The organism is Actinomadura sp. 3N407 (assembly GCF_052245875.1).
Lineage (GTDB): Bacteria > Actinomycetota > Actinomycetes > Streptosporangiales > Streptosporangiaceae > Spirillospora.
In genome coordinates this window covers 288,358-344,938 of the sequence record NZ_JBQQBP010000010.1, presented here as the reverse complement: position 1 = coordinate 344,938, position 56,581 = coordinate 288,358, and the positions used below count along the sequence as shown (strand labels likewise).

The following is a 56,581-nucleotide window of genomic DNA, read 5'->3' as shown; positions in this document are numbered from 1 at the left end:
GTTCTGGGGGGCGGAGGCCGCGGCGGGCCACGGCTCCCGGGGGGCAAAGCTCTGTCGTTCGTCTCGCCTAGGGGACCCGGGACGGTCTCCGTACAAGGCGGTCCTTCCGACGGTCGCACGCGCATGGACACGCGAACGAACTGCTTCCACCCCCGGTCCGGCCGGCCGCCCGCAGGTGGGGCGGTCTCCGGACCGGCGCCGACACCGTGTCGTCGCGCGTGTTCTCGGGGGACGCGCTCGGGCCCGGCACCGTTCGGGGGTGCTTCCGGGGAGCCACAATGCCCGAGGCCGAGGGATGCTTCGCAACCGAAACGAGACAATTGGTCATGGTGGGACAGTTGTCAACTTGACCAGAACATTGCCGAAACTCCGGCGGACCAGGGGATCTTCGGCGCCGGGCGAGTGACTGTGACCTTCCTCACAAACCTACGGTACGGGGTTTAACGATCACATTCCGTAGAGATTCCAGGAGGGTGTCCCGGCGGCGCGCGAAACCCCGGTGGCGCACCGGCCACCGGGGTCCGCATCGCTCCGGTCAGGCCCCGACGTCGCCGAGCATGTCGGTGACCAGGGCGGCGATCGGCGACCGCTCCGACCGCGTCAGCGTCACGTGCGCGAACAGCGGATGACCCTTGAGCCGCTCCACCACCGCCGCGACGCCGTCGTGCCGGCCGACCCGCAGGTTGTCGCGCTGCGCCACGTCGTGGGTCAGCACGACCCGCGACCCCGTGCCGATCCGCGACAGGACGGTCAGCAGCACGCCGCGCTCCAGCGACTGCGCCTCGTCCACGATCACGAACGCGTCGTGCAGCGAACGGCCGCGGATGTGGGTGAGCGGCAGGACCTCCAACATGTCACGGTCCACAACCTCGTCGATGACCTCCGGGGTGGTCACCGCCGACAGGGTGTCGTAGACGGCCTGGCCCCACGGCGACATCTTCTCGTTCTCCGTGCCCGGCAGGTAGCCGAGCTCCTGCCCGCCGACCGCGTACAGGGGGCGGAACACCACGACCTTGCGGTGCCACCCGCGCTCCATCACGGCCTCCAGGCCCGCGCACAGGGCGAGGGCCGACTTGCCCGTGCCGGCCCGCCCGCCGAGCGAGACGATGCCGACGTCCTCGTCCATCAGCAGGTCGAGCGCGATCCGCTGCTCGGCGGACCGGCCGCGCAGCCCGAACACCTCCCGGTCGCCGCGCACCAGCTTCACGGACTTGTCGGGCTGCGTCCGGCCGAGGGCCGAGCCCTTCTCCGACAGCAGCCGCAGGCCGGTGTGGCACGGCAGGTCCCGCGCCTCCTCCATGTCCGCGCTGCCCGTCTCGAACATCTCCTCGACGAGGCTCGCGGGCACCTCCAGCTCGCGCATCCCGGTCCAGCCGGACTCCACGACGGCGAGCTCCGCCCGGTACTCCTCGGCGGCGAGGCCGACCGCGGACGCCTTCACCCGCATCGGCAGATCCTTGGAGACCAGGACGACGTCGCGGCCCTCGTGGGCCAGCCACGCCGCGGCCGACAGGATCCGGGTGTCGTTGTCGCCGAGCCGGAAACCGTCCGGCAGCACGCTCGGGTCGGAGTGGTTCAGCTCGACGCGGAGCGTGCCGCCCTGGTCGCCGAGCGGCCCCTCGACCGACACGGGCTCGTCCAGCCGGCCGTGCCGCAGGCGCAGGTCGTCCAGCGTGCGCAGGGCCTGCCGGGCGAAGTAGCCGAGTTCGGGGTGGTGCCGCTTGGCCTCGAGTTCGGAGATGACGACGATGGGGAGTACGACCTCGTGCTCGGCGAACCGGGTCATCGCCCCCGGGTCGGCGAGCAGGACGCTGGTGTCGAGGACGTACGTGCGCCGGTCCGGCTCGCTGTGGGGGGACGGCCCCCCACACTCCCCGGAATGATCCCGGACGGGTGCCCCGGAAGTGTTCCCGGGCGTGGTGCCGGGACGGCGCGCGGAGGTTGTGGCCACTCGATCTCCCTGACTATGGGGAACGTACCGGTGGCGCGACGGCCCCGGCCGCACTGCCCCGCGGGGCCCGGGGAGCGGGCCCCCCGGAAGCGGCACGCCCCCACGCGGCCGGTCCCCCCGCTCGGGGAACGGCCGGGAGCGGTGATCGGAGGTTGACCGTCAGGTGCCGAAGCGCCGGTGCCGCGCGGCGTAGGAGCGCATCGCCCGGAGGAAGTCCACCTTGCGGAAGTCCGGCCAGTGGACCTCGCAGAAGTGGAACTCCGAGTGGGCGCTCTGCCAGAGCATGAAGCCGGAGAGACGCTGCTCCCCCGAGGTGCGGATGACCAGGTCCGGATCCGGCTGGCCGCGCGTGTAGAGATGCTCCGCGATGTGCTCCACGTCGAGGGACTCGGCGAGTTCCTCGATGCTGGTGCCACGGCTCGCCTGCTCGATGAGCAGTGAGCGCACCGCATCAGCGATCTCACGCCTACCTCCATACCCAACGGCGACGTTCACAATCAGGCCGGGAGCACCGGATGTGGCCTCACCCGCATCTTTAAGGACGCGGGCGGTCTTATCGGGCAGCAGGTCGAGGGCGCCGACGGGCTTGACGTTCCACCCGTCGGCGGCGAGCTTGCCGACGGTGTTCTCGATGATCTCCAGCAGCGGTTCCAGCTCGACGGCCGGGCGGTTCAGGTTGTCGGTGGACAGCAGCCACAGGGTGACGACCTCGACCCCGGCCTCCGCGCTCCACTGCAGCAGCTCGGAGATCTTGGCGGCGCCGCGCTGGTGCCCGGAGTTGACGTCGGCCAGGCCCATCGCCCTGGCCCAGCGCCGGTTCCCGTCCAGGATCACGCCGACGTGCCGGGGCGTGACGTCGGTCGGCAGCGACGCCTCGACCCGGCGTTCGTACATCCGGTAGACGACGTCGCGGAAGGCCGCGTACGGGCCGCTGCGGCGGACGGCGGTGGTCAGCCGCCCGCCTTCGGAGGGGCGGCGGCGCACGCCGTCCCTCCGCTCACCGCGCGACATCCCGCCGCGCGGCTTTCCCGTACGCCGAACCCCCATGTGGGCTTCCCTTCGAGCGACCGTCTCTGACGGAAAGACGCTCAATTATGGCCCGAGGTTCATAGTTCTCCGTTCCGGAATGCCGGGCCGACGCGTCCGGGGATGCCGGGCCACCGCGCGGGCGGCGCCGGACGGCCGCGCCGGCCCGCTCCCGCCCGTTCCGCCTCGGCGAGCACATCGGCGAGGAAACGGGCCAGGTCGGCGGAGGTGAGCACGGCGCGGACGCCCCGCCCGCTCGCGCCCCACGCCTCCAGGACGGCCCGCCGCGCGACCCGCCATCGTCCCGCGGCCGACTGCTGCCGCCCGACCCACATCGACGACGTGCGGAGCGCGCAGCGCAGTTCGCCGGTGCTGACCACGTCGCCGCGGTCGCGGTACCGGAACGCGAACAGTTCGGGCTCGCGGGCCGGGTCGCCGGGGGACGGGTCGGGGAAGCGGTCGTCGGGATCGGGCCAGCGGGCGGCCTGCGGCGATCCGTCGGCCCTGGCGGCGGCGACCCGGGCGGCGAGGCCGGCCAGGAAGTAGCCGCACCGCTCCCCCACCGCGCCGAACGAGTCGCCGTCGCGGCGCAGCTCCAGCGTGACCTCGAACGGGGTGCCGCCGCGGTCGAGGGAGGCGACCGGCACCACCGCGAGGTCGGAGCCGTCCAGGCAGCGCAGCCCCCTCACCGCCGGACCACCTCCTCGCCGCGTCCCGTCCGCTTACACGGCGGCTTCCAAGGCACGGTAAGCGAGGTCGGTCCCATGATCACACCCAGTGATCACCGAGATCCGGTAATGATCGCGGCCGGGCGGCGCGCCCGGTCAGGCCCGCGGGCCGGCGGCGCGGGCGCGTTCGACGTACTCCAGCGCGGTGCGCAGTTCGGAGAGCCACTCGTCGGTGTTCTTGCCGACGAGCCGCACGCACCAGGCGAGCGCGTCGCTGCGGCTGCGGGCGACGCCGGCCTCGACGAGGGTGTCCAGGACGCGGCGCTCCGACTGCCGCAGCCGCGTCATGACCGGCACCGACAGCGTGGTGAACATCTCCCGTTCGCCGCCGCACTCGACGCCCCAGGAGACCTTGTGGCCGAAGCGGTGCTCGGCCTCGCGGGCGATTCCGATGCGCCGCTCGCGGGTGTCCTCGCGGAAGCGCTGGATGTGCCCGGCGATCACGCCGGCCCGTTCCGCCTCGGACGCCTCGGCCGCGGCGGCGGGTTCGGGCAGGCGGCCGACGACGCTGACCTCCTCGCGGTCGAGGACGACGTCGGGAGGGCCCTCGAACCAGCCCTCGGGCAGCCGCCCGGAGAACCATCCGCGTAGCTGCTCCGCCGCTTCACTCGTATCCATGTAATCAAAATTACAAGCCATACCGGCATCGCGCCAGCCTCCCTCTGGATTGACACTCGCCCTCTTTTGCTACTTACTCTCATTTAAGAGTCTCACTCACTTTGGAAGCGAGCATCATGGCCGTGGGACACACCCGGCGCTGGTTCGGGCTGGGCGCGCTGTCGCTCAGCATGCTGGCGCTCGGGTTCGACATGACGATCCTCAACGTGGCGCTGACCACGCTCTCGGAGGAGCTGCGGGCGAGCACCAGCGCGCTCCAGTGGATCGTGGACTCCTACCTGCTGGTCTTCGGTGCGCTGCTGCTCCCGGCCGGGCTGCTCGGCGACCAGTTCGGCCGCAAACGGCTCCTGCTGGCCGGCCTCGCGATCTTCGGCGCCGCCTCGCTCGCCGGGGCGTTCGCCGGCGGCCCGGGCGGCGTCATGGCGGCCCGCCTGTTCATGGGGCTCGGCGCGGCGATCGTGACACCGCTGTCGATGTCGATGCTCCCCGCGATCTTCCCGCCGGAGGAGCGCACCCGGGCCGTCGCGATCTGGTCGTCCTCCCTGGCGCTCGGGCTGCCGCTCGGCCCGCTGCTCGGCGGCTGGCTGCTGGAGAACTTCTGGTGGGGTTCGATCTTCCTGATCAACGTGCCGGTCGTCATGGTCGGCGGCATCGCGGTGGCGCTGCTGCTGCCCGAGACCAGGGACCCGTCCGCCCCCCGCGTCGACGGGATCGGCGCGCTGCTGTCGATGGGCGGCATCGTCGCCCTCGTGTACGCCGTCATCGAGGCGCCCGTGCGCGGCTGGGGCGACCCGCTCGTGCTCGGCTCGTTCGCGCTCGCGGCCGTCCTGCTGGCGGGTTTCGTGCTCTGGGAGCGGCGGGCCACGGACCCGATGCTGGACACGCGGCTCCTCCGCGACTCACGGCTGGTGTGGGCGATGGCCGCCGCCGTCGTGGCGAACCTGATCATGGCGGGCGCACTGTTCGTCCTGCCGCAGTACCTGGAGGCCGTCCAGGGCAACGGCGTCTTCGACACGGGCCTGCGGTTGACCCCGATGCTGCTCGGCGTCATCGCGGGCGGAATCGTCACCGACCGGGTCGCGTCCCGCGCCGGACACAAGCCGATCCTGGTGGCCGGACTGTTCGTACTGGCGGCGGGCTGCGGCTGGGCCGCGTTCACCGCGACCGGGGACGACTACCCGGCCACGCTGCCGTGGCTGCTCGTCCTCCTGGACGACGGCGGGCTGCTCGCCTCGGCCCGCGACGCCTACGTCCACGGGATGAACACGGTGTTCGCCGCCTGCGCGGTCGCCGCCGTCGCGGCCAGCGTCCTGCTGTGGCTCTTCCAGCCGGGACGCGCGCGCGAAGATGCGGCCCCCGCCGCCGATGCCCGAGAATCGGCACATGAGCGCGTCCAACCCTGAGCATCCGATCGACCGGCTGCAGGACCGGCTCTCCCGGCTCCCGCTGCGCGAGCGCAAGAAGCTGAGGACCCGGAGGGCCGTCCAGGCACACGCCCTCCGGCTCTTCGGCGAGCAGGGCTACGACGCGACGACCGTCGAGCAGATCGCGGCGGCGGCGGAGATCTCGCCGAGCACGTTCTTCCGCTACTTCCCGACCAAGGAAGACGTCGTCATCACCGACGAGTACGACCCGATCATGGCGGAGGTGTTCCGCGACCAGCCGGCGGACCTGCCGCCCCTGGACGCGCTGCGCGCCACGCTCCGCGAGATCCTCCCGCAGATGTTCGACGAGGACCTGGAGGTCATCAGGAGCCGGATGCGGCTGGCCGCCGAGGTCCCCGCCGTACGCGCGCGCATGTTCGAGTCGATGAGCAAGGGCACCCACGCCGTGCTGACGGAACTCATCTCCGAACGCACCGGAAGGCGCCCCGACGACCCCGACGTCGACGCGTTCTCCTGGGCCGTCCTGGGCGTCCTGCAGGGGGCGATCTACCGGTGGCTGGACGCCCCGGACGAGGACCTGGCGGAGGTCGTCGACCACAACCTGGAGTTCCTGAGCCGCGGCTGCCCGCTGTAGCTCACCGGTTCCTGGAGGCCACCAGCTTGGGGCTGACCCGGACGGCTCCGCGCATGTTGCGGGTGTAGACGTCCTGGACCTGCACCACGGTCCCGCGGCGCGGGGCGGCGATCATCTTGCCCTTGCCCAGATAGAGGGCGATGTGCGAGATGTAGCCCGGCGCCGTCGGGTCGTTGGCCCAGATGAGCATGTCGCCCGGCTGGGCCTTCGCGTACGGGATGACCCAACCCGTCCGCGCCTGGTCGGCGGCGACGCGCGGGAGATTGATCCCGGCCTTGGCGAACGCGTACTGCATGAGGCCGGAGCAGTCGTAGCCGCCCTCGGCCTCGGACTCGCCGCCCCACACGTACGGCCAGTCGAGGCGGGTGTAGGCGGCCTTGATCACGGTCCGCACCTGCTGGGCGGTCATGACCTGGCCGTCCGCGGTGGGCACGTCGCCGGCCGCCGGGAAGTCGATCTCCGGGTTGACCGCGACCGCCTTGGCGCCCTTCGGCAGCACCTTGCCGAGCTTCTTGATGAACTTCTTCGGCTCGGCCTTCGGGACGCTGATCAGCATCGCGTTGCCGGTGGGCATGCCGAGCGCCTGCGCGGTGGCGTGCGAGATGACCGCGTCGACGTCGCTGATGCCCATCGTCGCGTACGCGCCGACGCGCAGCTGCGACTGCTCCCGCTTGCCGCCGACGGGCACCTGGCTGCCGAGCTTGACGCCGCCGTCGTGGCCCATCGTGAACGAGATCGCCACGTCGCCGGACGCCACGTTGCGCCACAGCGCGTCCGACTTGGCGGTGGGCTTCGGCGTGTAGTTGCGGAACGTGGACGGGTTGACGCCCATCAGCCCGACCTTCTTGCCGGCGACCATGCCCTGAACGGCGTCCACGACCTCGACGCCTTTCACGCCCTTGGCGCCGCGGACCTTCTGGACCACGTCGGCCGGAAGCGTTGAGGACCCCGCGACGAGCACATGCGGGGTGAGCCGCTTGCCGAGCGGTGCGACCGCGGTGGGCGACACGCTCGTGCTGCCGGACGCCGCCACGTACCGGGCGCGCCGCTCCTGGTCCGGGGGGGTCGCCGGGTCGTCGCCGCCTCGCGCGACCAGGACCGCGACGTTGGCGGCGAGGGTCGTGACGACGGAAATGCCGATGATCGTCGGTAGGACCCGGCGGTTCGGCTTTCCCACTGCCACTCCCTCGACGGTCGCCCTGCCCCGCATTCCGGGCCTGTCTGAGACACGACTATGACTCAGATGGCCGGCCATCGTCCAGATACCCGGCCGATCACCCCGCCACCCCCGTCCGCGTCGCCGCATCGGGTCAGCTCAAGCTCTGCTACTCAGTGGTAACACCAAGGGGCGACGAGATCAAGGTCACAGTGCCATAAAGTGGACCATCAGTCCAATTGCGCACGTAGTTCGCGGGTCAGTTCGGCCGTGGACGTCACGGGCAGCCGGCAGACGAACCCGCGGCACACGTACGCCGCCGGCACCTCGTCCACGAGGCCACGCCCCTCCAGCAGCGGGACGCCCTCCGCGTCCGGCGGGCCGACGCTCACCACCGCGCCCGGCGCGACCGCCATCAGCGCGGTCCGGTGCAGCGCCCGGGTGCGCTCGTCGCCGCGGTCACCGATCACCGCGATCTCCACCGGACCGGTCGCGCGCGCCTCCGCGACGGCCAGCCCCCAGCCCGCGAACCGCGCGTGCTTGTCGGCCAGCGTCCCCGCCGGGCCGAGCGCCGCCTCGGCGGCCTGCCGGTGCCAGTCCGACGCGGTGAGCGCCGCGAACGACAGCAGCGCGCCCGCGGCGGCGAACTGCCCCGAAGGCGTCGCGTTGTCCGTCGGGTCCTGCGGACGCCGGAACAGCCGCTCCGCGTCGTCGGCGGTGTCGTAGAACCCGCCGGACCCGTCCCCGAACCGTTCGAGGACGGTGTTCAGCAGCTCGCCGGCCAGCCGCAGGTGACGCGGGTCCCCCGTGACACCGTGCAGGGCGAGCAGGCCTTCGGCCACATCGGCGTAGTCCTCCAGGACACCGGCGTTCGCGCCCGCCGTCCCGTCCTTGGACGTCCGCGCGAGCCGCCCGTCCCGCACATGCACATCGACCAGCAGCCGCGCCACCTCCTCGGCGGCCCGGACGAGATCCGGCCGGTCGAACAGCGCACCGCACTCGGCCAGCGCGGCGATCGCAAGCCCGTTCCACGCCGCGACGACCTTGTCATCCCGATCCGGAGGAACCCTGTGGGCGCGCGCCGACAACAACGCCGTCCGCACACGCTCGTATCGCTCACCGTCCTCCGGGTCGTGCAGAAGCTGCAGAACGGACGTCCCATGCTCGAACGTCCCCGTCACCTCGAACAGGCTCTCCGCGAAGGCCCCGTCCTCATCACCGAGCACCTCACGCAGCCGCTCCGGCGTCCACACGTAGTACTTGCCCTCGACACCCTCACTGTCGGCGTCCAAGGCGGACGCGAGCCCGCCCTCGTTCGTCCGAAGGTCCCGGAGCATCCAGTCGCACGTCTCCAGCGCCACCCGCCGCGCGAACGGCGACCCGGCCAGCCGCCACCAGTGCGCGTACACCCGGGCCAGCAGCGCATTGTCGTAAAGCATCTTCTCGAAGTGCGGGACGACCCACTGCGCGTCCACCGAATACCGGGAGAACCCACCGCCGAGCTGGTCGTACAGCCCACCCCGGGCCATCGCCTCCAGGGTGTGCCCCGCCATCGCGAGCGACTCCTCGTCACCTGTCCGCGCATGGTGCCGCAGCAGGAACTCCAGCGCCATCGACGGCGGGAACTTCGGCGCGCCCCCGAACCCGCCGCGCGCCGCGTCGTAGGACCCGGCGAGCACCTTCACCGCGTGCGCGAGCACCTGCTCATCGGGCACCTGCGTCCCCGCCAGCCCCGACCCTCGCGAGGTGAGCGCCGCGACGACCTGCTGCCCCTGCCCGACCACGTCGTCACGCTGCTCGGTCCACGCCTTGTGGACGGCCTGCAACAACGCCCGGAACTGCGCCCGCGGAAAGTACGTCCCGCAGTAGAACGGGTGCCCCTCGGGCGTCATGAACACCGTCATCGGCCACCCGCCCTGGCCGGTCATGGCCTGGGTCGCCTCCATGTAGACGGCGTCGATGTCCGGACGTTCCTCGCGATCCACCTTGATGTTCACGAACAGCTCGTTCATGACCCGCGCGATCTCGCCGTCCTCGAACGACTGATGCGCCATCACATGACACCAATGACAAGCCGCATATCCGACAGAAAGGAGGACTGGGACATCTCGCCGTCGTGCCTCGGCGAACGCCTCGTCGCTCCACTCCCACCAGTCCACCGGGTTGCCGGCGTGCTGCAGCAGGTACGGGCTTGTCGCGTCCTTGAGCCGGTTCATGCCACCGATCCTGCCCGATCCGGCCGCCGCCTCACTCCCCCGCCCGGGATCAGTCGGTGAGGTTGGTGAGGGCGGTTTCTATGGCCCGGTGGAAGGTGGGGTAGGCGTACATCATGTCGCGGAGGGCGGAGGTGGGGGCCTCGGTGTGGACGGCGACGGCCAGGGCGCCGAGGATCTCGCCGCCGGCCGGGCCCACCGCGGTGGCGCCGACCAGGGTGCCCCACTCGGTGTTCTCGACGAGCTTGACGAAGCCGTCGTTGCCGACCTTGTGGATCCAGCCGCGCGCCGACTCGGGGAGCTTGGCGATGCCGGTCCGGACGGGAAGGTTCTGGTCGCGGGCTTGCGCCTCGGTCAGGCCGACGGACGCTATCTCGGGGTCGGTGAACGTGACGCGGGGGACGGCGCGGTAGGCGGCGGGTGAACCTTCCTCGCCGAGGATGTCGCGGACGGCGATGGCCGCCTGGTACACGGAGACGTGCGTGAACGCGCCCATGCCGGTGATGTCGCCCACCGCCCACACGCCGTCGGCGGCTCGCATGTGACCGTCCACCGAGATCTGGCGGGCGTTCTCGTCGAGGCCGACGTTCTCCAGGCCGAGGCCACTGAGGTTGGGGCGGCGGCCGGTCGCTATGAGGAGACGCTCGGCGCTGATGGTCTCGTCGCCGAGGTTCATGGTGAACTCGTCGTTCTCGTGGGTGACGGCGGTGACGCTCACGCCGGTCCGGACGCCGATGCCCTCGCGTTCGAAGACGTCGCGGAGCAGGGCACCGGACTCCGGCTCCTCGTTGACGAGGAGGCGGTCGGCGGCCTCGACCACGGTGACGCGGCTGTCGAAGCGGGAGAACACCTGCGCCATCTCGGCGCCGACGACGCCCCCGCCGAGGACGATGAGCGACGTGGGGACCTCCGTGGCCTGGACGGCCTCGCGGTTCGTCCAGTACGGGGTGCCGGCGAGGCCGTCGATGGGCGGTGCCGTGGGGGCGGTACCGGTGTTGAGGACGATGCCGCGGCGGGCGCGGAAGACCCGGTCGTTCACCGTGACCTCGCGGGGACCGGTGATGCGGCCCTCACCCCGGACGAGTTCGGCGCCCTTGCCGGTGAGGCGGTCGGCGGCGACCTTGTCGTCCCACGAGTCGGTCGCCTCGTCGCGGATCCGGGCCGCGACCGGCGTCCAGTCGGGACGGACGGAGGAGTCGCCCGCCATCCCCGGGACGCGGCCGCCCTCGGCGAGCAGCCCGGCGGCGCGGACCATCATCTTGGTGGGCACGCAGGCGTAGTACGGGCACTCGCCGCCGACCAGCCGCGACTCCACGGCGACGACGGACAGGCCCGCCTCGGCCAGCCTCCCCGCCGCGTCCTCTCCCCCCGGACCCATGCCGATCACGACGACATCGACTTCAACTGCCATGTCGTGAGTCCTGCCCACGTTGCCGCGCGGTTAGGCGGCGCGGCGGCATCGGAATGCGGTCAAGGTCGTGGACGAGGGTGATGTCGCCGTTGAAGACGGCGGACGCCTCGTCCACGAACCGGGTTTCGTCCTCGACGCGGTACCGCTCCGAGAAGTGGGTCAGCACCAGATGCCGGACACCGGCCTCCGCGGCCACCGTCGCCGCCTGGACCGAGGTGAGATGGCCGTACTCGGCGGCCAGTGCGGCGTCCTCGTGCAGGAACGTGGATTCGATGACGAGCATGTCCACGCCATCGGCCAGTTCCCGGACGCCGTCGCAGAGCCGGGTGTCCATGACGAACGCGAATTTCTGGCCGGGACGGGGGACGCTGCACTCCTCAAGCGTGACCGTCCGGCCGTCCGGGGCGGTGACCTGGCCGTCCTCTTGGAGCCGCCTGACCAGCGGGCCCCGCACGCCCCGCGCGGCCAGTTCGGCGGGCAGCATCGTCCGGCCGCCGGATTCCTCCAGCCGGTACCCGTACGCCTCGACGGGGTGGGACAGCCGCCGCGCGACAAGGGTGAACGGGGCGTCGGCGGTGTCGAGCGCCATCCGCTCGCCCGAGACGGGCCGTTCGCGGATCACGTCGGTGTCCCGGAAGACGGCCGCGTTCCTCAGCCGCTCCCAGTAGCGTTCGCCGCTCGCCGGGAACGCGGCGTCCACGGGGTGCCCGACGCCGTCGCGGGCGATGCGCTGGACGACGCCGGGCACGCCGAGGCAGTGGTCGCCGTGGAAGTGGGTCACGCAGATCCAGGTCACATCGTTCGCCGAGACCCCGGCGTGCGTCATCTGCCGCTGCGTGCCCTCGCCCGGGTCGAACAGCAGGCCCTGGCCGTCCCAGCGCAGCAGGTACCCGTTGTGGTTGCGCGCCTTGGTGGGCACGGCGCTGGCGGAGCCGAGGACGATCAGATCGCGAACCGACATCCCCCCATGGTGCCGGTACGGGCGGCGGGTAAGCATGCGGTTATCCTGTGCGCGTCGCAGGCGAGCAGCATGAGGGAGGCCCCGTTGGCCGGGAGCAGCAAGCGCGAGAAGATCAAGATGACGCCGGACGAGGTGGCGTCCTACCTCGCCGACAACTTCAAGGTCCAGGTCGCCACGGTCGGCAAGGACGGCGAGCCGCATCTGGTGACGATGTTCTACGCGCTGCTCGACGGCAAGATCGCCTTCACCACGTACAAGTCGTCGCAGAAGGTGCTGAACCTGCGCCGCGACCCCACCATGACGTGCCTGGTCGAGGACGGCGTGGAGTACAACGAGCTGCGCGGGGTCGCCCTCTACGGCCGCGGCCTCGTCATCGAGGACCCCGAGCCCAGGAGCAAGGTCGGCATGGTCGTCGGCTCCCGCATGGCGGGCCTGCCCGTCCCCGAGATGGGCGCCCCGATCGACCCGGTCATCGCCGAGGGCATCGAGCAGGCGCTGGCCAAGCGCGTCCTCATCGTCATGGACCCCGACAAGGTCGTCAGCTGGGACCACGGCAAGGCGTGACCGCCATGCCCCCCACAACGCAGGCCCCCTACACGCAGGCCCCCTACACGCAGGCCCACCCGCGTCAGCGGGCGAGGGCGGCGCGGCGTTCGGCCAAGGGGGCGGCCTCGGGGCTGGGAATGGACTCGTAGAGTTCCACGGCGCGGTCCAGGGCGGCGCCCTCGGCGGCGTGGTCGCCGCGTTGACGGGCCGCGTCGGCGATGTGGACGAACATCCCGGCCTGCTGGTCGACGGCGTTCTCCTTGCGGAGGATCTCCAGGGCCTGGCCGAAGAAGTTGATGGCCGCGACGGGACGGTGCGCCCGCAGGTACGCCTCGCCGAGGCTCGTCAGGGCGCGGGCGCGGTTGGGCTGGTCGGGTTCGGGGAGCGCGGCGAACTCGTCCGGGAGCGGGCCGAGAAGCCCGATCGCGCGGCCGGTGTCGCCCGTCCGGGTCAGTGCGCGGGCGAGGTTGTGGCGGGCCACCAGGACGGCATGGCGGTCGCCGCCCCGTTCGGCGAGGCGCAGGCCCTCCTCCAGGACTTCGGCCGCCTCCGTCCAGCGTTCCCGTTCCAGGAGCGCCAGGCCCTCGGCCTCGATGTCCCCCTCGCCGGCGGCCGCGGCGGCGAGATGGTCGTCGAGGGCGCGGCGGAGCGCGGCGTCCCGGTCGGAGTCCTCGAAGTTCGCACGCACGTCGAGGGTCCTCCCCGGACGCGGCCGGATCCAACCGAGCCGCGGGTCAGGCGTCGTCGGCGGGCGCGGACTCGGACGTGGCCGCCCGCTGCGCCTTCGCCGCCTCGGCGCGCTCCCATTCCTGCTGCACCAGGTCGGCCTCCCGGGGCGCCTGGATCTTCTTCATCTGCTTGCTCATCGAGCGGACGAGGAAGACGGTCGCGACCAGGAGGGCGAGGAAGACCGCGAATCCCAGGAAGCCCGGGGTGACCGTGTCGTCGTTCAGCGGGATGGCGCCGACCTGCACTGCGGCGAGCGGAAGCACTACAGACACACCTTCTCCCGGATGCCGGCGAACAGGTCGTCCTCCGGCAGTTCGGTGTCGATGAGGGACCTGGCCAAATGGTAGTCCTCGGTCGGCCATGCCTCACGCTGGACGTCCATCGGGACGACGAACCAGAAGCCGTTGGGGTCGATCTGGGTGGCGTGGGCGAGAAGGGCGCGGTCCCTTGTCTCGAAGTGGTCGGCGCAGGGGACGCGGGTGGTCACGTCCCACTTCGCGCGCTTGTCGCTCTCTTCGTCGAAGCGCTTGATCCAGTCGTTGTAGGGCGACTCCAGGCCGGCCTTCTCCATCGCGGCGTGGAGGGCGAGGATGCGTTCCTTGTTGAAGGTCAGGTGGTAGTAGAGCTTCAGCGGCTGCCACGGCTCGCCGGTGCCGGGGTAGCGGTCCGGGTCGCCGGCGGCCTCGAACGCCTCCACCGACACCTCGTGGCATTTCACGTGGTCGGGGTGGGGGTAGCCGCCCTTCTCGTCGTAGGTGAGCATCACGTGCGGGCGGAAGTCGCGGACGGCGCGCACCAGCGGCTCGGTGGCGGTCTCCAGCGGCTCCACCGCGAAGCAGCCGTCAGGAAGCGGCGGCGGCGGGTCGCCCTCGGGGAAGCCGGAGTCGACGAAACCCAGCCAGCTCTGCCGGACGCCGAGGATCTCGCGGGCCCGCGCCATCTCCGCCTCACGGACCTTGCCGATGTCGGCCTTGACCTCGGGACGGTCCATCGCCGGGTTCAGGATGTCGCCGCGCTCGCCGCCCGTGCACGTGACGACGAGGACCTCGACGCCTTCGGCGACGTACCGGGCCATCGTGGCCGCGCCCTTGCTGGACTCGTCGTCGGGGTGGGCGTGCACCGCCATGAGGCGCAGCGGTTCGTCGCCTCCGCACGGTCGTTCGAGCGTCGCATCGTCGATGACCTCGGACACCTGTGTTCTCCTGTTCGAACCGTTCGAGCGGACCCCGGTTCGGGGCACGCGCCATCACAGACGAGAATTGTCCCTGACAACGTCCGCACACCGCACGGAGATTCCCCGCCATGACGACGAGCGTGTCGAAGACAGCGGCGCCCACCGGGCCCCGGCAGGGCCGCTTCGGGCTGGTGGTCATCGGGGTGCTGGTGGCGCTGGCCGCGGGCGGCTTCGGGATCATCGCGATGCACGCCGGGCAGACGCCCGGCATCGCCGCGCAGACGATCACCTACGACATCACCGACACCTCGGTGGAGATCAACTTCGAGGTGGCCAAGGGGGAGGACGACGAGGTGCGCTGCACGGTCGACGCCTACGACAAGGGGTTCGCGGTGCTCGCGGAGAAAGAGGTCGTCGTGCCGGCGGGGACGTCCGGCATGAAGGGGACGGAGACGCTGCAGACGGCGCGGCGGGCCACCGGCGCGAGGATCCACGACTGCCACACGGTCTGACGTTCCCGGCCCCGCACAGGCGCCGACTGCGGCCATCTGGCGGCCGATACGCCGGGTGAATGCCAAAATACGATTGGCGGATTGCAGACGCCGAGTTCAGGGAACCTTTACCCGCACACACCGGATAGGCTAGAGGTTTCACCCGGCCGCACTTCATGTCGATGTGACACCCGTCTGCCACGGGCGGGCTAGATCGCAACATGTGGATGAGGAGTACCCGTGACCGAGACCCGCGCTGACAACGTCACCTGGCTGACCCAGGAGGCGTACGACCGGCTCAAGGCTGAGCTGGAGCATTTGTCGGGCCCGGGCCGCATCGAGATCGCTCAGAAGATCGAGGCGGCGCGGGAGGAAGGCGACCTGCGCGAGAACGGCGGCTACCACGCGGCCAAGGAGGAGCAAGGCAAGATCGAGGGCCGCATCCTCCAGCTTCAGGGCATCCTGGAGAACGCGCGCGTCGGCGAGGCTCCGCGTACCGAGGGCGTCGTCGGCCCGGGTATGACCGTCACGGTCTCGTTCGAGGGTGACGACGAGGAGGTCACGTTCCTGCTCGCGTCCCGCGAGGAGGTCGGCGCTCCCATCGACGTGTACTCGCCCAAGTCGCCGCTCGGCGCCGCCATCAACGGCAAGAAGGTCGGCGACAAGGCCACCTACTCGCTGCCGAACGGCCGCGGCATGACGGTCGAGATCCTCGACGCCACCCCCTACGGGGGCGAGTAGCCTCCGGCGACGTCCGACGTCTTAGGGGACGGGGTGCTGCCGGGCATCCCGTCCCCGGTTCAGTCCGGGGGGTTCCTCCGGGGTCCGGCGCCGGCCGCGGCGCGGACCAGCGGGAGGGTGCGGTAGGGGACCTGGGTGGCCAGCGAGATCACCGAGGACGCCCGTTCCACGCCCGCCACGTCCACGATCACGTCGATGACGCGCTGCAGGTCGGTGTTGCTGCGCGCGACGACGCGGCACAGCATGTCCCCGGGGCCGGTGATGGTGTGTGCCTCCATCACCTCGGGCACCTGCGCGAGCCGCGCGGCGACGGGGTCGTGCCCGCCCGCTTGCCGCAGTTGCAGCGTCACGAACGCCGTCACCCCGTAGCCGAGCGCGGCCGGGTCGATCTCGGGGCCGTGGCCCGCGATGACGCCGTCGCGGGCCAGCCGGTCGAGCCGTGCCTGGACGGTGCCGCGCGCGACCCCGAGCCGCCGGGACGCCTCCAGGACGCCGACGCGGGGTTCGGCGGTGAACAGCTCGATCAGCCGGCCGTCCAGTTCGTCGATCGGCATGCCACCCTCCGGCGGTCATGGTCACCATGTACAGGGCGACCGGTCGGTATCGCGATTCACTATACAGATTGCCCAGTGCTTTAAGACACTCTTGCGCAGCTTGTAGGTGCATGTCCAGATTGGGTGGCATGGATGAGTTTCCGGTCAAGGGCATGGACGCCGTCGTCTTCGCCGTCGGCAACGCCAAGCAGGCGGCGCACTACTACTCGACCGCGTTCGGCATGCGCAGGGTCGCCTACCGCGGCCCGGAGAACGGCAGCTCCGACGAGGCGGTGCACGTACTGGAGTCGGGCGGTGCCCGGTTCGTGCTCCGCGGCCCGGTGAAGGCGGGAACCGAGATCGGCCGGCACATCGCCGAGCACGGCGACGGCGTGGTCGACCTCGCGATCGAGGTCCCCGACGTCGACTCCGCCTACCGGCACGCGCTCGCGAACGGCGCCACGGGCCTGGCGGAGCCCCACGTCCTGGAGGACGAGCACGGCAAGGTGACGATCGCGGCGATCGCCACCTACGGCGAGACCCGGCACTCGCTGATCGACCGCTCCAACTACACCGGCCCGTACCTGCCCGGGTTCGCGCCCGCCGACCCGATCGTGGAACCGCCGGAGAAGCGGTCCTCGTGGGGGCGGTCCTCGGGGGGGTCGGGGGGTCGCTCCCCCGGGCGGTACTTCCAGGCGATCGACCACTGCGTCGGCAACGTCGAGCGCATGGACGAGTGGGCCGACTTCTACCACCGGGTCATGGGCTTCACCGACATGGCCGAGTTCGTCGGCGACGACATCGCGACCGAGTACTCGGCGCTGATGTCCAAGGTCGTCGCGGACGGGACCCGCAAGGTCAAGTTCCCGCTGAACGAGCCGGCGGAGAGCAGGCGCAAGTCGCAGATCGACGAGTACCTGGAGTTCTACGGCGGGCCGGGCGTGCAGCACATCGCGCTCGCCACCAACGACATCCTCGCCACGGTCGACCAGATGCGGGCCGCGGGCGTGGAGTTCCTGGAGAGCCCCGACTCCTACTACGAGGACCCGGAGCTGCGGGAGCGCATCGGCGAGGTGCGCGTCCCGATCGAGGAACTGCACAAGCGCCGGATCCTGGTCGACCGGGACGAGGACGGCTACCTGCTGCAGATCTTCACCAAGCCCGTCCAGGACCGGCCGACGGTGTTCTTCGAGCTGATCGAGCGCCACGGCTCGCTGGGCTTCGGCAAGGGCAACTTCAAGGCGCTGTTCGAGGCGATCGAGCGTGAGCAGGAGCGCCGCGGCAACCTCTGAGGCGCCCGCCGCTCGGGGATCCGGGCCCGCCCACCGGGTGACCGTGCGTCCCCGGTAACCGGCACACTGTGGCCCATGAGCGAACCGCCGCAGAACCCCCAGCCCCCGGGCGGCGACTGGCAGACCCCGGACGCGCGGGCCGCCGACGCCCCCGTCCCGGACGTCCCGGACGCCAACGACGCCTCGGACGCCACTCCCGAACTCCCGCCGCCGTACCAGGGCATGTACGGCGCGCAGCCCGGCCAGGCTCCGCCCGCGCCCGCGGCCGGGTACGGCCAGCCAGGACAGCCGCAGCCCGGCTACGGACCACCCGCCCAGCCCGGCTACGGCCCTCCCGGATCGCCGTATCCCGGCCATCCGCATGCGGGACCGGGTGGCCCGCAGGACATTCTGGCGGGCCGATGGGCCCGGCTCGGCGCCGGAGTCCTGGACTCCCTGGTCCTCAGCTTCGTGGCCGCGCCGGCGGTCCTGTTCTCCATCCGCTGGGACAAGATGCAGGAGTCCATGACGTCCGGGGAGCCGATCGTCAACCCGATGGACCTCTACAACGTCCCGCGGCTGCTGGCCGGGTACGCGGTCGTGTTCCTGCTGGGCTTCGTGTACTTCACCGTCATGCACGCCAAGTGGGGCCAGACGCTGGGCAAGAAGGCCCTCAGCATCCGGGTGGTGACCGCCGCCGACCAGTCCGCGGTGAGCTGGGGCCAGGCGGTCGGCAGGCAGGCGTTCGTCTACGTCATCACGATCACGACGGCCCTGGTCAACTTCCTGGTGCCCGCCGGGGCCCTCATCGGCATGCTCGGCATGCTCGACAACGCCTGGATCCTGTGGGACGACCGGCGCCAGGCCCTGCACGACAAGGCGGCCGGGACGCTGGTGGTGAAGGCGGCGCCGTGGATGCCGAACCCGTACGCCCGTCCCCGGGCGCCCGGCGATCCCGGCAACCTTTGATCATCCGTGGGTAAACATTGCGAGGCTCCCGGACGCGGCGATGTTTGGACGGCGACGGCTCGGCCACTCTTTCGGCATGACGCAACCGCCGAACGACCCCGCGTCCGGGGGAGAGCCGGAAGACCGGCCGCAGGGGCACCGGCAGCGGCCCGAGCAGCCAGGACCATACGGCGGACAGCCCTACGGCGAGCAGCCGCCCTACGGACGGCAGCCGGGGTACGGGCAAGAGCAGCCCTACGGCCAGCAACAGCCCTACGGCCAGGAGCAGCCACCGTACGGACAACAGCAGCCCTACGGACAGCAGCCCGGGTACGGGCAAGAGCAGCCCTACGGCCAGCAACAGCCGTACGGGGAGCAGCCGGGGTACGGGGAGCTGCCGAAGTATCCCGGATACGGTGACCAGCCCGGATACGGCGCGGCACCTGGCTACGGCGGCGGCGTTGGCGGCTACGCCGATCCGTCGCAGGGGCTCGCGAGCCGCTGGGCGCGGCTGGGCGCCGCCATCGTGGACCTCCTCCTCGTCGGAATCGTCACCACCCTGCTGTCGCTGCCGTTCGTCGACTGGGACCGCGTCTTCGACCCGGATACGGGCGAGTCGATGTACACCGGCGCCCAGCTTCCGAGCAACGCGATCGGCGTAGTGCTGGGCTTTCTCTACTACTGGCAGATGCACGCCAGGTGGGGGCAGACGCTCGGCAAGAAGCTGCTGAATATCAGGGTCGTCCGGGAGGCGGACGGGCAGGCGATCACCACCGGCCAGGCCGCGGGACGTTCCGCGTTCTACAGCGTGCTCGGCGGCATCTGCGGCTTCATCGGGCTGATCGACGTCCTGTGGATTCTGTGGGACCGGCGGAAGCAGGCACTGCACTGCAAAGTGGCGCGCACCGTCGTCGTCAAGGCCGGTCCGAACGTCCCCGACCCCTACGCCCACCGCTGACCGGGAACCATTGGAGTTGCCCAGCGCACCTCCTGCCGGGCAGGCTTGGCGCGTGCATATGGCCGGAAAGTCCCCCACCCCTCGCCGCCACGGCTCGCGGACGGCGTTCCGTGGCGCCGCGGGCCTGGCCGCTGTCGCCGTCGCGGGGTCGCTGACCGCGGGCTGTCAGCTGTCCCCCTTCGACGACGACCCTGAGCCCGGTCCGGGCTCGGCCGCGTCCGGGCCGGTGGGGCCCACGACCGCCGGGGACGATTATGTGCCCGGCGACGGCAACGGCGGCTACGACGTCCAGCACTACGGGTTGAAGCTGACCATCGACCCGAACGCCGAGCAGCAGCTGGACGGGACCGCGACGATCACCGCGAAGGCGACCGAGCGGCTCGCCCGTTTCAACCTCGACCTGACCGGCCTCGAGATCTCGTCGATCAAGGTGGACGGAGCGCCGGCGCGGCGGCAGCGCGGCGGGGACGAGCTGGAGGTCACCCCGGCGAAGCCGCTGAAGAAGGGCGCGGAGTTCACCACCGTGATCGAGTACGCGGGGACGCCGGAGCCGGTGTCGGACCCGGTGCTCGGCAAGTACGGCTGGATCCGCACGTCCGACGGCGTGTTCGTGGCGTGCCAGCCGAGCGGCGCGCACACCTGGTTCCCGAGCAACGACCATCCGAGCGACAAGGCCACGTTCGACTTCGAGATCACGGTGCCGGCGGGGCTGACGGCGATCGCCAACGGCGAGCCGGAGACGCCGCCCAGCGGTTCCGGCGGCGGCGGATCGCCCGGCCTGCCGGGTGCCCCGCCCGGCACGGGCCCGAGCGGCCCGCCGAGCACGGGCCTACCGGGGATCGAGCCGATCGGGCATCGGGCGCAGACGACGTCCAAGTGGCACGTCAAGGCGCCGATGGCCACCTACCTGGCGACGGTCACCGTCGGCCGGTTCGAGGTGCGGACGGGACGGACGGCGAGCGGCGTCCAGGTCATCACCGCCGTCGACCCCTCCCTCCCCGCGGTGGACCTCGGCACCTTCCACAGCCTGAACTCCGAGATCACCGAGGAGTTCGCGACGCTGTTCGGCCCGTACCCGTTCACCTCGTCGGGCGGGGTGATCGACAACGCGGGCGTCGGGTTCGCGCTGGAGACGCAGACCCGTCCGGTGTACGGGTCGTTCGGCCTCCAGCCGACGATCGTGGCGCACGAGCTGGCGCACCAGTGGTTCGGCGACAGCGTCAGCGTCACCAAGTGGCAGGACATCTGGCTGAACGAGGGCTTCGCGACCTACGGCGAGTGGCTGTGGGAGGAGAAGACGGGCGGCCCGACCGTCCAGGAGCAGTTCGACCAGCGCTACGGGAGCCCGGGCGCGAGGGAACTGTGGGACAACCCGCCAGGCGACCCGGGCCGCAAGCAGATGTTCGGCCGCTCGGTGTACGACCGCGGCGGGATGACGCTGGTCGCGCTGCGCGGAAGGGTCGGCGAGGACACCTTCTACGAGATCCTCAAGACGTGGGCGAAGGAGCGGCGGCACTCCAGCGGGACGACGAAGCAGTTCATCGCGACGGCGAACAAGGTCTCGGGCAAGAAGCTCGACTCGTTCTTCGACGACTGGCTGTACCAGAAGGGCCGCCCTTCCCGGTGACCCCGCCCTTCCCGGTGACCCGTCCTTTCCGATGGCCTGGGCAAGGTTCGGAAAAGGCCGGGAGTGGCTCGGGCGGGTAGGTGTGCCGTCCGGCGGTGCCCGCGTCACCATCGGGCTGGTGAACGGACCGTCTCGGCGCGCCGTCTCGGCGAAAGGCCGCGGCGACCGGGTGGGAGCGGCGGGCGGCCGCGCCTTGTCCACAGCCCTCGCCGCCCGCCGCCCACCGCCCACCGCCCGCCGCGAAACCGCGCACATCGCGGCCGGATACCGGATCCGGCCATAAATTCCGCCCCATGCCCACGGATTTGAGACCGGATCGCGCTTGAACCGGCCCAGTTCACAGGAAAGTCTTGATCACGGCCGTCGTGACTTACCGGCGGCCGTCACCGAGGAGCACCGAGGACGAGGCCGATGAGCAGAACCCCCAGAGCCCTCGCCGCCGTGACGCTGACCGTCACCGCGGCCCTGGCCGTGTCGGCGGCGCCCGCCGGCGCCACCGCGCGGTTCACGCCCGGCGCGCCGGGCGCGGGCGATCCCTACTTTCCCGACATGGGCAACGGCGGCTACGACGTCGCCCACTACGACATCGGGCTGAAGTACGACCCGGGCACGAAGGGGATCCGGGCCGTCACCAGGATCAAGGCACGGGCCACGCAGAACCTGTCCCGGTTCAACCTGGACTTCCTCGGCCCGCTCACGATCTCGTCGCTGAAGGTGAACGGGCACCGGGCGTCCTACGAGCGGACGGGCGCGCAGGAGCTGGTCATCACCCCGCCCAGGGGGCTGCGGAAGCACCGGCGCTTCACCGTGACCGTCGCCTACTCGGGCGTCCCGGACACGATCAACGACGCCACGCTGGGCACGTCCGGCTGGATACCGACGGACGACGGCGCGGTGATGGTCAACCAGCCGTTCGGGGCCGCCACGGTCTTCCCGGTGAACGACCACCCGACCGACAAGGCGACGTACACGTTCACGCTGTCGGCGCCCAAGGACCTCACCACGCTGTCCAACGGCGACCTGCGCGGCAAGTGGACCAGGGACGGCTGGACGACCACGCGCTGGGTCATGCGCCACCCGATGGCCAGCGAGCTGTCGATGCTCACGATCGGCAAGTACGACGTCCGCACCGGACGGACGGACGGCGGCGTGCCGAACCTGACGGCCACCGACCACGCCATGGCCATCAAGCCGGACGACGCGGAGAGGTTCCACGAGCAGACCGCCGAGATCACCGACTTCCAGTCGTCGCTGTACGGCCGTTACCCGTTCACGTCGACGGGCGGGATCGTGGTCAAGGGCGGCTTCGGGTACGCGCTGGAGACGCAGGGCCGCCCGGTGTACGACCTGGGTCGCCGCCCGGGCGGCATTCCGAGCGGCGCGCTGGTCGCGCACGAGCTGGGCCACCAGTGGTTCGGGGACTCGGTGTCGCCGGAGCGGTGGGCCGACATCTGGTTGAACGAGGGCTTCGCGACGTACTCCGAGTGGCTGCACGCCGAGAAGTTCGACGGCACGCCCGTCCAGGACAGCTTCGACGCCGTCTACGCCACCCCGGCGAGTGACGGCCTGTGGGAGGGCGTCGTCTCCGATCCCGGCCGGGACCACATCTTCGACGGTCTCGTCTACGACCGCGGCGCGATGGCCGTCCACGTCCTGCGCACGATCATCGGCGACGGGACGTTCTACCGGCTGCTCAAGGCGTGGCCGGCCGAGTACCGCAACGGCAACGCCTCGACGGAGGACTTCGTCCGCTTCGCCGAGCGGCTCTCCCACAAGAACCTGGACGACTGGGCCGATGCCTGGCTCTACTCCGAGGGCAAGCCGTCCCTGTAGCGGCGCCCGCACCCGGCGTCCGCACACCTCACGCGCGCTGACCGCGGCCACCGCCGGCCGCGGTCAGCTCAGCGTGAGGGTGTAGCCCTTCTCGCGTAGGCGGCCTATCACGTCCTCGGAATGGCCGGTGCCGCGCGTCTCCAGGTGCATGAGGACTTCGGCCTCCTCGACGTGCAGGCGCGCCGCTACCCGCTCGTGCATCACGTCCAGGACGTTCACGCCCAGTTCGGCGAGTTCGCTGAGCAGCGTCACGAGGGCGCCGGGGCGGTCCTTCAGCCTGCAGCGGACGACCAGGTAGCGTCCCGCGCCCGCGAGGCCGTGCCTCAGCACCTTCGACAGCAGCAGCGGGTCGATGTTGCCGCCCGACAGCAGCACCACGACGGGCGGCTCGACCGCGTACGAGTGCTCCAGTATCGCCGCGACCCCGGCCGCGCCGGCGGGTTCGACGACCTGCTTGGCGCGTTCGAGGCACAGCAGCAGCGCCTGGGAGATGGACTCCTCGGTCACGGTGACGACGGCGTCCACCAGGTCGGTGAACATGTCGTAGGTCAGGTCGCCCGGTCGGCCGACCGCGATCCCGTCCGCCATCGTCGGCTCGATCTCGACCTGCACGGGTTTGCCCGCCGCGAGCGAGGGCGGGAACGCGGCGGCGCGCTTGGCCTGCGCACCGAGCGTCTTGATCTTCCGCCCACCGGTCTCCTCGACCACGCCCTTGGCGGCCGCGGCGATGCCGGCCATCAGGCCGCCGCCGCCGACCGGCGTCACGATCGTCCGGACGTCCGGGCACTGCTCCATGATCTCCAGGCCGATCGTGGCCTGCCCGGTGACGACGTCCGGGTGGTCGAACGGGTGGATGAGCACCGCGCCGCACTCGTCGGCGTACTCCTGCGCGGCGAGGAGGCAGTCGTCGACGGTCGGTCCCGGGAAGACGACCTCGGCTCCGTAGCCCCGGGTCGCGGCGATCTTGGGGAGCGGCGCGCCGACCGGCATGAACACCGTCGCCTTGCAGCCGAGCATGGAAGCGGCGAGCGCGACGCCCTGCGCGTGGTTGCCGGCGCTGGCCGCGACGACGCCGCCCGCGCGTTCGGCCTCGCTCAGCCCGGCGATCCGCACATACCCGCCGCGGATCTTGAACGAGCCGGTGCGCTGCAGGTTCTCGCACTTCAGCAGGACGGGCCCGCCGATCTGCTCCGACAGCACCCGGGAGGGCATCATCGGGGTGGGGACGACCACCCCGCGGAGCAGTTCCCGGGCGGCGCGGACGCCGTCGACGCTGACGGCGCTCATTCCGCGTTCGGTCATGCCTGCCTCCTGTGAGGGACGACCCCCCACACCCCCCGGTCCGCTTCGCACCCTGCCTGGTGTGGGGGGACGACCCCCCACACCCCCCGGTCCGCTTCGCTCATGTTGGGATCCTCGCACCCGCCGCGCTCAGCCCGCACTCCAATAGCGATCTTGCGCGAAGACCAGCGCGGCGGCGCCGACGAGCCCGGCGGTCTGACCGAGGTCCGCGGGGACGATCCGGACGCGGCGCGCGAACTCCATCCGGGCGTGCGTGCGGAACGCCTCCTCCAGCGGGTCGAACAGCAGCGCGCCCGCCTGGGACACGCCGCCGCCGATCGCCGCGACCTCCAGGTCGCACAGGTGCGTCGTGGACGCGATCGCGATGCCGATGGCGCGTCCGGCGCGGCGCATCGCGGCGACCGCGACGGGGTGCGCCCGGCGTGCGTCGGCGGCCAGTTCGACGCCGGTCGCGTCGCGGCTCTCCTGCCGCCAGCCCTGCTCCTGCGCCCAGGCGACGAGCCCGGGGCCGCGCGCGATCGCCTCCAGGCAGCCACGGCCTCCGCACGCGCAGGGCGGCCCGTCCGGGTCGACGATGACGTGCCCGATGTGCCCGGCGTTGCCGGTGGCGCCGTTGATGAGCCGGCCGCCGAGGATGAGCCCGCCGCCGACACCGGTGGACACCACCATGCCGAGGACGTTGCCGCGGCCGCGTCCCGCACCGCGCCAATGCTCGCCGACCGCGACGCAGATCGCGTCGTTGTGGATGCGGACGGGCAGCCCCGGATGGCGGTCGCGGAGCTTGGCCCGCAGCGGGAAGCCGTGCCGCCACGCCGGGATGTTGAGCGGGGACACCTCGGCGGCGGGCCAGGTCATCGGCCCTCCGCAGCCCACGCCGACGCCCGCGAGCGGCGGGTTCCCGGCGTCGGTGACGAGCTTGCCGAGCAGCGCATCCAGCGTCCGCCACAGCCCGGCGGCGTCCAGCCCGGGGCGGTTCGGCGTGGCGACGCGGTCGTAGGCGGTGATGCGCCCGCCGGGTTCGACGAGCGCGGCGGCCAGTTTCGTCCCGCCGACGTCCACCGCGAGGACGGGGGCCTCCGGTCCGCTCACACGTGCTCCTTGCGGGGGGCGACCCTCCGCAGCGCCCCGGTCCGCTCCGCTCACACCGAGTCCCCGGCCCGGCCGAACGCGAGGATCGAGGCGGTGAAGCCGTGGACGTGGTTGCGTCCGGCGACCGGGCCGATCTCACCGGCGCCGAAGAAGCCGCCGACCCCGGCGGGGCCGAACGCGCGGTCGAGGACGCGGGCGTCATGGTCGGAGTCGGGGAACATCGCCTGGCCGCGCCCGTTGCAGGAGAACAGCAGCGCGCCCTCGACCGGCGCCATGTCGAACCGGTCGAGCAGCGCGGCGAGGTCCTCGTCGGCGGCGCCGGCGTCGCGGACCTGGAACCGGACGGTGCGGCCCACGTCGACCACGTCGCCGATCGCGATGGCGCCGCTGTCGGTGTCGGCGCCCACCACCCCGCGGACCAGGAAGTCGCCGTGTTCGTGCTCGTCGGCGTACTCGTCCATGGCGACGCCGATGAGCAGCCCGCGCCCGGCCAGTTCCTGCTCGTCCTCCGGCAGTTCGAGGACGATCTGCTCCAGTTTCTCCAGCGCGGGGACGCCCGCCAGTTCGTACAGGACGTTCTCGTCCGCCCTGGTCACCACCATGTCGGGGCCGATCGGGCGGGCGCCCTGGCTGACCACCGTCGCGGCGGCCACGGACCCGCCGATCACGATGCCGACCGCGCCGTCCTGGTAGACCTCGCCGCCGACGAACAGCCGCGCGTCGCCGCGCTCGCGGCCTTCGGCGAGTCCGCCGACCAGGGGAAGGCCGGGCAGGGCGTCGTCGGAGCGCTCGACGAACGCGTCCACCGGGAACGTGTACGGGTCGGTCAGCAGCACGCCGACCACGTCGTCGTCCTGGGCCTCGGGCATGCCGACCACGATGAGGCGGTCGTCGGCCTTCAGCGTCTCCAGGCGGAACGGGTCGAGCCGCGCGCCGGGCAGCACCGCCGCCCACGCGCTGACCGCGCCTGCGTCCTCCACGCCGCGCCCGGCGCCGATGACCCCGGACGCGCTGCATCCCAGCAGCACCGCGGGCCCGGCCGCCCGGGCCGCGGCCAGCGCCGCCGCCTCGAAAGCGTCCGGGTCGTCGCCCGTCATGAAGACGCAGACCAGGTCGGGCGCCGCGCTGAGCGGCGCGAGCGCCTGCTCGACCGCCGACGCGGCCGCCTCGCACAGGTCGGGTCCGAGGGCCAGGCCATCACCGAATCGCGCCATCGGCGCCGCCTCCCTCACTGGGTATCGCCGGCTGATTCACACACCCAGTCTCCCCCGCCGCGCGCCCTCCACCCAAACATCGCCCGATCAGCGCAGGCCAGGACAGGTTCGGACGAATCCTGCGGCGAGCCAATCCTCCGGCGAATCCTCCGGCGGGGTGCGATTCCGCGTACCGGCGACGTAATGTCGGTCGCGTGCGTTCATCCACACCGCGTGAATCCCCACCCAGCGAGACCACACTGGGCGAGCTGCGCACCAGCGGTCACGTCCAGCGATCGGTGAAGGCCGAGATCCGCCACAATCTGCTCGTCCGGCTGCGATCCGGGGAGCCGCGTTTCCCCGGGATCCTCGGGTTCGACGACACCGTCCTGCCGCATCTCGAACGCGCCCTGATCGCCGGGCACGACCTGGTGCTGCTGGGCGAGCGGGGGCAGGGCAAGACGCGGCTGATCCGCACCCTGGCCGGGCTGCTGGACGCGTGGACCCCGGTGGTGGCGGGCTGCGAGATCAACGACCACCCGTACGCGCCGGTGTGCGTGCGCTGCCGCCGGCTGGCCGCCGAGCGGGGCGACGACCTGCCGGTCGAGTGGCGGCACCGCGACGACCGGTACGGGGAGAAGCTCGCGACGCCCGACACGAGCGTCGGCGACCTCATCGGCGACGTCGACCCGATCAAGGTGGCGGAGGGCCGGACGCTCGGCGACCCGGAGACCGTCCACTTCGGGCTGGTCCCGCGCACCAACCGCGGCATCTTCTCCATCAACGAGCTGCCCGACCTGGCGGAGCGGATCCAGGTGGCGCTGCTGAACGTGCTTGAGGAACGCGACGTGCAGGTCCGCGGCTACGCGCTGCGGCTGCCGCTGGACGTGCTGCTCATCGCGTCCGCCAACCCGGAGGACTACACCAACCGGGGCCGCATCATCACCCCGCTGAAGGACCGCTTCGGCGCCGAGATCCGCACCCACTACCCGCTGGAGCTGGACGCCGAGCTGGCGCTGATCCGCCAGGAGTCCGACTTCGCCGACCTGTCCGGCCTGCCCGCCGAGGTGCCCGACCATCTGGTCGAGATCATCGGCCGGTTCACCCGGCTGGTCCGGGAGTCGACGGCGGTGGACGCCCGGTCCGGGGTGTCGGCGCGGTTCGCGCTCGCGGGCGCCGAGACCGTCGCGGCGGGCGCGGTGCGGCGCGCGGCGCTGACCGGTGAGGAGCACGCCGTCGCGCGGGTCTGCGACCTGCCAGCGGTCGTCCCGTCGCTGATGGGCAAGGTGGAGTTCGAGGTCAGCGAGGAGGGCCGCGAGCAGGAGGTGCTGGAGCATCTGCTGCGCCGCGCCATCGCCGAGACCTACCGGCGGACGCTGGGCGCCGCCGACCTGAACGGGCTGCTGGACAAGTTCGACTCCGGCGAGAGCGTCGAGTCGGGCGAGCTGGTGGCGGCGGCGGAACTGCTGCGCCGTATCGGCCAGGTTCCCGGACTCGCCAAGATCATGGAGCGGCTCGGCATGAGCGGGGAGTCCCCCGGGCAGGCCGCGGCCGCGCTGGAGTTCGCCCTGGAGGGGCTGTTCCTCACCAGGCGGCTGTCCAAGGACGTCGCCGAGGGACGACCCGACGGGACGGCCACCTACCGGACCTGACGTCCGGACCTGAATTCTCCACGCGCAAGGAGATTCGATGAGCCGATACCGCTACGGCGCCTACGAGGACGGGCCCGACCCGCTCGCCCCGCCCTACGACGTCCGTTCCGCGCTCGACGCGATGGGCGACTCGGTGCTGGACGGCACCCGCCCGGACGAGGCGCTGCGGGACCTGCTGCGGCGCGGCCTGCCGGGCGCGCAGGGCCGCCTGCCGAACGGTGGGCGGGGCCTCGACGACATGCTCCGCCAGGTGCGGGAACGGCGCCGCGCGCTGCGCGACCGGGGCCGGCTGGACGGGACGCTGGAGCAGGCCCGGGCGCTGCTGGACACCGCGATCGGGCAGGAGCGGGCCGAGCTCTTCCCCGACCCGGGCGACGAGGCGCGGCTGCGCGAGGCGGAACTGGACACGCTCCCGTCCGACACGTCCCAGGCGATCCGCCGGCTGTCGGACTACGACTGGCGTTCCGACGCCGCGCGGCAGACGTTCGAGCAGCTGAAGGACCTGCTGCGGCGTGAGGTGCTGGACGCGCAGTTCCAGGGCATGAAGCAGGCCCTGGAGAACCAGGACCCGGCCGCCATGGAGCGGGTCAAGGACATGATGGCCGCGCTGAACCAGATGCTGGAACGCGACGCGCGCGGTGACCACACCCAGGACGACTTCGACCGCTTCATGGCCGAATACGGGGACATGTTCCCCGACAATCCACAGAACCTGGAGGAGCTGGTCGACTCCCTCGCCCGCCGCGCCGCCGCGATGGACCGGCTGCTCGCCTCGCTCAGCCCGGAGCAGCGCGCGGAGCTGGGCGGGCTGATGGAGCAGGCCATGCAGGACGCGGGCCTCGCCATGGAGATGACCCGGCTCGGCGACGCGCTGCGGGCCCGCCGTCCCGACCTCGGCTGGGGGCAGTCCGAGCAGATGACCGGCGAGGACCCGCTCGGCATGGGCGACGCCACGACCGCGCTGGCGGAGCTGGCCGACCTCAGCGAGCTGGAGGCGGCGCTCGGGCAGGAGTATCCGGGCGCGCGGCTCGACGACATCGACGAGGACGCCGTCCGGCGGGCGCTCGGCCGGCAGGCCGTCGACGACCTCGGCGCGCTGCGCCGCATCGAGGCGGAGCTGGAGCGGCAGGGCTATCTGCGGCGCAACCGCGGCAAGCTGGAGCTGACCCCGAAGGCGGTGCGGCGGCTCGGCGAGACGGCGCTGCGCCGCGTGTTCGCGCAGCTCACCGCCGGCCGGCAGGGCGACCACGACCAGCGGGACGCGGGCCAGGCGGGCGAGCTGACGGGGGCGAGCCGGGAATGGCGGTTCGGCGACGAGCAGCCCCTCGACGTCGTCCGGACGGTGAGCAACGCCATCCGCCGCAGCGCCATGGACGGCGGCACCGGCGGGCTGGTGACCGCGAAGGTCGTGGAGCCGGGCACCGCCGACGCCGTGGAGATCGACGGCAACGGACCGCGTCCCGATGGTGTGGGGGCCGGTGGTGTGGGGGCCGGTGGTGTGGGGGCCGGTGGTGTGGGGGCCGGTGGTGTAGGGGCCGGTGGTGTAGGGACCGGTGGTGTGAAACCCGGTGGTGTGAAACCCGGTGGTGTGAGACTGGGCGTGGACGACTTCGAGGTGCACGAGACCGAGCGGCGCACCGGCGCGGCCGTCTGCCTGCTGATCGACCTGTCGTACTCGATGGTGCTGCGCGGGACGTGGGCGGTCGCCAAGCAGACGACCCTCGCCCTGCACACGCTCGTGACCAGCAAGTTCCCGCAGGACGCGATCCAGATCATCGGGTTCTCCAACTACGCGCGGGTCCTGCACCCGACGGAGATGGCGGGCCTGGACTGGGACATGGTGCAGGGCACCAACCTGCACCACGCGCTGATGATCGCCGGGCGGCACCTGGACCAGCATCCCGACTTCGAGCCGATCGTCCTGGTCGTCACCGACGGCGAGCCGACCGCGCACCTGCGCCCGGACGGCCGTTCGCTGTTCGACTACCCGCCGTCCACCGACACGCTCGTCCTGACGCTCGCCGAGGTCGACAAGATGACCCGGCGGGGCGCCTGCATGAACTTCTTCATGCTCGCGGAGGACCGCCGCCTCGTCTCGTTCGTGGAGGAGGTCGCGCGGCGCAACGGCGGCCGTGTCTTCGCGCCCGACGCCGACCGGCTCGGCGAATATGTCGTGAGCGACTACCTCAGAGTGCGCCGCGCCCGCCGGTAGCCGGCGCTTGGTTGTCGGGGACGGCCTCGCACACCCTTCGGAGGAGGGCGTGGGGGGCTAGGGTCGGCGTCATGTCGACATCCGACCACCTGCTGCTGTTCCTCCACATCGGGTTCGCGATCTTCACGCTGGGGCCGCTGACCGCCGCGACCATGTCGACCCCGCGCTACATCCGCAAGCGCAACGTGGCCGTGGTGCGTTACCTCCACCGGGTCACCCAGATCTACGGCGTCGCCACTCTGGGGATCTTCCTGTTCGGGCTGCTGCTCGCCCAGGGCGACCTGGCGGAGGTGTGGCTGTCGGCGTCGATGACGCTGTTCATCGTCGCGCTGGTGCTGCTGCTGATCGTCGAGCGCGACCAGCGCAAGGCGGCGCATCTGCTGGAGGTCGCCGCGGCGGAGGAGGCGGCGGTCCCGGTCGAGCCCGCCGCGGCGGAGGACGAGACCGGCAAGAGCGGCAAGGGCCGCGAAGACGGCACCGGCGCCGAGGCCGAGGAGAAGCGCCCCGCGGCCCGACCCGCCGCGGCGGACGGCGACATCGCCCAGGTGGAGCGCGGGCGGCTGGCCGCCATCTCCGGCGTCGTCGCGCTGATCTGGATCGTGATCCTGCTGCTGATGGTCTGGAACGGCTGAGCGCCGGCCCGGCCGCCGGCTACTCGGGGCCGGGCTTCAGGCGGTTCTTGAGCCAGCTCACGATCGTCGGGTAGGTGCGCGCGTCGTCCAGAAGCTGTGCGGCGTGCTTGTCGCCCTCGATGGTCTCGACCGTCACCGGGACGCCCGCGGCGCGCAGCGCGCCCGCCAGGCCGGTGCTCTGCGCGAGCGGCACGAAGTCGCCGCTGCCGTGCATGAGGAGCATCGGCGCGTCCCTGGCGGAGACGTGGGTCGAGGTGCTGGCGTCCTCCAGCCGGTCCCAGCAGTCCTTGACGGCGGTGGCGCCGGGGACGCACTGGACGAGGTCCACCACGGCCTGCCGCAGCTTCTGCTGGCTGGGCGTGGCTGTCGGCTTCCCGCCCGCCTGGTAGGCCAGGTACGGGTTGTTCGGCGGCGACATCGCTATCACCCCGCGGACCTGCGCGGTGCCCGTCCCGAGCGTGCCGAGCTGCGTCGCGAGCTGCCCCCCGGCCGAGGACCCGATCACGGCGATGCGCCGCGGGTCGATGTTCCACCTCCGGGCGTTCTGCTTGACGAAGGTGAGTGCGGCCAGCGAGTCGTCGCGCTGCGCCGGCCACTGCGCCTTGGGGGCCAGCCGGTAGTTCGCCGACATGACGACGAAGCCCTCCTCGGTCAGGCGGCGCGCGAAGTACTTCCAGCCGCCGCCCTTGTCGCCCGACAGCCAGTAGCCGCCGTGCAGGATCAGCACGGCCGGGCGCGGTGTGGCCCTGGGCCCGGCGTCGCGCCAGTAGGCGTCGACCCGCTGGCTCGGGTCCCTGCCGTAGGCGTACGTGCGGAACTTCGGCAGCTCGGGGGTGACCATGACCGCCTGAGCCGTGACGGTGCCGTCGGGCTCGCCGTCCGGCGCCGCCTCCCCCTCGCCCGGGTGCGTCGTGGAGGACGTGGAGGGCGACTGCGACCCGGGGCCGGCGGTCGGCGGGGCACCCGAGGGGGTGGACGCCCCCGGCTCCCCGGTGGGGGCCGCGGACGGGACGGACGACGGCGGCGTCGGTGCCGGCGTCGTCGCCTGGGCTCCGCCCGGAACGGCTACGGCGGAGACACACGTCGCGGCGAACGCCGCACCACAGACCAGAATTTTGCGCACCCCGGGCCCCTTCTTTACGAACCTGGCGCGCCGAGTATAGATGTTTGATCAAGTGGCGTGGGGGAAGGGTGATCGGTTTCGTCCCCGCCCTACCCCGGGCGAAGCCGTGACCGTCCACCCGCCCGGGTCGTCACCGCAGTTCAGCGCCGGTCCCAGGCGCCGTTCTTCAACACCGGTTCAACGCCGTAGTTCAGTGCCGCTGTCCAGTGCCGTTGTCCAGCGGCGTTGTCCAGTGCCGTTGTCCAGCGCCGTAGTTCAGTGCCGTTGTCCAGCGCCGTCCCGGCGATCAGGCCAGGGCCCGGTCAAGATCCCGAAGAAGATCGTTGACGTCCTCGATCCCGACCGACAGCCGCACCAGGTCCCCCGGGACCTCCAGCGGCGACCCGGCCACCGAGGCGTGCGTCATCCGGCCCGGGTGCTCGATCAGGGACTCGACGCCGCCGAGCGACTCGCCGAGCGTGAACAGCTTCGTCCGCTCGCACACGCGGACGGCGGCCTCCTCCGACTCCATCCGGAACGAGACCATGCCGCCGAACGCCTTCATCTGCTTGGCGGCGACGTCGTGCCCCGGATGGCCGGGCAGCCCCGGGTACAGGACCCGCCGGACGGCCGGGTGCCGCCTCAGCATCTCGACGATCCGCTCCGCGTTCGCGCAGTGCCGGTCCATCCGCACGCCGAGCGTCTTGATCCCCCGCAGGGTGAGCCAGGCGTCGAACGGTCCCGCGACGGCGCCCATCGCGTTCTGGTGGAACGTCAGCCGCTCGCCCAGCTCCGGGTCCGACACGATCAGCGCGCCGCCGACGACGTCGGAGTGGCCGCCGATGTACTTGGTGGTCGAGTGGACGACCACGTCAGCGCCGAGTTCCAGCGGGCGCTGGAGATACGGCGAGGCGAACGTGTTGTCGACGACCAGCAGCGCGCCGGCGTCGTGGGCGACGGCCGCGAGCGCCGCGATGTCGGCGATGCCGAGGAGCGGGTTCGTCGGCGTCTCCACCCAAATGATCTTCGTCTCGGGGCGGACCGCCGCCCTCGTGGCCGAGACGTCCGCGAGCGGCACCGAGTCGAACGCGACACCCCACGGCTCGGCCACCTTGGCGAACAGCCGGTACGTGCCGCCGTAGGCGTCGTTCGGGATGATCACGTGGTCGCCGGGCCGGCAGACCGCGCGCAGCAGCGCGTCCTCGGCGGCGAGCCCGGAGGCGAACGCCAGCCCCCGCGAGCCGCCCTCCGCTTCGGCCAGGCATACCTCCAGCGCGGTACGGGTCGGGTTCGCCGACCGGGAGTACTCGTAGCCGCCGCGCAGCCCGCCGACACCGTCCTGCTTGTAGGTCGAGACCTGGTAGATCGGCGGGACGACCGCACCGGTGGTGGGGTCCGCCTCCTGCCCGGCGTGGATGGCCAGGGTCTCGAAGCCTCGCTGAACTTCGTTGTCCATGGGTACGAGGCTATCCACCCCGCTCCCCTCCTAGAGGATGAGGCGCTCCCCCGGAGGTATCAGCCCGCATTTCAGCGCAGCGGGTGACCCCAACGCCCCGTCCGTTCTCTACCGTTTTACAGGTATCCCTTTGACCTTGATTCCCATCACCCTGAACTGAGGAAGCCCCATGTTCGCTCGGCTCGCGCGCTTCGTCGTGAGACACCCGTGGTGGACGATCGCGGCCTGGCTCGTGACCGCGGTCCTCGTCATCACCCTGTCCCCCAAGCTCACCACCGAGTCCGACCAGGGCGAGTTCCTGCCGTCCGGGTACGAGTCCGTCCAGGCCACCGAGATCGCGGAGAAGGCGTTCCCGGAGCAGGCGGGGCTGACATCACTGATCGTGGTGCAGCGCACCGACGGCGGGAAGATCACGCCGGCGGACAGCGCCAAGATCGCCGAAACGGCCAAGAACCTGACGGCGAAGGACTACCCGACGGTCCAGGGCTTCACGACCGGCCCCGAGGCGGTCGCCCCCAACAAGAGCATCCAGCTCATCAGCGTGCCGATGGAGATGGTGGCCGGGGACGCGGCGCTGGACCAGAGCCAGGCCATCAAGGACATCCGCGCCGAACTGCCAAAGCAGCTCGGCGGCGGGCTTGAGGCCAAGGTCGGCGGTGAGGTCGCGGCGTGGGTGGACAACGAGGACTCCTTCACCCAGTCCTTCGCGCTCATCACCATCGCCACCTTCGCACTGATCATCGGACTGATCCTGCTGATCTTCCGGGCGCCGCTGGCGGCGATCCTTCCGATCATCGTGATCATCGCGACCGAGCAGATGTCGATGGGCCTGATCGGCGCCGCGTCCAAGCTGCTGGACTTCTCCGGTGACGACAGCCTGCAGATCATCCTGACCATCGTGATGTTCGGCGTCGGCGCCGACTACTACCTGTTCCTGCTGTTCCGCTACCGGGAGCGGCTGCGCGCCGGCGAGGACCGCAAGACCGCGCTGATCTCGGCGGTGGAGCGGGTCGGCGAGGTCATCACCTCCGCGGCGGCCGCGATCGCGGTCACGTTCCTGGTGCTGATGCTGGCGTCCTTCGGCATCTTCGCCGCCTGGGGCCCGTCGCTCGCCATCGGCGTCGTGGTGATGGGCATCACCTCGCTGACGCTGTTCCCCGCGATCCTGTCGCTGATCGGCCCGGCGGTGTTCTGGCCGTCCAAGTCCTGGAAGAAGCAGCCGAAGGGCACCACCTCGGCCCGGCTCGGCCGGATGGTCGGCGCGCGTCCGGCCCTGGTCGCGATCGGGGCGGGCGCCCTGCTGGTCGCGCTGGCGTCCGGCGCGATCGGCTTCAAGTCCGACTACGACTTCCAGTCCAGCTTCCCGCAGGACACCGAGTCCGCCCAGGCCACCGAGGACATGAAGAAGGGCTTCCCGGCCGGGCAGAACACGCCGGTGCAGGTGATGGTCCGCTCCACCGACGGGCAGCCGCTGACCGAGGCCGAGCTGAACGCCTTCGGGCAGCAGGCCGAATCGCTGCCCGGCGTCGGCGGCGTCGCACCGGCGCAGCTCAGCAAGGCCGATCCGAAGCTGGGCCAGGTCAACCTGATCCTGGACGGCAACCCGGTCAACAACGAATCGATCAACCTGGTCAAGAACGACCTCGGACCGGCCGTGCACGACATCGCGCCACAGGGCTCCGAGGTGTTCGTCGGCGGCGAGACCGCGATCTACAGCGACATCAACAAGGTGGTCAACCGGGACCTGTCGGTGATCCTGCCGGTCGCCGGGGTGCTCATCGCGCTGATCCTGCTGATGCTGCTGCGCTCCGTGGTCGCCCCGCTGTACCTGGTCCCGGCGGTGCTGCTGGGCTTCGCCGCGACCATGGGATCCGCGGTGTACGTCTTCCAGGGACTGCTGGGCCAGCCCGGTGAGATCTTCCACCTGCCGATCATGCTGTATCTGTTCGTGCTGGCCATCGGGACCGACTACAACATCCTGATGACCGCGAGGCTGCGGGAGGAGGCCAAGGAGGGCCACGAGCCGCGCAAGGCCGCCGCGCTGGCGGTCGAGCACGGCGGGCCGACGGTCGCCGCGGCCGGGCTGATCCTGGCCGGCACGTTCTCGGTGATGCTGCTGGCCAAGGTGTCGATGCTGCAGCAGATGGGCTTCTCCATCGCGCTGGGGATCGCGCTGTCGGCCTTCGTCATGGCGATCTTCCTGGTGCCGGGCATGACCGCGCTTCTGGGCCGCAAGGCCTGGTGGCCGGGTCACGGGGACGAGCCGAAGAAGGAGCTCAAGCCCGCCGACACGCGGGAGGACTTCGCCCCGTCCGGGCAGCGGTAGCCCGGCGCCCATAGACGTCGGGTTGCGGAGCCCGGCCCGAAATGCCGCCCACCGGCCGGGCTCCGCAACCCGACACCTTTCGGGGAAGAACGAGGCGCCGGAGACCACGACGGTCTCCGGCGCCTCTGTTCGTCCGGCTGTGCCTCGGCCGGGCCCCCCGCCGCCGGGCCTTGCGGGCGGTGGGGACGGCGTCGCGCGGCGTCCGTCAGGTGGTGGACGCGGCCAGGAAGGCGAGGAGGTCCTGGCGGGTGACGAGGCCCTTGGGCTTGCCGTCCACGAGGACGACGGCCGCACCGGACTTCTCCAGCACGCCCACGGCCTTGCTGACCGGCTCACCGGACCCGAGCGTCGGCAGCGGCTCCGACATGTGCTGCTCGACCGGCTCGGCCAGCTTGCCGCGCTCCCGGACGAGGATGTCGAGCAGGTCGCTCTCCACCACGGAGCCGACCACCTCGGCCGCCATGACCGGCGGCTCCTCCTTCATCACCGGAAGCTGCGACACCTCGTACTCGCGCATGATCGAGATCGCGGTCTGCACGCTCTCGTGCGGGTGGACGTGCACGAACTCCGGCAGCGTGCGGCTCTTGCGGGTGAGCACCTCGCCGACCCGGGCCTCCTCGGTGGACGGGATGAGGAATCCGTAGTCCGCCATCCACTCGTCGTTGAAGATCTTCGTGAGGTAGCCGCGGCCGCCGTCGGGCAGCAGCACCACGATCACCGCGTCGGGGTCGGCCCGCGCGGCGACGCGCAGCGCGGCGACGACCGCCATCCCGCAGGACCCGCCGACCAGCAGCGCCTCCTCGCGGGCCAGCCGCCGGGTCATGTTGAACGAGTCCTTGTCGGACACCGCGATGATCTCGTCGCAGACGTCCCGGTCGTAGGTCTCGGGCCAGATGTCCTCGCCGACGCCCTCGATGAGGTAGGGCCGGCCGGTGCCGCCGGAGTACACCGACCCCTCGGGGTCCACCCCGACGATCTTCACCTGCCCGCCGGAGACCTCCTTGAGGTACTTCCCGGTGCCGCTGACGGTGCCGCCGGTGCCGATGCCCGCCACGAAGTGCGTGACGCGGCCCTCGGTCTGCTCCCAGATCTCCGGTCCCGTCGTCTCGTAGTGCGAGCGGGGGTTCTGCTGGTTGGTGTACTGGTTCGGCTTCCACGCGCCGGGGATCTCCGCGGCAAGCCGGTCCGACACCGAGTAGTAGGAGTCGGGGTGCTCGGGCGACACCGCCGACGGGCACACCACGACCTCCGCGCCGTACGCGCGCAGCACGTCGATCTTGTCCTTGGCGACCTTGTCGGGGCAGACGAAGACGCAGCGGTAGCCGCGCTCCTGCGCCACGATGGCGAGCCCGACGCCGGTGTTGCCGGACGTCGGTTCGACGATCGTGCCGTTCGGCCGCAGTTCGCCGGACTGCTCGGCCGCGTCGATCATGCGGACCGCGATGCGGTCCTTCACCGAGCCACCGGGGTTGAAGTACTCCACCTTGGCGAGCACCTGCGGCCGCCGGCCGCCGGTCGTGCTGTCGCCGATCACCTTGCGCAGTCGAACGAGCGGGGTGTTGCCCATCAGTTCGACGAGCGAATCGTGTACGTGCACCGCGACATCCTTGTCGTTCAGTGTGTTGATCTGAGCGTTGCGTCCCTGCTCAGCCCGCCTGTCCGGCGGGTTACCGGACGCGGGACCGGATGGATCCTCTACTCCCGACGGTAGCCGAGACCGGTGCCCGCAGGCATCAACCTCCGGGGCCGGGGGTAGGAAGTTAATCACGGAGGGTCAGCGGAGCATGTTGAGAGCATTCAAAGCGCGCCGGATCGCGGCGGCCGCGGCGTACGGCGGCGGGGGCATCACGGCCCTCGGCGGCATCACGTTCGGGCTGGTCGTGATGGAGGCCAAGCTCGCCCGCAGGATGATAACGGCGACGCCCAACGGCGACCCGCCGGTGGCCGACGGCCTGTACGGCGGGACGCTCGGCGGCGCCCCGCTGTCCCTGGTCATGATCGGTGACTCCACCGCCGCCGGCCTCGGCGTGCACACCCCGGACGAGACGCCCGCCGCGCTCCTCGCGGCGGGGCTGTCGGCGATCGCGGACCGTCCCGTCCGGCTGACGAACGTCGCCCGCTCCGGGTCCCGCTCGCAGGCGCTCCGCGGACAGATCGACCGGGCGCTGCAAGCCCGCCCCGACATCGCCGTCATCATGATCGGCGGCAATGACGTGACCGGGCGGGTGCCGCCCGCCGAGTCCGTCCGCCACCTCGCCGACGCCGTCGAACGACTCCGCGCCAGGGGCAGCCACGTCGTCGTCGGCACCTGTCCCGACCTCGGCACCGTCAAGCCGCTGATGCAGCCGCTCAGGTTCATCGCCCGCCGCGCCAGCCGCCAGCTCGCCGCCGCCCAGACCATCGCGGTCGTCGAGCGCGGCGCCCGCTCGGTGTCGCTCGGCGACCTGCTCGGCCGCGAGTTCGCCGCCGACCCGCGCTCGATGTTCAGCGAGGACCGCTATCACCCGTCCGCCCGGGGATACGCCGCCGCGTGCGCCGCGGTCCTGCCGTCGATGGCGTCCGCGCTGGGCCTGGAGCCCGACTTCGGCGACCGCCTCGGCGACGGCGTCCTCCCGGTCTACCTCGCGGCGGCCGAGGCCGCCGAGGTGTCGGGCACCGAAGTGAGCGGCGCTTCCGTGGAGGGCAAGGAACGCGGCCCCCGCGGCCGCTGGGCCACCCTCCTGCGCCGCCGTACGGTCACCGCGGGCGACGCGTCACCCACCCCGGCGACGCACGACCCCGCCTGACAAGCGGCCAACGTTCGTCACTTTCAGCAACACTTCGCTTCCAAGTGTGATATTCCCGAGGTGACAGCGCCATCCGGCTCTACCCCCGGGAGTCTCCATGGGAGCGCAGAAGGACCCGCACGACGCACCCGCCATCCGTGCGTTCGCGACCGAAGTGACCGCCTGGCGCGAGCAGACCGGCCTGAAGAGAACACGCACCGGGTCGGCCGCCGCCCGCGCTTGCGGCGGCCGAGGCCGGTGGCGTGAAGTTCAGGGTCCGGCGATCGCCGTCCCGCCCACATGGGACGGGCGTCATCACCGGTCCGGGAATCCGCAGGTCGATGAGTAAGCCGACACTTATTGTACTCATTGTCAACACTGTGCGGGGGCACATTGTACGAGAGCGGGGGCGGCCGGTTAGATTGCTGGTGACCGGCGAGTAACAGCGTCACGGGAACACATGTCCCACGGACACGCTGCCCGCTCGCCGACAGAACGGCCGCTGAGACAGGAGACCCGCACATGCCCGAGGCAGTCATCGTCGCAACCGCGCGCTCGCCGATCGGCCGCGCATTCAAGGGGTCGCTCAAGGACATGCGGCCCGACGACCTCACCGCCCAGATGATCACCGCCGCGATGGCGAAGGTCCCCGAGCTGGACCCGAGCCAGATCGACGACCTCCTGCTCGGCTGCGGCCTGCCCGGCGGCGAGCAGGGCTACAACATGGGACGGGTCGTGTCCGTGCTGCTGGGCTGGGACAACGTGCCCGGCGCCACCATCACCCGGTACTGCTCGTCCTCGCTGCAGACGACCCGGATGGCGCTGCACGCGATCCGCTCCGGCGAGGCCGACGTCATCGTGTCGGCGGGCGTCGAGACCGTCAGCCGCTTCGCCAAGGGCAGCAGCGACGGCCTCCCCGACACGCAGAACCCGCAGTTCGCCGACGCCGAGGCCCGCACCGCGAAGGCCGGCGAGGGCGGCGCGGCCGTGTGGCACGACCCGCGTGAGGACGGCAACCTGCCCGACATCTACATCGCGATGGGCCAGACCGCCGAGAACGTGGCCGGGATGCGCGGGGTGTCCCGGCAGGCGCAGGACGAGTTCGGCGTCCGCTCGCAGAACCTCGCCGAGAAGGCCCTCGCCAACGGGTTCTGGGAGAAGGACATCACCCCGGTGACGCTGCCGGACGGCACCGTCGTCGCGAACGACGACGGTCCCCGCCCCGGCACCACCTACGAGAAGGTCTCGCAGCTCCAGCCGGTGTTCCGGCCGGACGGGACGGTCACCGCCGGCAACTGCTGCCCGCTGAACGACGGCGCGGCCGCGGTCGTCGTCATGAGCGACACCAAGGCCGCCGAACTCGGCGTCACCCCGCTGGCCCGGATCGTGTCGACCGGCGTCACCGGCCTGTCTCCCGAGATCATGGGCCTCGGCCCGGTCGACGCGTCGAGGCGTGCACTGGCCCGGGCCGGCATGACCATCGGCGACATCGACCTCGTCGAGATCAACGAGGCGTTCGCCGCGCAGGTGCTGCCGTCCGCCGAGGACCTCGGCATCGACATCGACAAGCTGAACGTCAACGGCGGCGCCATCGCCGTCGGCCACCCGTTCGGCATGACCGGCGCACGCATCACCTCCACGCTTCTCAACGGACTGAAGTTCCACGACAAGCAGTTCGGGCTTGAGACGATGTGCGTGGGCGGCGGCCAGGGCATGGCGATGGTCCTGGAGCGCCTTTCCTGACGACCTCGGCGGTGGCCCCGCACAGAGTCGCCCGCCCACGTTCGCAGGGCGGCCTCTGTGCGGGCCACCTGCGCGTTTCCGGAGAACATCCCCGTTATTCACGATCTACGTAACGTAATAGATAGGTGGCCGTTAGGGGGTTGTCACATCCGGTCTCCTGTTGCAGAGTCAGCAGGGAAGAGCCCCGCGACCTGGAGGTGCCAATTGTCACTGAACCACTCGCCGGAGACGCACAGCAAGCTGATAGCCCGCATTCCGCAAGTCACAGGACGTGACATCCCCGAGTGGTTCACCGCCATCGAGAACGGCCCGTCGTTCACCCGCTGCGAGGAACGCAGCTCCTGGCTGGCCGAAGAGCACAACCTCTCCCACGGCTACGCGTCGGCCCTGGTGCGCGAGCACGAGCGCACCCGCCGCGCGCGGCACTACTGAGTCACCCTCCGGCGCGTTCCGCCGACCGGCCGGCCCGCCGGGGCTGAGGACGACTCACCGGAAGAACTTCATACGGACCTTCCTCATATGGACCTTCTCCATATGACCTGGGTGGGATCCCGCCAACGGATGCCCCCGCCGTCGTGCCGCCATGCCGCGCCACGACCCTGGCGCAGAGATCCCACACAGATCAGCCCCGCGCCGCCCGGCGCGGGGCTGATCATCGTCTAGGGCCTGTTCGTCGGGGACTGTTGGGTCGGGGCCTGCCTCGCCCGGGCCTGCCTCGTCCGGGCGTCGGCTAGTCCCGGCCGCCGTAGAAGTAGCTGAGCAGGCGCAGCATCTCCAGGTAGATCCACACGAGCGCCAGCACCAGCCCGAACGCGCAGTACCAGGCGAACTTCTCCGGTGCCCCGCTGCGGACGCCCTGCTCGATCGAGTCGAAGTCCAGCAGCAGGAAGAAGCAGCCGACGAGGATCGCGACGACGCTGAACACGTAGGCGAGCGGGTTGCCGGGGTCGCGGATGCCGAGCCCCTCGTCGGAGCCGAAGGCGTTCATCAGCAGATTGATGATCATCAGGCTGATCAGCGCCACCGCCGCCGCCATGGTGAACTTGGCGAACTTGGGCGTGACCCGGACGATCCGCAGCGCGTAGACGGCGAGTGTGGCGGCGAACGCCAGTGCCGTCCCGATCACGGCCTGGAAGACCACGCCGTGGAAGAGGTCGTTGTAGGTGTGGCTGATGATCCCGACGACGACACCGTAGACCGCCGCGAACGTCAGGACCATCGGCGCGTTGGCCTTGCGGCCGAACGTGATGAACGCCCAGATTCCGATCTGGGCGATGAGCGCGACGACCAGGACGGGGATGGCGAGCCCGGGCGGCACCAGCACCCACGCCGCGGCCGCCGTGAGGACGAGGGTGACCAGGGTCATGAATCCGCGGACGACGACGTCGTCCATGGTCATCGGCCTGGTGTCCGGTGGCGCGTAGCCCGGTGGGGCGTAGCCCGGTGGGGCGTAGCCCGGCGCCGGATGACCCGCGCCTCCCTGGTGCTGCGTGCCGTATCCCGGGGAACCGTAGGCGGGCGCGCCGTAGCCCGCACCTCCGGCCCGCTGCTCGAAGGCGTTTCCCCGGAACGCCGGGTTCCTGCTCTCCATCAGAGCCTCCACTTCGGCCGACCTGGCCCTCCAGTCTAAGCGTGAAAGCGTTCACGATCAGCCGGACCCGCCACGTTGGTGCCCCTGGTCGGACTCGAACCGACACGTTGGCTCTTTTAGGGAGCCCGCCTCTGCCATTGGGCTACAGGGGCGGCGTCATCATATCGAGTCAGCGGCTCGTCACGGTGGGTCCCTCCGCCGGGTCCGGGCCGGAACGGGTTCCCCGGCCTCGGTGTTTCGCACGAATCTCGTGCCTGCCGATCCGGCCGTTCTCGCAGGCCAGCGCGGACGTGACGAGGTACAGCAGCCAGACGCGGGCCCGGCCGGGTCCGGCCAGCTCCACGCATTCGCCCCAGTGCCGCTGGAGGCCCGCGGCCCAGGCGCGCAGCGTCCGCGCGTGCTGCTCGCGCAGCGCCGCCACACTCCGCACTTCGAGGCCCGCCTCCTCCAGCTCGCCGGCGAGCGCGCCGAGCGGCCGCGGCTCGCCCTCGTCCGGGAACATGTAGCCGCTGGTGAACGTGCGCCTGTTCCGGGGCGGTCCTGGAGGGCGCACCGGCTGCTGGAGGACGAGCCGTCCACCGGGTGCGAGCAGTTCGGACAGCCGGGCCGCGGGACGGTCGAGGAACGCCGCGTCCGCCAGCCCGACGATCGCGTCGTAGGGGCCGTCGCCCGCCTCGGACAGATCCCAGCCGCGGGCCTCGACGTCGGTCCCGGTGTCGGCGGCCATCGCGCGGACGCGGCCGGCCTGTTCGGAGGTGCGGGCCAGCCCGACGACCCTGGCGCCGTGCCGGACGGCGGCGTTCCGGGCGAACGCGCCCCAGCCGCAGTTCAGGTCGAGGAGCCGGGCGCCGGGGAACAGCCCGAGCGCCTCGGCGACGGCTTCGTGGGCGGCGGACTGGGCGGCGTCCAGGCCGCGGTGCGGGTCGGCGTGCGGGTCGGCGTGCGGGTCCCAGTACCCGGTGCCGTGCGCGAGCCCGTCCCCGAAGAGCCGGGCGAAGAACGCGGCGGGCTCCTTCATCGGCCCGGCGTGCGCGGCCTGCCCGGCGCCCTGCCGTTCGGCGCGGCCGGGCGCCGACTCCTCAGGCGGCGCCTTCGGCTCGGGCCCGACGGCGCCGAGGGTGACCGCGGTGCGCACGATGTCGCGCTTGTCGTCGCCGCTCAGCCGGCTCGGCTCGGCGCCGCCGCCCATCACCCGCTGGACGGCGTCGAGGGCGGCGAAGGCGTCCCCCTCGATGTCCAGTTCGCCGGCGACGTAGGCGCGGACGAATCCCAGCTCGCCGGGCTTCCACAGCAGCCGCCGCAGCGCCCGCCGGTGCTTGATGACGAACGCGGGGGCGCCCGGTGGTCCGATGGTGCTGCCGTCCCAGGCCTGGACCCGGATCGGCAGCCCCTCCACGGACTCGCGCGCCTCCGCCAGCATGATCTTGGTGAGCAGCGGGCCCAGCCGGGCCGCGACACCGCCCGCCCGTTCCACCTCGGCGAGCGGGGCCTCCGCGGGCGGGGCCGCCGCCTCGAGTTCCGCTCGCGCCTCGTTCCAGGTGGCGTCTCCGTCGTGCATGGTGAGGGCACGCCTCCTCCGCGGACGGTGCCGGCCGGACGCCGGCCGGTCAGGCGGTCACAGGTCCCGGCGCCGGCCGGCCGCGAGCTCGAACTCATGGCGGGGCCGCTCCAGCTCGCCGAGCGAGACGATCTCGCGCCGGAAGAAGAAGGCGAGCGTCCAGTCCATGGTGATCCGGAACTTGCGGTTGACGGTCGGCATCCGAGACAGATGGTAGGTGCGGTGCATCAACCATGCGGGGAGGCCGCGCAGCTTGAGCCCGTAGACGTTCGCCACGCCTTTGTGCAGGCCAAGGCTCGCCACCGAGCCGACGTAGGCGTGCACGTACGGCTTGCGGGGCTTTCCGCGCAGATCCGCCACGATGTTGTCACCGAGGCGCTTGGCTTGCCTGACCGCGTGCTGGGCGTTCGGCGCGGTGAACTCACCGGTGTCGGTGAGGTCGGGGACGGCCGCGTTGTCCCCCGCCGCGTAGACGTGCTCCAGCCCGTCGACGGTCAGTTCGGCGGTCGCCTTGACGCGTCCCTTGTCGTCCAGCGGCAGGTCGCTGTCCTTCACGACGGGGTGCGGTTTCACACCGGCCGTCCAGACGAGCGTCCCGGCGTCGAACTCGTCGCCGTCGCTCAGTACGATGTGCCGCCCCTCGGCGGACTTCAGCAGCGTCTCCAGCTTGACCTCGATGCCGCGGCGGCGCAGCGCCTCCGCGGTCCAGCGGCCCATCTCCGGCCCCACCTCGGGCAGGATCCTGTCGGTCGCCTCGACCATCAGCCACCGCATCTCGCCCGGGTCGATCGTCGGGTACCACTTGCAGGCGTCCCGCGCCATGTCCTCCAGTTCGGCCATGGCCTCGACGCCCGCGAACCCCGCCCCGACGAACACGAACGTCAGCGCCCGCCTCCGCACGTGCTCGTCGCCCGCGTTGGACGCGGCGATGTCGAGCTGGTGAAGGACGTGGTTGCGCAGGAAGATCGCCTCTTCGACGGTCTTGAAGCCGATCCCGCAGTCGGCGAGGCCCGGGATCGGCAGCGTCCGCGAGATGGAGCCGAGGGCGACCACGAGCATGTCGTAGCCGACGTCCCGCTCCGGGACGCCGGCGGTGCCGGTGCCCGCGGGGCACACCGCGACCCGCCTGGCGGCGTGGTCGATCCGCGTCACGTACCCGTTCATGATGCGGCAGCGTCCGAGGACCTTCCGCAGCGGCGCGACGACATGGCGGGGCTCCAGGTTCCCCGCCGCGGCCTCGGGGAGGAACGGCTGGTAGGTCATGTAGGACTGCGGGTCGATGACGGTGACGGCGACCTCGCCGCGGCGCAGTTCGGCCCGCAGCCTGCGCTGCAGGCGCAGGGCCGTGTACATGCCGACGTACCCGCCGCCGATGATCACGATGTGCTTCGCGGAGTCGGTGTCCTTCGCGGAGTCGGTGTCCTTCGCGGAGTCGGTGTCCTTCGCGGAGTCGGTGTCCTTCGCGGAGTCGGTGTCCTTGGCGGAGACCGTGGTGCGCTCGGATGGCATATCAAGGGCGATACCCGCATATATAGCTTGCTCACCACTTCGCCCGATTCATGAACTTCATCGTCCGGTCCCGCATCTCACCCGATGTATCACCGAAGACGGTGGGACAGGGCCGGACGGGGGCGTCAAGCGGCCCGGGCGGCGGACCGGATACGGGGAACCGGCCGCCGCACGGGCCGCTCGGCCAGGCCCTGCCCCGCCGTCTGCCGGTTCAACGGGGAAGGGCGAAGATGAGCAGGACTCGAATGCCGCGGATGATTCTGGGGACGTCGGCGGCGGCCGTGACCATCGCACTCGCGGGATGCGGTTCCACCTCGAACGCGGGCCCGGCCGCGGCCGAGGTCAGCAGCTCGGCGACACCGACAAGCTCGTCAACGGCCGAAACCCCGGGATCGGGCACGGGATCGGGCTCGCCTGCGACGGAATCGCCCTCCACCGGCTCACCGGGCACCGGAACCGGCGACGGATCGGGAACCGGAAGCGGCGCTGGAACCGGCGACGGATCAGGGACGGGGACGGGGACGGGAACCGGCACCGGGACCGGTGAAGCGCCGGGGGACGGCCTCGGCGGAGACGGCGATGGGGACCATCCGCTCTGCACCAGCGACATGCTCAGCGCACGCCTCTCCAACAGAAACTTCGTGGAGACCAACCGCTACGTGACGCTCATCCTGACCAACACGTCCGGGAGCACATGCAAACTCCGCGGCTTCGCCAGCCTTCAGCTGGTCAACGACGGCGGGCTCGTTGAGACGAGGGTCAGGCAACACGGCACGCCCCGTACGGTCACGCTTCGGAGCCACGACTGGGCCTACGAACGACTCCACTGGACGTCGGAGCACGCCAGTGACGAGAGCGTTCCATGCCAGCCCACCGCGACCACCCTGCAGGTCTACACGCTGTACCAGACCCGGCCTCTCACGGCGTTCTGGAACAACGGCCCGGTCTGCCAACACGGGACGATCTGGCTCACCCCCATCACGCCGAACTCGACGCCCGGCTACTAGCGATGGTCACGGGCGCGGGTCAAGACGGCGTCCAGCATCTCCTCCGTGACCCGCCCCGTGAAGGTGTTCTGCTGGCTCGGGTGGTAGCAGCCCAGCATCAGCACGGGGTCGCGCCGCGCCACCGAAGGCGGCGGCACCAGCTCGACCTCGGCGCCGTGACCGAACTTCGGCCGGGGACGCGGCACCCCGTACCCGGCCTGCTTCAGCGCCGGCCACACTCCCTGCCAGGCGAACCCGCCGAGGCACACGATGCAGCGGACGCTCGGCGCGACCATCTCGACCTCGCGGGACAGCCACGGCAGGCACGTCGTGCGCTCCAGCGGCGTCGGCTTGTTGTCGGGCGGGGCGCAGCGGACGGTCGCCGCCATCCGCGCGCCGATCAGCCGCTGCCCGTCGCCCGCGTGCACGCTGGTCGGCAGCGCGGCGAGACCCACCCGGTGCAGCGACGCGAACAGCCAGTCGCCCGAGCGGTCCCCGGTGAAGATCCGCCCGGTGCGGTTGCCGCCGTGCGCGGCCGGGGCGAGCCCGACGATCAGGATCCGCGGCTCCGGCTCACCCCATCCGGCGATGGGACGGCCCCAGTACTCCTCGTCCGCGAACGCCCGGCGCCGCTGGACCGCGACCCTCTCCCGCCACTCCACCAGCCGGTCGCAGGCGCGGCACACCGACTGCCGGGCGCACAGCTCGTCCAGACCCGGCGCCTTGGCCGCCAGTTCGATGACGTCGCCGGTGCCGTGGGCGACGGGGGTGTCCGGGGCGGCGGGGTCCTCGGGCCACCCGGAGCCGGGCGGCACGAACGGGGCGTTGGCGGTCGGCATACCATCGATCGTCGCACGCCACAGGCGGTGGCCGGGTTCCGCCCATGTCTCTGCAGAAGCGGTATCGATCGGTACGATGCGTTCGCCGGTCGGGGAGGCGGGTGTCCGGCACGCCTAAGGCGAAGCGGAGGCAGGCAGTGTCGCAACCGGGCTGGTATCCAGACCCCTACGGCACTGGCAGCCTGCGCTGGTGGGACGGCCGGAACTGGACCGAGCGGCTCAACCCGGAGCCGTCGCGCCCACCGCGGGTGCGGCTCCCCCGGGAGGAGCAGCGGTCGCGGGGCCAGGAGGAACAGGCCCCGTGGACGACCTACGCGGCCCCGGAGCAGGCGAGCTGGAGCACCCGGCCCGCCGTCGCGCCGCTGGACGTGAATGTGCGCGGCCTGCACCTGCACGCCGACGACCAGATCGTCGCGTACGGGAACACCTCGCTCGCCTGGCCCCACGTGGAGTGGGTGGCGTACTGGGCGGCGGAGCGACCGGCCGGATACGGCCATGTCCCCGGCACCCAGTGGGTCTTCCAGGCGGGCCGGTACCCGTTCCGCGCCGGCCCCCGCGTGGAGGTCGTCATCGAAACGGACGCCCTGGCCACGGGCACGGCCGCAGGGCAGGGCGAGCCGGAACACGTGTGGGGCCGGCTGATCCAGCTGTGCCAGGAGCACGCCGAGCGGCGGCTCGTCGCCGAGCTGGCGGGGCGGGTCCGGGCGGGCGAGTCGATCGACGTGGCGCAGGGGCTCACCGTCCACCCGGGCGGCGTCCGCGGCAACCGGGTCTCGCTGAGCTGGTCGGCGATCTCCGGCGCCACGGTGGACAGCGGCCGGGTGTGGATCCAGCAGTCCAGCAGCGCCTCGCCGATCCTCTACGTCCCCCAGCAGAACCCGAACGCGGTCCTGATCCCGGCCCTGCTGGCACAGCTCAAGCAGTGAGTGCGCGCGGCGTACGGCGGGCCGCCGGGGTCGGCGGGGTCAGACGAGCGACCAGGCGATGCCGTCCAGGATGTCGTGTTCGCTGACGACGACCGCGCCGAAACCGTACTCCCGCATGATCCGGTCCAGGATCAGGGCGCCCGCGCCGATCACGTCGACCCGGCCCGGGTGCATGACGCCGAACTCGGCGCGTTCTGCGCGGGTGGCGTGCAGCAGCCGCCGCGTGACCTCGTGCACCTGGGTGGCGGTGATCCGGGACAGGTGAATGCGGGACGCGTCGTACTCCGGCAGGTCGAGCGCGATCCCGGCGACCGTGGTGACCGAGCCGGCGAGGCCGACGAGCGTGCGGGCCTCGTCCACCGGCACGGTCTCGCGGACGGCGGCGAGGGCCGCGTCGATGTCGGCGGCGGCGCCGGAGATCTGCAGGGGCGTCGGCGGGTCGCCGTCCTTCAGGTGCCGTTCGGTCATCCGGACGCAGCCGATGTCGATCGAGCGCGCGGCGTCGGCGGAGGAGGTGCCGACGACGAACTCGGTGGAGCCGCCGCCGATGTCGACGACCAGGTAGGGGCGGGCGGGGCGCAGCGCGGCCAGTTCCCGGGTGGCGCCGAGGAACGACAGTTCGGCCTCCTCGTCCCCGCTGATCACCTCGGGGACGACGCCGAAGATGTCGACGACGCCGTTGACGAAGTCGGCCCGGTTCTCGGCGTCGCGGGTGGCGCTGGTCGCCACGACCCTGGTCTTGATCGGGCCCTGCCGGGTCCGGGCACCGTGCCGCTCGATCATGTCCGAGTAGCCGCGCATCGCGGCGAAGGTGCGTTCCAGCGCGGCGGGCGACAGCCGCCCGGTCTCGTCGACGCCCTCCCCGAGCCGGACGATCTCCATCCGGCGTTCGACGTCGGTGAGCGTCCCGCCGCCCTCGCCGGGGACGATGTCGGCGATGAGGAGGCGGACGGAGTTCGTCCCGCAGTCGATGGCCGCGACGCGCGTCACCGTTCCTCCCCTTGATCCGCCTGGTCCCCCTGATCCGCCCGGTCCCCCTGATCCGCCTGGACGCAGGGACCGGAGCGCCACCACTCCGGGAGCGCGTCCAGCGCCTCACGCCCGAACGGGTTCGCGCCGGGCACGGCCAGCTCGTGGGCGACGAGGGCGTGCAGGCACTTGACGCGCTCGGGCATGCCGCCCGCGCTCTGCGTGTCCTCGGGCAGCGGCTCGACGCCGTCCTCGCGGGCCGCCTCGCCGCGGCGGCGCAGGTAGTCCTCGTGGGCGGCGGTGTAGGCGGTCTTCAACTTCGGGTCGCCGGCGAGCCGGTCCTGCATCTCCCGCATGAGGCCGCCGCCCTCCAGGGTCCCGATGGCCGAGGCGGCCTTCGGGCACGTCAGGTAGAACAGCGTCGGAAAGGGCGTCCCGTCGGGAAGCCTCGGCGCCGTCTCGATCACGGCGGGCAGCCCGCACGGGCAACGGCCCGCCACTCCGCGGACACCGCGTGGCTCCCGCCCGAGCTGGGCCGCTACCGCGGCCCTGTCCCCTGCTTCCATCATGTACGTCCCCACCCGCGGATCTCGCGTCCGGTCCTCCCGCCGGGCGCGTCCGGCACCGTCCCGCCCAGCCGCGGGACGGGTCAGCGCGGCCTGTCGGCCGCCTCCACCGACCGCCACAGCGTCTCGTACCACGGCGGCCTGCTCGTCGGCCCGCCCTTGCGGGCCGCTCGCCCGTCGCCGCCGCCACCGTCCAGCACGATGTAGCACTTTACGTCAGGACGGCAGTAATGGAGTCTTCGCGTCGCCTCACGCTCAATGTACGACTTATCCCCGAGTTGCTGCTTGCGTTGGGCGAGAATCTCCACCTGGCGGCGGGCCACCGCCTCCTTCTGCCGGAGGTCGGCGATCTCCTTGCGCTGGGCGATGTACTCCCGCACGGGATAGGCCAGGCTCAACGCTATCGCGCACATCACCACGGCAAGGATGGCCGCGCGGCTGGTCAGCGCCGGATTGCCGCGGCGCATGCCGCCCGCGCGGCCGTCCTCGTGGTCGTCGCCACGAGCGTCGGCACGGTCGTCGTCGCGGTCTCCGCGCCCGTCCCCGCGCCCGTCTCCGCGCCCGTCCCCGGGGCCCGCCCGGTCGTCGCCCCGCGCCATCAGCCCTGCGCGTCGAAGCGCGGGAACGCGGCGGCGCCGGCGTAGCGCGCGGCGTCGTCCAGCAGCTCCTCGATGCGCAGCAGCTGGTTGTACTTGGCGACCCTGTCGCTGCGGGCCGGGGCGCCGGTCTTGATCTGGCCACAGTTGGTCGCGACGGCCAGGTCGGCGATCGTGGTGTCCTCGGTCTCGCCGGACCGGTGGCTCATCATGCAGCGGTAGCCGCTGGTCTGCGCGAGCGAGACGGCGTCGAGGGTCTCGCTGAGCGTGCCGATCTGGTTGACCTTGACCAGCAACCCGTTGGCGGCACGCGCCTTGATGCCGCGGGCGAGCCGCTCGGGGTTGGTGACGAACAGGTCGTCGCCGACGATCTGGACGCGGTCGCCGACCGCGGCGGTGAGGCCCTCCCAGCCGGCCCAGTCCTCCTCGTCGAGCGGGTCCTCGATGGAGACCAGCGGGTACTCCGAGACCAGCTCGCCGTAGTAGGCGGCCATGTCGTCGGAGTTCCGCTTGGTTCCCTCGAAGGTGTACTGGCCGCCCGCGTGGAACTCGGTGGCGGCGACGTCCAGGGCGAGCCCGATGTCGCGTCCGGGGGCGAAGCCCGCCTTGCGGATCGCCTCCATGATCAGGTCGAGCGCGTCCCGGTTGCTCGGCAGCTCCGGCGCGAACCCGCCCTCGTCGCCGAGGCCGGTGTTCAGGCCCTTGGCCTTCAGCACCGACTTCAGCGCGTGGTAGGTCTCGGCGCCCCAGCGCAGCGCCTCGGCGAAGGTGGCCGCGCCGATCGGCGCGATCATGAACTCCTGGATGTCGACATTGGTGTCGGCGTGCGCGCCGCCGTTCAGGATGTTCATCATCGGGACGGGCAGCAGGTGCGCGTTCGGCCCGCCCACGTAGCGGAACAGCGGGAGGCCCGCGGAGTCGGCGGCGGCCTTCGCGACGGCCAGGCTGACGCCGAGGATCGCGTTGGCGCCGAGCGCCGACTTGCCGGGCGTGCCGTCGAGGTCGACCAGCAGCTGGTCGATCAGCCGCTGGTCGGACGCCGGGTAGCCGACGAGCTTCTCGTCGATGGTCTCGTTGACGGCCTTGACCGCGTTCCGGACGCCCTTGCCGCCGTAGCGCTCACCCCCGTCCCGCAGCTCGACGGCCTCGAACTGGCCGGTGGAGGCCCCGCTCGGCACGGCGGCGTGCGCCTCGGTCCCATCGGCGAGCAGGACCTCGACCTCGACGGTCGGATTGCCGCGGGAGTCGAGGATCTCCCGGGCGAGTACGGCCTCGATCGACGACACGGGCAACCCCCTGGTGGTGCGAGTGATCTGACATGCATCGGTCTGGTGCGGTCACCGAGCCTATCCGCGCGCCCCCCGCACCGCCCAACGGGCTCGCCGTCGCCCGGCCGGACGGCTCACATATCGGACGGTCGCCACAAACCATCCCGACCCGGGACCTGCACGGCCCACCGGGGGCACAGGGCGGCCTGAACGATCTTTTACCCGCCGCCCACGGTCGCGTTTGCCCCGTTCAGGCAAGAAATCACGGGTACTGGCAGGAACGTGAACGCACCCGGGAGGTCGTCATAGGTGTCCGGCCCCGGCCTTCCGCGGGCCTGAACCGCTGGATCTGGCGGGCCGTGCTGCATCACCCCGAGATTCGGATCCGGGTGACGCTGACGGCCGCGCTGGTGGCCCTGATCCTGTCGACGGCGCTGTGCGCGGTGCTGCTCACCATGGTCAGGCGGCAGGCGATCAGCGACACCGTGCGGGACCTGGCGCGTGAGGGACGCCGGGTGACGACGGCGATGACCACCGGGGCCCTGGAGGAGGCGATCGAGCGGCCGGATGACGTGCTCCAGCAGGTGGTCGACGTGAACGGCAACGTGATCGCCGCCTCCCCGAGGATGCGGGGACGCGCGCCCGTGCGGTTCCCCCCGCCGCCGGCGGCCGACGATCGCCGCGACGGCCGCATCTGCGGCATCGACGCCCCCGGAGCCGAGTGCTTCCTCATCGTCGAGTACCGCGTCGGCGTGGCCCGGGACACGCGGTTCGTGTACTCGCTGACACCCATGCCGGGCCTGTTCCCGCGTCCGCTGACGGCGGCCCTGCTCATGCTCGGCGTCCCGTTCATCACCGGCCTGGTCTCCTTCGGGATGTGGGTGGCGGCGAGCCGCGCGCTCCGGCCGGTCGACGTGATCCGCCGGGAACTCGACGAGATCACCGCCACGGATCTGGAGCGCCGGGTGCCGCACCCGGCCCGCCGCGACGAGGTGGGGATGCTCGCCGAGAGCATCAACGCGACCCTCGACCGGCTGGAGCAGGCGGTCGCGCGGCAGCGCGCGTTCGTCTCCGACGTCTCCCACGAGCTGCGCAGCCCCCTCGCCGCGCTGCGGATGGAACTGGAACTCGCGCTGTCGGCGCCCGAGGAGACCGACATGGCCCAGACGCTGCGGGCCATCCTGATCAACACCGACCGGCTGGCGGCGGTCGTGGACGACCTGCTGGCGCTGGCCCGCCTGGAGGCCGACCGGAACTTCCAGCGCGAGACGGTGGACCTGACCGAGCTGACGGACCAGGAAGTACTGCGCCGCCCCCGCCGCGCCCAGGTGACCGTGCTGTCGGAGGGGGCGGTGACGGTGCCGGGCGGGCGCGGCGAGCTGGCGCGGCTGCTGACGAACCTGATCGACAACGCCGTCCGGCACGCGGAGCGCGAGGTGACGGTGATCCTGCGCCTGGAGTCGCCCTCGACCGCGGTCGTCGAGGTGATCGACGACGGCATCGGCATCGCGCCGGAGGACCGCGAGCGGGTGTTCGAGCGCTTCACCCGGCTGGCCGAGGGCCAGCACCGCGACGCCGGAGGCACCGGCCTCGGCCTGGCGATCTCCCGCGACATCGCCGAGGCGCACCGCGGCTCGCTGATCCTCACCGACCGCACCGACGGGGTCCCCGGCGCCCGTTTCGTCCTGCGGCTGCCGCGGTGAACCCCCTGCCCTGACGCGGCCCGCCGCGCCGGGGCGGGCCGCGTCAGGGCGGGCCGTCAGGAGATCCCGAGCTCGCCGCGGAGCCGTTCGCGTTCGGACTCCAGCAGCTCGATCTGGCCCTCCAGCTCCTCGCGGGCGGCGAGGTACTGGCCGGAGTCGGCGAAGTCCGTGGCGTCGCCGGGCGGCGCGGGAAGTTCGGCGCGCAGCCGGTCGAGGGTCTCGTCGAGGTCGCGGAGCCGGGTCCGCCGGTCGTCGCCGCCGGCCTCGTTCATGCTGCTCTGGTTCATGTGATCCTCCCGTGGGTCTGCATGCCCGTGACGCGGTGGTCCTCACCCGCGCGGGCGATCAGATGCGGATCACGGTCTTGCCGCGGGCGCCGCCGGCCCGGTTGGCGGCCAGCGCTTCGGGCGCGTCCTCCAGCGACACCTCGCGTTCGACCCGGACCCGCAGCTCGCCCGCGTCGATGAGGTCGGACAGCCGGTCCAGCAGCCCGGCCGTCGGGTCGCTGTCGAGGTTGACCCCGCGCAGCCCCTGCGCCTCCATCGAGTCGGGGTTCACCGACCAGACGGAACTGATGTACGTCCCGCCGGGACGCAGCAGCTGCGCGAGGGCCTCGGTGCCCGTGGTGTCGCCGACCATGTCGAGGACGGCGTCGATCCCGTCGTCGTGGACGGCCAGCACCTGGGCGTTGAGGTCGCCCTTGGAGTGGTCGACGGTCTCGTCCGCGCCGAGCCGCCGCATCGTCCCCGACATGTCGTCGCGGGCGGTCGCGATGACCTTGGCGCCCTCCCGGGCGGCGAGCTGCACCACGCCCTGCCCGACGCCGCCGGTCGCCCCCACGACGAGGACGGTCTGCCCGGCCTCCACCCGCGCCTCCTCCACCATGTCGAGGGCCGCCGTGCTCGCGGTCGGCACCGCCGCGGCGTGCGTGTAGATCATGCCCTCCGGGATCCTGGCGACGGGCCCGTCGTCGCGGGCGATGGCGTACTCGGCGAACGCGCCGAGGCCCCGGTCCTCCATGGCGAAGGTCCCGTAGACCTGCTCGCCGTGCCGCAGCCGGGTCACGTCCTCGCCGACCGCCTCCACGACGCCGGCGCCGTCATGGCCCAGGATCAGCGGGAAGGACGCGTCGATGGAGTCCTTGAACATGCCGTCGGCGATCCTCCAGTCGACCGGGTTCAGCCCGGCCGCGATCATCTTCACGAGGATCTCGCCCGGCCCCGGCTCCGGGCGCGGCAGGTTCATCGGCGCCGGTGTGGCCCCGTACTCGGACACGGCGATGGCTCGCATGACGATCGTCCCCCCGATCGGCTCAGCAGGGGTCTGACACCCCGCCACGTGATCTACCCGGCCGCGGGACGATCACACAGGTCAGAGGCACAGGTCGGCACACAGGTCAGGCGGGTTCCTGCGGGGCCGGGTCGCCGGGGCGCGGCGGGAGCGTCGGGGTGTTGGTCGGCTGCGGGGTGATCGGCGGGACCGGCGGCTGCCGCCCGCCGCCGTCGCCGTCACCGTCGTCGCCGCGCCCGGGGCCCTTGCTGACGCGCAGCGTGATGGTGTCGCCGGGCTCGGCGGAACCGGGGCCCGGCGACATGGAGGCCACGGTGCCCTCGTCGTACTTGCGGGACTCGACGCGTCCGCCGACATTGGTCCTGAAGCCGGCGTCGCGGAGCTTGTCGATGGCGTCGCGCAGCTCCATGCCGCGCACGTCGGGGATCCTGACCCGCTCCTCGCCCGAGCCCTTGCTGAAGTAGAACGACGGCGGCCGGCGGAACGAGGTCGCGTCCGTGCCCTTCAGCGCCCCGCGCATGCTCTGCTGCCAGATCGGCGCGGGGATCGTCGCCCCGTACACGGCGCCGTAGCAGCGGCCGTTCATGCAGAGGCTGGTCATCGGATGCTTGTAGCCGCCGCGCGGGTCGCCGACCCACACGGCCGAGGCGAGGTCCGGGGTGTACCCGGCGAACCAGGCGGCGGAGAAGTTGTCGACGGTGCCGGTCTTGCCGGCGGCGTCGCGGCCGAGGCCCATCCCGCGTGCCGTGCCCTTGGTGAGGACGCCGCTCAGCACGTGGTTGACGGCGTCCGCGACGCCCTTGTCCATCACCTGCTCGCAGTCGCGCGGCGGGACCTTCAGCTTCTCCCCGGACGCGTCGGTGATCTCCTTGACGGCGATCGGCTCGCAGTACTCGCCGCGGGCGCCGAGCGCCGCGTAGGCCGCCGCCAGCCGCAGCGGGGAGACGGCGTTGAAGCCGAGCGTGAACGCCGGGTACTGCTCCAGCGGCTTGCCGTTGGCCTGCTTCATCCCGAGGCGTTCGGCCATCTTGACGGTGTCGCACAGGCCGACCTCCTTCTCCAGCGCGAGGAAGAAGGTGTTGACCGAATGGTGGGTGCCCGTGACGATGCTGAACTTCTTGCCGCCCTCGCCGTCGGCGGCGTTGCCCAGCGACGCGTTCGGGTCGCCGACGCGCTCGCCGTCGCAGTTGCGGAAGCCGACCGGGGTGAACTCGCGCGGCGCCATCAGGCGGGTACCGAACGGCATGCCCTCGTCCAGCGCCGCGGCCAGCGTGAACGCCTTGAACGTGGATCCGGCCTGCATGCCGATGCTGGAGCCGTGGCTGGCGTCGGCGGCGAAGTTGATCCAGGTCTTGCCGCGCTCCTCGTCCGGGCCGAGTTCGCGGTCGACGACCATGGCCTTGATCTCGCCGGTGCCGGGCTCCACCATCGCCTCGGCGGCGGCCTTGTGGGCGGAGTTCTTGGGCGGGACGTGCTTGTCCACGGCGCGCTGCGCCGCCTTCTGGGCCTGCCGGTCCATCGTGGTCCGGATCGTCAGCCCGCCCCGTTTGAGGAGCCTCTCCCGTTCCTTGGCGGTCTCGCCGAACACGGGGTTGGTGAGGATCTCGCGCTGGACGTAGTCGCAGAAGAACGGCGCCTCGCTGGACACGCAGCCGCTCCGGACGTCCTGGACGTCCAGCTTGATGGGGTGCTTCTTGGTCTTCTCCGCCTTGGCGGGGTCGAGCCAGCCGAGCTCGGCCATCCGGTCGAGGACGACGTCGCGGCGCTGCCGGGCCGCGTCGGGATGCTGGGTCGGGTCGTAGGCGTACGGGTAGCGGATGACGCCCGCGAGCAGCGCCGCCTCGGCGAGGTTCAGCTCGGACGCGTGCTTGGAGAAGTAGTGCCGGGACGCGGCCTCGATGCCGTAGGCGCCGTCGCCGTAGTAGGCGATGTTGAGGTAGCGGCGCAGGATCTCGTCCTTGGTGAACCGCTTCTCCACCGCGACCGCGTACCGCAGCTCGCGGATCTTGCGCGCGGCGGTGATCTCCTTGGCCGCCTTGCGCTCCTTGTCGGAGTCGGCCTGGGTGAGCAGCAGGTTCTTCACGTACTGCTGGGTGATGCCGGAGCCGCCCTGCGTCACCTGGCCGTGGCTGAGGTTGCTGGCGAGCGCCCGCAGGGTGCCCTGCACGTCGATGGCGCCGTGCTCGTAGAAGCGGCTGTCCTCGATGGCCAGGACGGCCTTCTGCAGGATCGGTGCGATCTTCTCCAGCGGGACGTTCACCCGGTTCTGGTAGAAGAACGTGGCGATGGTGCGGCCGTCCTCGGACAGGACCCTGGAGCGCTGCGGGACGCCGGTGGTCGTCAGCCCGTCCGGTTCGGTCTGGAACCAGTCGGC

Annotated in this window: 51 protein-coding genes and 1 tRNA gene (1 of these 52 cut by a window edge); 22 read left to right on the top strand and 30 right to left on the bottom strand. The window is 71.6% G+C overall.

The genetic code is table 11. The features are described 5' to 3' along the window. Window positions 1-535: 535 nt before the first annotated feature. The 4 genes from ACTWPP_RS25995 to ACTWPP_RS25980 all read right to left on the bottom strand — a co-directional run bounded on the left by ACTWPP_RS25995 (window position 536) and on the right by ACTWPP_RS25980 (window position 4,323). Window positions 536-1,951 (bottom strand): PhoH family protein, encoded by a 1,416-nt coding sequence (locus tag ACTWPP_RS25995; protein ID WP_443106962.1) that lies wholly within the window; start codon window positions 1,949-1,951, stop codon window positions 536-538. Between the two features lie 159 nt (window positions 1,952-2,110). After that, complete coding sequence (locus tag ACTWPP_RS25990) at window positions 2,111-2,998, bottom strand: isoprenyl transferase (protein WP_443106961.1); 888 nt, start codon at window positions 2,996-2,998, stop codon at window positions 2,111-2,113. A gap of 59 nt (window positions 2,999-3,057) precedes the next feature. Beyond that, entirely contained in the window at window positions 3,058-3,666 is a 609-nt protein-coding gene (locus ACTWPP_RS25985; RefSeq protein ID WP_443106960.1) for a hypothetical protein, read from the bottom strand. A 135-nt stretch (window positions 3,667-3,801) separates the two neighbouring features. Then, window positions 3,802-4,323 (bottom strand): hypothetical protein, encoded by a 522-nt coding sequence (locus tag ACTWPP_RS25980; RefSeq protein ID WP_443106959.1) that lies wholly within the window; start codon window positions 4,321-4,323, stop codon window positions 3,802-3,804. 122 nt (window positions 4,324-4,445) lie between these two features. On the opposite strand from ACTWPP_RS25980, the gene ACTWPP_RS25975 reads away from it, so the two are divergent. Together ACTWPP_RS25975 and ACTWPP_RS25970 are read left to right on the top strand one after the other, a co-directional pair. Beyond that, window positions 4,446-5,726 carry an MFS transporter gene (locus ACTWPP_RS25975; RefSeq protein WP_443106958.1) on the top strand — a complete coding sequence of 427 codons (1,281 nt, stop codon included), beginning with the start codon at window positions 4,446-4,448 and terminating at the stop codon, window positions 5,724-5,726. Further along, on the top strand, window positions 5,707-6,342 hold the full coding sequence (locus tag ACTWPP_RS25970; RefSeq protein WP_443106957.1) for an acyl-CoA-like ligand-binding transcription factor: 636 nt from the start codon (window positions 5,707-5,709) through the stop codon (window positions 6,340-6,342). The genes ACTWPP_RS25975 and ACTWPP_RS25970 overlap by 20 nt, the downstream gene beginning before the upstream one ends. 1 nt (window position 6,343) lies before the next feature. Here ACTWPP_RS25970 and ACTWPP_RS25965 read toward each other — a convergent pair whose 3' ends face one another. From ACTWPP_RS25965 to ACTWPP_RS25950, 4 genes are all read right to left on the bottom strand, one after another. Further along, the gene (locus ACTWPP_RS25965) at window positions 6,344-7,519 is read right to left on the bottom strand and encodes a C40 family peptidase (RefSeq protein WP_443106956.1); all 1,176 of its coding nucleotides are present in this window, start codon (window positions 7,517-7,519) and stop codon (window positions 6,344-6,346) included. Between the two features lie 209 nt (window positions 7,520-7,728). Further along, complete coding sequence (locus tag ACTWPP_RS25960; RefSeq protein WP_443106955.1) at window positions 7,729-9,714, bottom strand: thioredoxin domain-containing protein; 1,986 nt, start codon at window positions 9,712-9,714, stop codon at window positions 7,729-7,731. Between the two features lie 49 nt (window positions 9,715-9,763). After that, window positions 9,764-11,122, bottom strand: coding sequence for a dihydrolipoyl dehydrogenase family protein (locus tag ACTWPP_RS25955; protein WP_443106954.1), 1,359 nt, complete (start codon window positions 11,120-11,122; stop codon window positions 9,764-9,766). Beyond that, on the bottom strand, window positions 11,112-12,083 hold the full coding sequence (locus ACTWPP_RS25950; protein WP_443106953.1) for a ribonuclease Z: 972 nt from the start codon (window positions 12,081-12,083) through the stop codon (window positions 11,112-11,114). The genes ACTWPP_RS25955 and ACTWPP_RS25950 overlap by 11 nt, the downstream gene beginning before the upstream one ends. 84 nt (window positions 12,084-12,167) lie before the next feature. On the opposite strand from ACTWPP_RS25950, the gene ACTWPP_RS25945 reads away from it, so the two are divergent. Further along, a complete protein-coding gene (locus tag ACTWPP_RS25945; RefSeq protein ID WP_443106952.1) occupies window positions 12,168-12,647 on the top strand; it encodes a pyridoxamine 5'-phosphate oxidase family protein in 480 nt (159 codons plus the stop codon). 64 nt (window positions 12,648-12,711) lie between these two features. Here the strand turns inward: ACTWPP_RS25945 and ACTWPP_RS25940 are convergent, their stop codons facing one another. From ACTWPP_RS25940 to mca, 3 genes are read right to left on the bottom strand one after another with little or no spacing between them, the layout of a single operon-like run. After that, window positions 12,712-13,317 (bottom strand): tetratricopeptide repeat protein, encoded by a 606-nt coding sequence (locus tag ACTWPP_RS25940; protein WP_443106951.1) that lies wholly within the window; start codon window positions 13,315-13,317, stop codon window positions 12,712-12,714. A gap of 46 nt (window positions 13,318-13,363) precedes the next feature. Beyond that, window positions 13,364-13,630, bottom strand: a complete 267-nt coding sequence (locus ACTWPP_RS25935) for a hypothetical protein (RefSeq protein ID WP_443106950.1) — start codon at window positions 13,628-13,630, stop codon at window positions 13,364-13,366. Next, on the bottom strand, window positions 13,621-14,484 hold the full coding sequence (gene mca / locus ACTWPP_RS25930) for a mycothiol conjugate amidase Mca (protein ID WP_443107001.1): 864 nt from the start codon (window positions 14,482-14,484) through the stop codon (window positions 13,621-13,623). Before mca ends, ACTWPP_RS25935 begins: the two co-directional genes overlap by 10 nt. Before the next feature lie 176 nt (window positions 14,485-14,660). Between mca and ACTWPP_RS25925 the strand changes: the two genes are divergently transcribed. Next, window positions 14,661-15,044, top strand: a complete 384-nt coding sequence (locus ACTWPP_RS25925; RefSeq protein ID WP_443106949.1) for a DUF4307 domain-containing protein — start codon at window positions 14,661-14,663, stop codon at window positions 15,042-15,044. Window positions 15,045-15,263: 219 nt separating this feature from the next. Beyond that, window positions 15,264-15,764: a transcription elongation factor GreA gene (gene greA, locus ACTWPP_RS25920; protein ID WP_443106948.1), complete on the top strand. Its 501-nt coding sequence runs from the start codon at window positions 15,264-15,266 to the stop codon at window positions 15,762-15,764. A 59-nt stretch (window positions 15,765-15,823) separates the two neighbouring features. Here greA and ACTWPP_RS25915 read toward each other — a convergent pair whose 3' ends face one another. Then, window positions 15,824-16,318 (bottom strand): Lrp/AsnC family transcriptional regulator, encoded by a 495-nt coding sequence (locus ACTWPP_RS25915; RefSeq protein ID WP_443106947.1) that lies wholly within the window; start codon window positions 16,316-16,318, stop codon window positions 15,824-15,826. 128 nt (window positions 16,319-16,446) lie between these two features. On the opposite strand from ACTWPP_RS25915, the gene hppD reads away from it, so the two are divergent. The 6 genes from hppD to ACTWPP_RS25885 all read left to right on the top strand — a co-directional run bounded on the left by hppD (window position 16,447) and on the right by ACTWPP_RS25885 (window position 22,934). After that, window positions 16,447-17,589 (top strand): 4-hydroxyphenylpyruvate dioxygenase, encoded by a 1,143-nt coding sequence (hppD, locus tag ACTWPP_RS25910; protein ID WP_443106946.1) that lies wholly within the window; start codon window positions 16,447-16,449, stop codon window positions 17,587-17,589. A 75-nt stretch (window positions 17,590-17,664) separates the two neighbouring features. Then, window positions 17,665-18,537 (top strand): RDD family protein, encoded by an 873-nt coding sequence (locus tag ACTWPP_RS25905; RefSeq protein ID WP_443106945.1) that lies wholly within the window; start codon window positions 17,665-17,667, stop codon window positions 18,535-18,537. A 76-nt stretch (window positions 18,538-18,613) separates the two neighbouring features. Further along, a complete protein-coding gene (locus ACTWPP_RS25900) occupies window positions 18,614-19,474 on the top strand; it encodes an RDD family protein (protein WP_443106944.1) in 861 nt (286 codons plus the stop codon). Window positions 19,475-19,532: 58 nt separating this feature from the next. Beyond that, window positions 19,533-21,101, top strand: coding sequence for a M1 family metallopeptidase (locus ACTWPP_RS25895; protein WP_443107000.1), 1,569 nt, complete (start codon window positions 19,533-19,535; stop codon window positions 21,099-21,101). Window positions 21,102-21,219: 118 nt separating this feature from the next. Next, a complete protein-coding gene (locus tag ACTWPP_RS25890) occupies window positions 21,220-21,384 on the top strand; it encodes a hypothetical protein (protein ID WP_443106943.1) in 165 nt (54 codons plus the stop codon). Window positions 21,385-21,512: 128 nt separating this feature from the next. After that, window positions 21,513-22,934 carry a M1 family metallopeptidase gene (locus ACTWPP_RS25885; RefSeq protein ID WP_443106942.1) on the top strand — a complete coding sequence of 474 codons (1,422 nt, stop codon included), beginning with the start codon at window positions 21,513-21,515 and terminating at the stop codon, window positions 22,932-22,934. A gap of 63 nt (window positions 22,935-22,997) precedes the next feature. Here ACTWPP_RS25885 and ilvA read toward each other — a convergent pair whose 3' ends face one another. The 3 genes from ilvA to ACTWPP_RS25870 form a co-directional block, all read right to left on the bottom strand. Then, a complete protein-coding gene (ilvA, locus tag ACTWPP_RS25880) occupies window positions 22,998-24,236 on the bottom strand; it encodes a threonine ammonia-lyase (RefSeq protein ID WP_443106941.1) in 1,239 nt (412 codons plus the stop codon). Window positions 24,237-24,365: 129 nt separating this feature from the next. Continuing rightward, window positions 24,366-25,325 (bottom strand): ROK family protein, encoded by a 960-nt coding sequence (locus tag ACTWPP_RS25875; protein ID WP_443106940.1) that lies wholly within the window; start codon window positions 25,323-25,325, stop codon window positions 24,366-24,368. A 50-nt stretch (window positions 25,326-25,375) separates the two neighbouring features. Beyond that, window positions 25,376-26,539, bottom strand: a complete 1,164-nt coding sequence (locus ACTWPP_RS25870) for an FIST signal transduction protein (RefSeq protein ID WP_443106939.1) — start codon at window positions 26,537-26,539, stop codon at window positions 25,376-25,378. 194 nt (window positions 26,540-26,733) lie between these two features. Here ACTWPP_RS25870 and ACTWPP_RS25865 point away from each other — a divergent pair, with 194 nt between their 5' ends. The 3 genes from ACTWPP_RS25865 to ACTWPP_RS25855 all read left to right on the top strand — a co-directional run bounded on the left by ACTWPP_RS25865 (window position 26,734) and on the right by ACTWPP_RS25855 (window position 31,014). After that, the gene (locus ACTWPP_RS25865) at window positions 26,734-28,170 is read left to right on the top strand and encodes a sigma 54-interacting transcriptional regulator (protein WP_443106938.1); all 1,437 of its coding nucleotides are present in this window, start codon (window positions 26,734-26,736) and stop codon (window positions 28,168-28,170) included. A 37-nt stretch (window positions 28,171-28,207) separates the two neighbouring features. After that, a complete protein-coding gene (locus tag ACTWPP_RS25860; protein ID WP_443106937.1) occupies window positions 28,208-30,382 on the top strand; it encodes a vWA domain-containing protein in 2,175 nt (724 codons plus the stop codon). Window positions 30,383-30,453: 71 nt separating this feature from the next. Next, a complete protein-coding gene (locus ACTWPP_RS25855) occupies window positions 30,454-31,014 on the top strand; it encodes a hypothetical protein (RefSeq protein WP_443106936.1) in 561 nt (186 codons plus the stop codon). A gap of 19 nt (window positions 31,015-31,033) precedes the next feature. Here ACTWPP_RS25855 and ACTWPP_RS25850 read toward each other — a convergent pair whose 3' ends face one another. Both ACTWPP_RS25850 and ACTWPP_RS25845 read right to left on the bottom strand, forming a co-directional pair. Next, a complete protein-coding gene (locus tag ACTWPP_RS25850; RefSeq protein WP_443106935.1) occupies window positions 31,034-32,137 on the bottom strand; it encodes an alpha/beta hydrolase fold domain-containing protein in 1,104 nt (367 codons plus the stop codon). A 286-nt stretch (window positions 32,138-32,423) separates the two neighbouring features. Then, entirely contained in the window at window positions 32,424-33,572 is a 1,149-nt protein-coding gene (locus tag ACTWPP_RS25845) for a cystathionine gamma-synthase (RefSeq protein ID WP_443106934.1), read from the bottom strand. Window positions 33,573-33,741: 169 nt separating this feature from the next. On the opposite strand from ACTWPP_RS25845, the gene ACTWPP_RS25840 reads away from it, so the two are divergent. Beyond that, window positions 33,742-35,898 (top strand): MMPL family transporter, encoded by a 2,157-nt coding sequence (locus ACTWPP_RS25840; protein ID WP_443106933.1) that lies wholly within the window; start codon window positions 33,742-33,744, stop codon window positions 35,896-35,898. 205 nt (window positions 35,899-36,103) lie between these two features. Here ACTWPP_RS25840 and ACTWPP_RS25835 read toward each other — a convergent pair whose 3' ends face one another. Then, complete coding sequence (locus ACTWPP_RS25835; RefSeq protein WP_443106932.1) at window positions 36,104-37,495, bottom strand: cystathionine beta-synthase; 1,392 nt, start codon at window positions 37,493-37,495, stop codon at window positions 36,104-36,106. Window positions 37,496-37,682: 187 nt separating this feature from the next. Between ACTWPP_RS25835 and ACTWPP_RS25830 the strand changes: the two genes are divergently transcribed. From ACTWPP_RS25830 to ACTWPP_RS25820, 3 genes are all read left to right on the top strand, one after another. After that, the gene (locus ACTWPP_RS25830) at window positions 37,683-38,684 is read left to right on the top strand and encodes an SGNH/GDSL hydrolase family protein (protein WP_443106931.1); all 1,002 of its coding nucleotides are present in this window, start codon (window positions 37,683-37,685) and stop codon (window positions 38,682-38,684) included. 501 nt (window positions 38,685-39,185) lie between these two features. Then, complete coding sequence (locus ACTWPP_RS25825; RefSeq protein ID WP_443106930.1) at window positions 39,186-40,406, top strand: acetyl-CoA C-acetyltransferase; 1,221 nt, start codon at window positions 39,186-39,188, stop codon at window positions 40,404-40,406. Window positions 40,407-40,610: 204 nt separating this feature from the next. Continuing rightward, window positions 40,611-40,838 (top strand): DUF4287 domain-containing protein, encoded by a 228-nt coding sequence (locus ACTWPP_RS25820; RefSeq protein WP_443106929.1) that lies wholly within the window; start codon window positions 40,611-40,613, stop codon window positions 40,836-40,838. Window positions 40,839-41,136: 298 nt separating this feature from the next. On the opposite strand, the gene ACTWPP_RS25815 is transcribed toward ACTWPP_RS25820, so the two are convergent. The 4 genes from ACTWPP_RS25815 to ACTWPP_RS25800 form a co-directional block, all read right to left on the bottom strand. Beyond that, complete coding sequence (locus ACTWPP_RS25815) at window positions 41,137-41,997, bottom strand: Bax inhibitor-1/YccA family protein (RefSeq protein ID WP_443106928.1); 861 nt, start codon at window positions 41,995-41,997, stop codon at window positions 41,137-41,139. 76 nt (window positions 41,998-42,073) lie between these two features. Further along, window positions 42,074-42,149: transfer RNA gene (locus tag ACTWPP_RS25810), tRNA-Leu, on the bottom strand. A gap of 17 nt (window positions 42,150-42,166) precedes the next feature. Continuing rightward, window positions 42,167-43,555, bottom strand: a complete 1,389-nt coding sequence (locus ACTWPP_RS25805; RefSeq protein WP_443106927.1) for a class I SAM-dependent methyltransferase — start codon at window positions 43,553-43,555, stop codon at window positions 42,167-42,169. A gap of 57 nt (window positions 43,556-43,612) precedes the next feature. Beyond that, window positions 43,613-44,908: an NAD(P)/FAD-dependent oxidoreductase gene (locus tag ACTWPP_RS25800; RefSeq protein WP_443106999.1), complete on the bottom strand. Its 1,296-nt coding sequence runs from the start codon at window positions 44,906-44,908 to the stop codon at window positions 43,613-43,615. A gap of 457 nt (window positions 44,909-45,365) precedes the next feature. On the opposite strand from ACTWPP_RS25800, the gene ACTWPP_RS25795 reads away from it, so the two are divergent. Next, entirely contained in the window at window positions 45,366-45,611 is a 246-nt protein-coding gene (locus ACTWPP_RS25795; RefSeq protein WP_443106926.1) for a hypothetical protein, read from the top strand. A 61-nt stretch (window positions 45,612-45,672) separates the two neighbouring features. After that, entirely contained in the window at window positions 45,673-46,071 is a 399-nt protein-coding gene (locus ACTWPP_RS25790) for a DUF4232 domain-containing protein (protein ID WP_443106925.1), read from the top strand. On the opposite strand, the gene ACTWPP_RS25785 is transcribed toward ACTWPP_RS25790, so the two are convergent. Next, window positions 46,068-46,889: a uracil-DNA glycosylase gene (locus ACTWPP_RS25785; RefSeq protein WP_443106924.1), complete on the bottom strand. Its 822-nt coding sequence runs from the start codon at window positions 46,887-46,889 to the stop codon at window positions 46,068-46,070. The genes ACTWPP_RS25790 and ACTWPP_RS25785 overlap by 4 nt on opposite strands. Before the next feature lie 137 nt (window positions 46,890-47,026). Here ACTWPP_RS25785 and ACTWPP_RS25780 point away from each other — a divergent pair, with 137 nt between their 5' ends. Further along, complete coding sequence (locus ACTWPP_RS25780) at window positions 47,027-47,815, top strand: DUF2510 domain-containing protein (protein ID WP_443106923.1); 789 nt, start codon at window positions 47,027-47,029, stop codon at window positions 47,813-47,815. Between the two features lie 39 nt (window positions 47,816-47,854). Here the strand turns inward: ACTWPP_RS25780 and ACTWPP_RS25775 are convergent, their stop codons facing one another. The 4 genes from ACTWPP_RS25775 to eno form a co-directional block, all read right to left on the bottom strand. Next, on the bottom strand, window positions 47,855-48,805 hold the full coding sequence (locus tag ACTWPP_RS25775; RefSeq protein WP_443106922.1) for a Ppx/GppA phosphatase family protein: 951 nt from the start codon (window positions 48,803-48,805) through the stop codon (window positions 47,855-47,857). After that, window positions 48,802-49,353, bottom strand: coding sequence for a DUF501 domain-containing protein (locus ACTWPP_RS25770; protein WP_443106921.1), 552 nt, complete (start codon window positions 49,351-49,353; stop codon window positions 48,802-48,804). The genes ACTWPP_RS25775 and ACTWPP_RS25770 overlap by 4 nt, the downstream gene beginning before the upstream one ends. 80 nt (window positions 49,354-49,433) lie before the next feature. Beyond that, window positions 49,434-49,949: a septum formation initiator family protein gene (locus ACTWPP_RS25765; RefSeq protein ID WP_443106920.1), complete on the bottom strand. Its 516-nt coding sequence runs from the start codon at window positions 49,947-49,949 to the stop codon at window positions 49,434-49,436. Further along, window positions 49,949-51,232 carry a phosphopyruvate hydratase gene (gene eno, locus ACTWPP_RS25760; RefSeq protein WP_443106919.1) on the bottom strand — a complete coding sequence of 428 codons (1,284 nt, stop codon included), beginning with the start codon at window positions 51,230-51,232 and terminating at the stop codon, window positions 49,949-49,951. Before eno ends, ACTWPP_RS25765 begins: the two co-directional genes overlap by 1 nt. A 341-nt stretch (window positions 51,233-51,573) precedes the next feature. Here eno and ACTWPP_RS25755 point away from each other — a divergent pair, with 341 nt between their 5' ends. After that, the gene (locus tag ACTWPP_RS25755) at window positions 51,574-52,917 is read left to right on the top strand and encodes a sensor histidine kinase (protein WP_443106918.1); all 1,344 of its coding nucleotides are present in this window, start codon (window positions 51,574-51,576) and stop codon (window positions 52,915-52,917) included. A 56-nt stretch (window positions 52,918-52,973) separates the two neighbouring features. Here ACTWPP_RS25755 and ACTWPP_RS25750 read toward each other — a convergent pair whose 3' ends face one another. From ACTWPP_RS25750 to ACTWPP_RS25740, 3 genes are all read right to left on the bottom strand, one after another. Beyond that, window positions 52,974-53,204, bottom strand: coding sequence for a hypothetical protein (locus tag ACTWPP_RS25750; protein WP_443106917.1), 231 nt, complete (start codon window positions 53,202-53,204; stop codon window positions 52,974-52,976). 58 nt (window positions 53,205-53,262) lie between these two features. Next, the gene (locus ACTWPP_RS25745; RefSeq protein ID WP_443106916.1) at window positions 53,263-54,207 is read right to left on the bottom strand and encodes an NADP-dependent oxidoreductase; all 945 of its coding nucleotides are present in this window, start codon (window positions 54,205-54,207) and stop codon (window positions 53,263-53,265) included. 106 nt (window positions 54,208-54,313) lie between these two features. Then, window positions 54,314-56,581: the 3' portion of a penicillin-binding protein gene (locus ACTWPP_RS25740; RefSeq protein WP_443106915.1), read on the bottom strand. It continues 231 nt past the right edge of the window; 2,268 of the gene's 2,499 nt are visible here — the last part of the coding sequence; its start codon lies beyond the right edge, outside the window — the gene reads right to left on this strand; the stop codon is at window positions 54,314-54,316.

Bases quoted from the DNA above. Each gene is read 5' to 3' on its own strand.
- ACTWPP_RS25990 (WP_443106961.1), bottom strand. From the start codon at position 2,998: ATGGGGGTTCGGCGTACGGGAAAGCCGCGCGGCGGGATGTCGCGCGGT.
- ACTWPP_RS25980 (WP_443106959.1), bottom strand. From the start codon at position 4,323: ATGGATACGAGTGAAGCGGCGGAGCAGCTACGCGGATGGTTCTCCGGG.
- ACTWPP_RS25970 (WP_443106957.1), top strand. From the start codon at position 5,707: ATGAGCGCGTCCAACCCTGAGCATCCGATCGACCGGCTGCAGGACCGG.
- ACTWPP_RS25960 (WP_443106955.1), bottom strand. From the start codon at position 9,714: ATGAACCGGCTCAAGGACGCGACAAGCCCGTACCTGCTGCAGCACGCC.
- ACTWPP_RS25955 (WP_443106954.1), bottom strand. From the start codon at position 11,122: ATGGCAGTTGAAGTCGATGTCGTCGTGATCGGCATGGGTCCGGGGGGA.
- ACTWPP_RS25950 (WP_443106953.1), bottom strand. From the start codon at position 12,083: ATGTCGGTTCGCGATCTGATCGTCCTCGGCTCCGCCAGCGCCGTGCCC.
- mca (WP_443107001.1), bottom strand. From the start codon at position 14,484: ATGGCGGTGCACGCCCACCCCGACGACGAGTCCAGCAAGGGCGCGGCC.
- ACTWPP_RS25925 (WP_443106949.1), top strand. From the start codon at position 14,661: ATGACGACGAGCGTGTCGAAGACAGCGGCGCCCACCGGGCCCCGGCAG.
- ACTWPP_RS25915 (WP_443106947.1), bottom strand. From the start codon at position 16,318: ATGCCGATCGACGAACTGGACGGCCGGCTGATCGAGCTGTTCACCGCC.
- hppD (WP_443106946.1), top strand. From the start codon at position 16,447: ATGGATGAGTTTCCGGTCAAGGGCATGGACGCCGTCGTCTTCGCCGTC.
- ACTWPP_RS25905 (WP_443106945.1), top strand. From the start codon at position 17,665: ATGAGCGAACCGCCGCAGAACCCCCAGCCCCCGGGCGGCGACTGGCAG.
- ACTWPP_RS25900 (WP_443106944.1), top strand. From the start codon at position 18,614: ATGACGCAACCGCCGAACGACCCCGCGTCCGGGGGAGAGCCGGAAGAC.
- ACTWPP_RS25895 (WP_443107000.1), top strand. From the start codon at position 19,533: ATGGCCGGAAAGTCCCCCACCCCTCGCCGCCACGGCTCGCGGACGGCG.
- ACTWPP_RS25885 (WP_443106942.1), top strand. From the start codon at position 21,513: ATGAGCAGAACCCCCAGAGCCCTCGCCGCCGTGACGCTGACCGTCACC.
- ilvA (WP_443106941.1), bottom strand. From the start codon at position 24,236: ATGACCGAACGCGGAATGAGCGCCGTCAGCGTCGACGGCGTCCGCGCC.
- ACTWPP_RS25870 (WP_443106939.1), bottom strand. From the start codon at position 26,539: ATGGCGCGATTCGGTGATGGCCTGGCCCTCGGACCCGACCTGTGCGAG.
- ACTWPP_RS25860 (WP_443106937.1), top strand. From the start codon at position 28,208: ATGAGCCGATACCGCTACGGCGCCTACGAGGACGGGCCCGACCCGCTC.
- ACTWPP_RS25855 (WP_443106936.1), top strand. From the start codon at position 30,454: ATGTCGACATCCGACCACCTGCTGCTGTTCCTCCACATCGGGTTCGCG.
- ACTWPP_RS25845 (WP_443106934.1), bottom strand. From the start codon at position 33,572: ATGGACAACGAAGTTCAGCGAGGCTTCGAGACCCTGGCCATCCACGCC.
- ACTWPP_RS25840 (WP_443106933.1), top strand. From the start codon at position 33,742: ATGTTCGCTCGGCTCGCGCGCTTCGTCGTGAGACACCCGTGGTGGACG.
- ACTWPP_RS25830 (WP_443106931.1), top strand. From the start codon at position 37,683: ATGTTGAGAGCATTCAAAGCGCGCCGGATCGCGGCGGCCGCGGCGTAC.
- ACTWPP_RS25825 (WP_443106930.1), top strand. From the start codon at position 39,186: ATGCCCGAGGCAGTCATCGTCGCAACCGCGCGCTCGCCGATCGGCCGC.
- ACTWPP_RS25815 (WP_443106928.1), bottom strand. From the start codon at position 41,997: ATGGAGAGCAGGAACCCGGCGTTCCGGGGAAACGCCTTCGAGCAGCGG.
- ACTWPP_RS25805 (WP_443106927.1), bottom strand. From the start codon at position 43,555: ATGCACGACGGAGACGCCACCTGGAACGAGGCGCGAGCGGAACTCGAG.
- ACTWPP_RS25800 (WP_443106999.1), bottom strand. From the start codon at position 44,908: ATGTACACGGCCCTGCGCCTGCAGCGCAGGCTGCGGGCCGAACTGCGC.
- ACTWPP_RS25795 (WP_443106926.1), top strand. From the start codon at position 45,366: ATGCGGTTCCACCTCGAACGCGGGCCCGGCCGCGGCCGAGGTCAGCAG.
- ACTWPP_RS25790 (WP_443106925.1), top strand. From the start codon at position 45,673: ATGCTCAGCGCACGCCTCTCCAACAGAAACTTCGTGGAGACCAACCGC.
- ACTWPP_RS25785 (WP_443106924.1), bottom strand. From the start codon at position 46,889: ATGCCGACCGCCAACGCCCCGTTCGTGCCGCCCGGCTCCGGGTGGCCC.
- ACTWPP_RS25770 (WP_443106921.1), bottom strand. From the start codon at position 49,353: ATGATGGAAGCAGGGGACAGGGCCGCGGTAGCGGCCCAGCTCGGGCGG.
- ACTWPP_RS25765 (WP_443106920.1), bottom strand. From the start codon at position 49,949: ATGGCGCGGGGCGACGACCGGGCGGGCCCCGGGGACGGGCGCGGAGAC.
- ACTWPP_RS25750 (WP_443106917.1), bottom strand. From the start codon at position 53,204: ATGAACCAGAGCAGCATGAACGAGGCCGGCGGCGACGACCGGCGGACC.
- ACTWPP_RS25745 (WP_443106916.1), bottom strand. From the start codon at position 54,207: ATGCGAGCCATCGCCGTGTCCGAGTACGGGGCCACACCGGCGCCGATG.